Source organism: Streptomyces sp. NPDC096079, assembly GCF_040303145.1.
Taxonomy (GTDB): Bacteria; Actinomycetota; Actinomycetes; order Streptomycetales; family Streptomycetaceae; genus Streptomyces.
Genome location: NZ_JBEOST010000001.1, coordinates 56,054 through 112,801 on the forward strand (window position 1 = coordinate 56,054; position 56,748 = coordinate 112,801).

General features: G+C 73.7%; 50 protein-coding genes (2 of these 50 only partly in view). 19 read left to right on the forward strand and 31 right to left on the reverse strand.

Annotated features, from left to right (window positions below):
* Positions 1–157, reverse strand: partial view of a M48 metallopeptidase family protein gene (locus tag ABTY59_RS00275; RefSeq protein ID WP_352016660.1) — the 5' end (the start) only. 419 nt of this gene lie to the left of the window's left edge; the window shows 157 of its 576 coding nt (coding positions 1–157); the start codon lies at positions 155–157; the stop codon falls past the left edge of the window.
* Positions 158–387: 230 nt separating this feature from the next.
* On the opposite strand from ABTY59_RS00275, the gene ABTY59_RS00280 reads away from it, so the two are divergent.
* Together ABTY59_RS00280 and ABTY59_RS00285 are read left to right on the forward strand one after the other, a co-directional pair.
* The gene (locus ABTY59_RS00280; RefSeq protein WP_352016661.1) at positions 388–1,557 is read left to right on the forward strand and encodes a TOMM precursor leader peptide-binding protein; all 1,170 of its coding nucleotides are present in this window, start codon (positions 388–390) and stop codon (positions 1,555–1,557) included.
* Between the two features lie 41 nt (positions 1,558–1,598).
* Positions 1,599–2,930, forward strand: a complete 1,332-nt coding sequence (locus ABTY59_RS00285) for an ABC1 kinase family protein (protein ID WP_352016662.1) — start codon at positions 1,599–1,601, stop codon at positions 2,928–2,930.
* Between the two features lie 106 nt (positions 2,931–3,036).
* Here the strand turns inward: ABTY59_RS00285 and ABTY59_RS00290 are convergent, their stop codons facing one another.
* The 5 genes from ABTY59_RS00290 to ABTY59_RS00310 form a co-directional block, all read right to left on the reverse strand.
* On the reverse strand, positions 3,037–3,219 hold the full coding sequence (locus ABTY59_RS00290) for a hypothetical protein (RefSeq protein WP_352016663.1): 183 nt from the start codon (positions 3,217–3,219) through the stop codon (positions 3,037–3,039).
* 98 nt (positions 3,220–3,317) lie between these two features.
* The gene (locus tag ABTY59_RS00295; protein ID WP_352016664.1) at positions 3,318–3,641 is read right to left on the reverse strand and encodes a putative WhiB-interacting protein; all 324 of its coding nucleotides are present in this window, start codon (positions 3,639–3,641) and stop codon (positions 3,318–3,320) included.
* Positions 3,638–4,009: a WhiB family transcriptional regulator gene (locus ABTY59_RS00300; RefSeq protein ID WP_352016665.1), complete on the reverse strand. Its 372-nt coding sequence runs from the start codon at positions 4,007–4,009 to the stop codon at positions 3,638–3,640. Before ABTY59_RS00300 ends, ABTY59_RS00295 begins: the two co-directional genes overlap by 4 nt.
* 173 nt (positions 4,010–4,182) lie before the next feature.
* Positions 4,183–4,548, reverse strand: coding sequence for a hypothetical protein (locus ABTY59_RS00305; RefSeq protein ID WP_403538334.1), 366 nt, complete (start codon positions 4,546–4,548; stop codon positions 4,183–4,185).
* Positions 4,549–4,719: 171 nt separating this feature from the next.
* Positions 4,720–6,972 carry an ATP-dependent DNA helicase UvrD2 gene (locus ABTY59_RS00310; RefSeq protein WP_502995316.1) on the reverse strand — a complete coding sequence of 751 codons (2,253 nt, stop codon included), beginning with the start codon at positions 6,970–6,972 and terminating at the stop codon, positions 4,720–4,722.
* A 75-nt stretch (positions 6,973–7,047) separates the two neighbouring features.
* Between ABTY59_RS00310 and ABTY59_RS00315 the strand changes: the two genes are divergently transcribed.
* Positions 7,048–7,302, forward strand: coding sequence for a mycoredoxin (locus tag ABTY59_RS00315; protein ID WP_116158971.1), 255 nt, complete (start codon positions 7,048–7,050; stop codon positions 7,300–7,302).
* 66 nt (positions 7,303–7,368) lie between these two features.
* Here the strand turns inward: ABTY59_RS00315 and nudC are convergent, their stop codons facing one another.
* From nudC to ABTY59_RS00345, 6 genes are all read right to left on the reverse strand, one after another.
* Entirely contained in the window at positions 7,369–8,316 is a 948-nt protein-coding gene (nudC, locus tag ABTY59_RS00320; RefSeq protein WP_352016666.1) for an NAD(+) diphosphatase, read from the reverse strand.
* A gap of 35 nt (positions 8,317–8,351) precedes the next feature.
* Complete coding sequence (locus ABTY59_RS00325; protein WP_352016667.1) at positions 8,352–9,764, reverse strand: dipeptidase; 1,413 nt, start codon at positions 9,762–9,764, stop codon at positions 8,352–8,354.
* Between the two features lie 10 nt (positions 9,765–9,774).
* Positions 9,775–13,188 (reverse strand): ATP-dependent helicase, encoded by a 3,414-nt coding sequence (locus tag ABTY59_RS00330; protein ID WP_352016668.1) that lies wholly within the window; start codon positions 13,186–13,188, stop codon positions 9,775–9,777.
* A 60-nt stretch (positions 13,189–13,248) separates the two neighbouring features.
* Positions 13,249–14,064 carry a hypothetical protein gene (locus ABTY59_RS00335; RefSeq protein ID WP_352016669.1) on the reverse strand — a complete coding sequence of 272 codons (816 nt, stop codon included), beginning with the start codon at positions 14,062–14,064 and terminating at the stop codon, positions 13,249–13,251.
* 99 nt (positions 14,065–14,163) lie between these two features.
* Positions 14,164–17,799: a UvrD-helicase domain-containing protein gene (locus ABTY59_RS00340; RefSeq protein ID WP_502995317.1), complete on the reverse strand. Its 3,636-nt coding sequence runs from the start codon at positions 17,797–17,799 to the stop codon at positions 14,164–14,166.
* 176 nt (positions 17,800–17,975) lie between these two features.
* On the reverse strand, positions 17,976–18,428 hold the full coding sequence (locus tag ABTY59_RS00345) for an MGMT family protein (protein ID WP_352016670.1): 453 nt from the start codon (positions 18,426–18,428) through the stop codon (positions 17,976–17,978).
* A gap of 171 nt (positions 18,429–18,599) precedes the next feature.
* Between ABTY59_RS00345 and ABTY59_RS00350 the strand changes: the two genes are divergently transcribed.
* Together ABTY59_RS00350 and ABTY59_RS00355 are read left to right on the forward strand one after the other, a co-directional pair.
* On the forward strand, positions 18,600–21,245 hold the full coding sequence (locus ABTY59_RS00350; protein WP_403538347.1) for a flippase-like domain-containing protein: 2,646 nt from the start codon (positions 18,600–18,602) through the stop codon (positions 21,243–21,245).
* A gap of 99 nt (positions 21,246–21,344) precedes the next feature.
* Positions 21,345–22,916 carry an alpha/beta hydrolase gene (locus ABTY59_RS00355; protein WP_352016672.1) on the forward strand — a complete coding sequence of 524 codons (1,572 nt, stop codon included), beginning with the start codon at positions 21,345–21,347 and terminating at the stop codon, positions 22,914–22,916.
* A 71-nt stretch (positions 22,917–22,987) separates the two neighbouring features.
* Here ABTY59_RS00355 and moeZ read toward each other — a convergent pair whose 3' ends face one another.
* The 12 genes from moeZ to ABTY59_RS00415 all read right to left on the reverse strand — a co-directional run bounded on the left by moeZ (position 22,988) and on the right by ABTY59_RS00415 (position 37,680).
* Positions 22,988–24,166 carry an adenylyltransferase/sulfurtransferase MoeZ gene (moeZ, locus tag ABTY59_RS00360; RefSeq protein WP_352016673.1) on the reverse strand — a complete coding sequence of 393 codons (1,179 nt, stop codon included), beginning with the start codon at positions 24,164–24,166 and terminating at the stop codon, positions 22,988–22,990.
* 63 nt (positions 24,167–24,229) lie between these two features.
* On the reverse strand, positions 24,230–24,976 hold the full coding sequence (locus tag ABTY59_RS00365; RefSeq protein WP_352016674.1) for a spherulation-specific family 4 protein: 747 nt from the start codon (positions 24,974–24,976) through the stop codon (positions 24,230–24,232).
* Positions 24,964–25,935, reverse strand: coding sequence for an NAD-dependent epimerase/dehydratase family protein (locus tag ABTY59_RS00370; RefSeq protein ID WP_352016675.1), 972 nt, complete (start codon positions 25,933–25,935; stop codon positions 24,964–24,966). The genes ABTY59_RS00365 and ABTY59_RS00370 overlap by 13 nt, the downstream gene beginning before the upstream one ends.
* A 147-nt stretch (positions 25,936–26,082) precedes the next feature.
* Entirely contained in the window at positions 26,083–27,699 is a 1,617-nt protein-coding gene (locus ABTY59_RS00375) for a hypothetical protein (RefSeq protein WP_352016676.1), read from the reverse strand.
* Positions 27,700–27,712: 13 nt separating this feature from the next.
* Positions 27,713–29,332, reverse strand: a complete 1,620-nt coding sequence (locus tag ABTY59_RS00380; protein ID WP_352016677.1) for a glycosyltransferase — start codon at positions 29,330–29,332, stop codon at positions 27,713–27,715.
* Between the two features lie 190 nt (positions 29,333–29,522).
* Positions 29,523–31,196, reverse strand: a complete 1,674-nt coding sequence (locus tag ABTY59_RS00385) for a dipeptide ABC transporter ATP-binding protein (protein ID WP_403538353.1) — start codon at positions 31,194–31,196, stop codon at positions 29,523–29,525.
* Positions 31,193–32,182: an ABC transporter permease gene (locus ABTY59_RS00390; RefSeq protein WP_352016678.1), complete on the reverse strand. Its 990-nt coding sequence runs from the start codon at positions 32,180–32,182 to the stop codon at positions 31,193–31,195. Before ABTY59_RS00390 ends, ABTY59_RS00385 begins: the two co-directional genes overlap by 4 nt.
* Positions 32,179–33,156, reverse strand: a complete 978-nt coding sequence (locus ABTY59_RS00395; protein ID WP_352016679.1) for an ABC transporter permease — start codon at positions 33,154–33,156, stop codon at positions 32,179–32,181. The genes ABTY59_RS00390 and ABTY59_RS00395 overlap by 4 nt, the downstream gene beginning before the upstream one ends.
* Positions 33,153–34,898, reverse strand: coding sequence for an ABC transporter substrate-binding protein (locus ABTY59_RS00400; protein WP_352016680.1), 1,746 nt, complete (start codon positions 34,896–34,898; stop codon positions 33,153–33,155). The genes ABTY59_RS00395 and ABTY59_RS00400 overlap by 4 nt, the downstream gene beginning before the upstream one ends.
* Before the next feature lie 156 nt (positions 34,899–35,054).
* Entirely contained in the window at positions 35,055–35,150 is a 96-nt protein-coding gene (locus ABTY59_RS00405; protein WP_312883206.1) for an Ms4533A family Cys-rich leader peptide, read from the reverse strand.
* A 101-nt stretch (positions 35,151–35,251) separates the two neighbouring features.
* Positions 35,252–36,706 carry a DUF3152 domain-containing protein gene (locus ABTY59_RS00410; RefSeq protein ID WP_352016681.1) on the reverse strand — a complete coding sequence of 485 codons (1,455 nt, stop codon included), beginning with the start codon at positions 36,704–36,706 and terminating at the stop codon, positions 35,252–35,254.
* Positions 36,707–36,714: 8 nt separating this feature from the next.
* Entirely contained in the window at positions 36,715–37,680 is a 966-nt protein-coding gene (locus ABTY59_RS00415) for an alpha/beta fold hydrolase (protein ID WP_352016682.1), read from the reverse strand.
* A gap of 140 nt (positions 37,681–37,820) precedes the next feature.
* Between ABTY59_RS00415 and ABTY59_RS00420 the strand changes: the two genes are divergently transcribed.
* The 4 genes from ABTY59_RS00420 to ABTY59_RS00435 all read left to right on the forward strand — a co-directional run bounded on the left by ABTY59_RS00420 (position 37,821) and on the right by ABTY59_RS00435 (position 39,679).
* Complete coding sequence (locus ABTY59_RS00420; protein ID WP_225803467.1) at positions 37,821–38,036, forward strand: Rv3202a family protein; 216 nt, start codon at positions 37,821–37,823, stop codon at positions 38,034–38,036.
* Between the two features lie 164 nt (positions 38,037–38,200).
* Positions 38,201–38,860 (forward strand): TetR/AcrR family transcriptional regulator, encoded by a 660-nt coding sequence (locus ABTY59_RS00425; protein ID WP_352016683.1) that lies wholly within the window; start codon positions 38,201–38,203, stop codon positions 38,858–38,860.
* A 146-nt stretch (positions 38,861–39,006) separates the two neighbouring features.
* Entirely contained in the window at positions 39,007–39,234 is a 228-nt protein-coding gene (locus ABTY59_RS00430) for a DUF3107 domain-containing protein (protein WP_015036001.1), read from the forward strand.
* A 175-nt stretch (positions 39,235–39,409) separates the two neighbouring features.
* Positions 39,410–39,679, forward strand: a complete 270-nt coding sequence (locus ABTY59_RS00435; protein WP_352016684.1) for a hypothetical protein — start codon at positions 39,410–39,412, stop codon at positions 39,677–39,679.
* 23 nt (positions 39,680–39,702) lie between these two features.
* Here ABTY59_RS00435 and ABTY59_RS00440 read toward each other — a convergent pair whose 3' ends face one another.
* Positions 39,703–40,425, reverse strand: a complete 723-nt coding sequence (locus ABTY59_RS00440) for a ferritin-like fold-containing protein (RefSeq protein ID WP_352016685.1) — start codon at positions 40,423–40,425, stop codon at positions 39,703–39,705.
* Positions 40,426–40,910: 485 nt separating this feature from the next.
* Here ABTY59_RS00440 and ABTY59_RS00445 point away from each other — a divergent pair, with 485 nt between their 5' ends.
* Together ABTY59_RS00445 and ABTY59_RS00450 are read left to right on the forward strand one after the other, a co-directional pair.
* A complete protein-coding gene (locus ABTY59_RS00445) occupies positions 40,911–43,439 on the forward strand; it encodes a DEAD/DEAH box helicase (RefSeq protein ID WP_352016686.1) in 2,529 nt (842 codons plus the stop codon).
* Between the two features lie 118 nt (positions 43,440–43,557).
* A complete protein-coding gene (locus ABTY59_RS00450) occupies positions 43,558–44,445 on the forward strand; it encodes an alpha/beta fold hydrolase (protein ID WP_352016687.1) in 888 nt (295 codons plus the stop codon).
* On the opposite strand, the gene ABTY59_RS00455 is transcribed toward ABTY59_RS00450, so the two are convergent.
* Positions 44,429–45,367 (reverse strand): NYN domain-containing protein, encoded by a 939-nt coding sequence (locus ABTY59_RS00455; RefSeq protein ID WP_352016688.1) that lies wholly within the window; start codon positions 45,365–45,367, stop codon positions 44,429–44,431. The two genes, ABTY59_RS00450 and ABTY59_RS00455, sit on opposite strands and share 17 nt — an antisense overlap.
* 175 nt (positions 45,368–45,542) lie before the next feature.
* Here ABTY59_RS00455 and ABTY59_RS00460 point away from each other — a divergent pair, with 175 nt between their 5' ends.
* Complete coding sequence (locus tag ABTY59_RS00460) at positions 45,543–45,695, forward strand: DUF8834 family protein (protein ID WP_086823662.1); 153 nt, start codon at positions 45,543–45,545, stop codon at positions 45,693–45,695.
* Positions 45,696–45,785: 90 nt separating this feature from the next.
* Here the strand turns inward: ABTY59_RS00460 and ABTY59_RS00465 are convergent, their stop codons facing one another.
* The 3 genes from ABTY59_RS00465 to ABTY59_RS00475 form a co-directional block, all read right to left on the reverse strand.
* Complete coding sequence (locus tag ABTY59_RS00465) at positions 45,786–46,391, reverse strand: MarC family protein (protein ID WP_352016689.1); 606 nt, start codon at positions 46,389–46,391, stop codon at positions 45,786–45,788.
* A gap of 224 nt (positions 46,392–46,615) precedes the next feature.
* Complete coding sequence (locus ABTY59_RS00470) at positions 46,616–47,476, reverse strand: PHP domain-containing protein (RefSeq protein WP_352016690.1); 861 nt, start codon at positions 47,474–47,476, stop codon at positions 46,616–46,618.
* Between the two features lie 175 nt (positions 47,477–47,651).
* A complete protein-coding gene (locus ABTY59_RS00475; protein ID WP_041131110.1) occupies positions 47,652–48,290 on the reverse strand; it encodes a DUF6758 family protein in 639 nt (212 codons plus the stop codon).
* 198 nt (positions 48,291–48,488) lie between these two features.
* Here ABTY59_RS00475 and ABTY59_RS00480 point away from each other — a divergent pair, with 198 nt between their 5' ends.
* Complete coding sequence (locus tag ABTY59_RS00480; protein WP_352016691.1) at positions 48,489–49,757, forward strand: MFS transporter; 1,269 nt, start codon at positions 48,489–48,491, stop codon at positions 49,755–49,757.
* Positions 49,758–49,778: 21 nt separating this feature from the next.
* Complete coding sequence (locus tag ABTY59_RS00485; protein WP_352016692.1) at positions 49,779–50,300, forward strand: hypothetical protein; 522 nt, start codon at positions 49,779–49,781, stop codon at positions 50,298–50,300.
* Positions 50,301–50,447: 147 nt separating this feature from the next.
* Here the strand turns inward: ABTY59_RS00485 and ABTY59_RS00490 are convergent, their stop codons facing one another.
* On the reverse strand, positions 50,448–51,032 hold the full coding sequence (locus ABTY59_RS00490; RefSeq protein WP_352016693.1) for a suppressor of fused domain protein: 585 nt from the start codon (positions 51,030–51,032) through the stop codon (positions 50,448–50,450).
* Between the two features lie 417 nt (positions 51,033–51,449).
* Between ABTY59_RS00490 and ABTY59_RS00495 the strand changes: the two genes are divergently transcribed.
* A complete protein-coding gene (locus ABTY59_RS00495; RefSeq protein ID WP_352016694.1) occupies positions 51,450–52,577 on the forward strand; it encodes a magnesium and cobalt transport protein CorA in 1,128 nt (375 codons plus the stop codon).
* A gap of 13 nt (positions 52,578–52,590) precedes the next feature.
* The gene (locus ABTY59_RS00500; protein ID WP_352016695.1) at positions 52,591–53,097 is read left to right on the forward strand and encodes a hypothetical protein; all 507 of its coding nucleotides are present in this window, start codon (positions 52,591–52,593) and stop codon (positions 53,095–53,097) included.
* A 4-nt stretch (positions 53,098–53,101) separates the two neighbouring features.
* Here the strand turns inward: ABTY59_RS00500 and ABTY59_RS00505 are convergent, their stop codons facing one another.
* Positions 53,102–53,860 carry a hypothetical protein gene (locus ABTY59_RS00505; protein WP_352016696.1) on the reverse strand — a complete coding sequence of 253 codons (759 nt, stop codon included), beginning with the start codon at positions 53,858–53,860 and terminating at the stop codon, positions 53,102–53,104.
* A 306-nt stretch (positions 53,861–54,166) separates the two neighbouring features.
* On the opposite strand from ABTY59_RS00505, the gene ABTY59_RS00510 reads away from it, so the two are divergent.
* The 3 genes in view from ABTY59_RS00510 to ABTY59_RS00520 are tightly spaced (at most 44 nt apart) and all read left to right on the forward strand, a layout consistent with a single transcriptional unit that may run on beyond the window.
* Complete coding sequence (locus tag ABTY59_RS00510) at positions 54,167–55,438, forward strand: magnesium transporter MgtE N-terminal domain-containing protein (protein ID WP_352016697.1); 1,272 nt, start codon at positions 54,167–54,169, stop codon at positions 55,436–55,438.
* Positions 55,428–55,985, forward strand: a complete 558-nt coding sequence (locus ABTY59_RS00515; protein WP_352016698.1) for a DUF1003 domain-containing protein — start codon at positions 55,428–55,430, stop codon at positions 55,983–55,985. The genes ABTY59_RS00510 and ABTY59_RS00515 overlap by 11 nt, the downstream gene beginning before the upstream one ends.
* Before the next feature lie 44 nt (positions 55,986–56,029).
* On the forward strand, positions 56,030–56,748 hold the 5' portion of the coding sequence (locus ABTY59_RS00520) for an Mrp/NBP35 family ATP-binding protein (RefSeq protein ID WP_352016699.1). Its footprint extends 415 nt past the window's final position; 719 of the gene's 1,134 nt are visible here — the first part of the coding sequence; the start codon lies at positions 56,030–56,032; its stop codon lies off the right edge, out of view.

The following is a 56,748-nucleotide window of genomic DNA, read 5'->3' on the forward strand; positions in this document are numbered from 1 at the left end:
CCGACATCCGGGCCGGGATGAGCACGATGGTCCGGTCGCCCTCGCGGTACGCCGAGACGGTTCTCCTGCGCCGCGGGCTTCGGCGGACCTCGACCGCACTCGTCCCCGCCCCGCGGGGCGGCTGGCTGGTCACGCTGCGCTGTGGGTCGGCGGGCACGGCCCCGACGTTACCCGCTGGCGGCGCGGGAAGTCCCGCCTCCGGAGTGGTTTCGGGAACGATCCGACCCCACCGCGCACCATTCGAATGACTAATCCCCCCGCCCTGTGGACAACTTTCGGCGGCCGTCACGAAGGCGGGGCATTCTCATTCGGGACGACGGAAAGCCGTTGTCGATCTTGAAGTCGATCTTGAATGCGGTCGGGGCGGAGACGGACGGGGGCGGGGAAGTGCATCCGATGGTGAAACCGGCACTGCGGCGCGCGTGGCGCGGTCTGCGGTGCGTCCAGTTCGGCGTCGCCCCCGCGCACGCGGTGGTGCTCGACCCGGTCGACCCGGCGACGGGGGCGGTGCTCGGGCTGCTCGACGGCACCCGCGGGACCGCGCTGCTGCGGGCCGAGGCACGGGCGCTCGGCCTCCCGGACGGCCGGCTGGACGCGCTGCTCGGCCGGCTGGAGTCGGCCGGGCTCCTCACGGACGCCGCGACCGGGCGGCCGGGAAAGGCGGGGCCGGCCGCCGGCGCGGTGGACGTGGCGCTCGATCCGCTCCGCGCGGACCTGGCCTCCCTGTCCGTGGTCCACCCCGGGCCGGAGGCGGCGGCGCGGACCCTGGCCGCCCGGCGGGCACTGCGCGTCCGGGTCCTGGGCGCGGGCCGGGTCGGCGCGACGCTGGCGGCGCTCCTCGCGGCGGCGGGGGTGGGCACGGTCGAGGTCCTCGACCCGGGCCGGGTGGAGCCCTGGGAGACGGCCCCTGGCGGGCTGCCCCCCGAGGTCGTCGGCGAGCGCCGGGCGACGGCGGCCCGGCGCCTGGTGGGCCGCTGGGCCCGGGACCCCGGCCGCGCCGCGCGCCCGCGGGGATCCGGCGCGTCCGGCGGTCAGGGTGAAGGGCGGGGTCGGCCCGGACTGTCACTCGTCGTGGTGACGCCACGGGACGGCCTCGGGGCGTACGTCCCCGATCCGGTCCCCGCGGAGCCGTGGATCTCCACCGGCACCCCCCATCTCTACGCGGGTGTCCTGGAGGCCACCGGCACGGTCGGACCGCTCGTCCTGCCCGGGGCCACCGCCTGCGCGCGGTGTCTCCAGGAGGAGCGCACGGACCGGGACCCGATGACGCCCCGGCTGCTCGCCCAGTGGCGCTCCGGCGCCCCGCATCCGCTGCCCGCCTGCGACCTGGGTCTCGCCACGGCGGTGGCGGGTCTTGCCGCCGCGCACGCGCTGGCCTTCCTGGACGGGGACCTCCCGGCGAGCACGGGCACCCGCTGGGAGGCGTCCCTGCCGCTCCTGGAGTGGCGGTCGGTGCGGCTGAGACCGCATCCGGACTGCCCCTGCGGCGCGGCGCGCGGCCGAGAAGGGGAGCGCGCCGCGGCGGCCGGGGACGCGCACGACACAATGGCGGGGTAACGGCCCTGCGCGGCACGGCAGTCTGGGTTTTGGAGGGGCGTATGTCTGATCTTCCCCGGAAGGCGGTCACCCGGACCGCCAAGTTGGCCGCGTTGCCCCTGGGCTTCGCGGGCCGGGCCACCTGGGGTCTGGGCAAGCGGATCGGCGGCAGATCGGCGGAGCTCGTGGCCCGCGAGCTCCAGCAGCGCACGGCCGAGCAGCTGTTCAAGGTCCTCGGCGAGCTCAAGGGCGGGGCCATGAAGCTCGGACAGGCGCTGTCCGTCTTCGAGTCGGCCCTTCCCGAGGAGGTCGCCGGGCCCTACCGGGCGGCGCTGACGAAGCTTCAGGAAGCGGCCCCGCCGATGCCGACGCGCACGGTGCACGCGGTCCTCGCGGAGCGGCTCGGAGCCGGGTGGCGGGAGCTGTTCCTGGAGTTCGAGGACAAACCGGCGGCGGCCGCCTCGATCGGCCAGGTGCACCGGGCCGTGTGGCACGACGGGCGCGAGGTCGCGGTGAAGGTGCAGTACCCCGGCGCCGGGGACGCGCTGCTGTCGGACCTGACGCAGCTGAGCCGCTTCGCCCGGCTGCTCGGTCCGCTCGTGCCCGGCATGGACATCAAGCCGCTGATCGCGGAGATGCGGGACCGGGTCTCCGAGGAGCTGGACTACGCGCTGGAGGCGGAGGCGCAGCGGATCCACGCGGAGGAGTTCGCGGACGACCCCCACGTGGTGGTGCCCGCGGTGGTGCACCAGTCGGAGCAGATCCTCGTCACCGAGTGGATGGACGGGGTGCCGCTCGCGGAGGTGATCGCGGACGGCACGGAGGCGCAGCGGGACCGGGCGGGCCAGCTTCTGGCCCGCTTCCTGTTCTCCGGGCCCGCGCGCACGGGTCTGCTGCACGCCGACCCGCACCCCGGGAACTTCCGGCTGCTGCCCGGTGCGGGCGAGGAGGACGGCCCCGAGGAGTGGCGGCTCGGGGTCCTCGACTTCGGCACCGTGGACCGGCTGCCTGGTGGGCTGCCGGAGACGATCGGCACCTGTCTGCGGGGGGCCGTCGCCGGTGAGGCCGACACGGTCTACGAGCTGCTGTGCGCGGAGGGCTTCGTGAAGGAGTCCGTCGCGCTGGACCCGGACGCGGTCCTGGAGTACCTGCTGCCGATCATCGAGCCGGCCGAGGTGGAGGCCTTCGCGTTCAGCCGCGGCTGGATGCGCACCCAGGCGGCCCGGATCGCGGACCCCCGCTCCCCCGCGCACCAGCTGGGCAAGCAGCTGAACCTGCCGCCGTCGTACCTGCTGATACACCGTGTGACCTTGAGCACGATCGGGGTCCTGTGCCAGCTGAACGCGACGGTCCGCCTCCGGTCCGAGCTGCGGGAGTGGCTCCCGGGCTTCTAGGGGGTGTTTCGAAAGACCGCACAGGACTTTCGAAACACCCCCTAGGCGTGACCCCGGCCCGTGTGGGCGGGCGTCCGGCAGGGCGGCCCGCCCACGACGGGGCGGGTCACCACCAGGACGAGTCCAGGCGGCCCTCGATCGCGCGGATGTTGGCGCGGGCGCACTCCTCGCAGAAGTACTCCCTGCGGCCGTTCTCCACCGAGCAGGTCCAGGTCAGCGGCAGGGTCTCGGTGGTCTTGCCGCAGCGCGCGCAGACGAAGGGTGCCTCGGGGGTACGGGCGTCGTTCACCCTCGTGACGATAACCCGCCCGGGGGTCGCCGTGGGGGCAACGCACCGCGGGGGCCGGTCCGTTCGGACCGGCCCCCGCGAGGGCATCACGACGATGCTCAGTTCATGACGGCCATGGCGAGCGCGCGGCGGGCGCGCAGCGAGACGCGCTCGGCGCGGCGCTGCATGCGCCGGGCGGCGACCAGGCGCACGGCCTGGCGTTCCGCGTCGGCCTCACGCTGTCGCTCGTGCATATGGGCACGGGCCAGGGCTTCTGGGATGAGTTGCATTTCACGGGTCCTGTTCTGACGCGCGGTGTGCGCGGCGGCGGGGGAGAAGACTGGGGTCGCGGAGCCTGCGGGCTCGCCGGCGGAAGAGGTCATCGGGGCCTGCTTCTGGGGATCGTGCGTGAGGGGGCGGTCGATGGTTCCGGTGGCGCTCATGCCGCGACGACCGGGTTCTTGCGAGGACGGCCACGGGGCCGCTTGCGGGCGACGACCACGCCCTGGACGAACAGCTCGCCGCCCCAGACGCCCCAGGGCTCGCGGCGCTCCTGGGCGCCGGCGAGGCAGGCGGCCATGAGCGGGCAGGTCCGGCAGAGGGACTTCGCGTACTCGACGTCGGCCGGGGACTCCGCGAAGAAGACCTCGGGGTCGTAGGCGCGACAGGGGACGGGGACGCCGAGGTTCTCGATGGCGTCGTCGAGCGCGGTGAGCGCGGTGAGGGGGGTCAAAGCGGGGTCCTCCGTGAGGCCGGGCAGGGGGATCGATTCGGAATGCGGTACGGACGGGGCGTGCGCTTCGAGTTGCACGGTGGTCTTTCCTCGTCTGGTCGTTCCGGCCTGTTGGCCGGGGTTTCGGCTGGTACCGGGCGGTGTCTTTCCCGAGGCCCCTTCGCGCTGCCGTCCCCGTTCGGGGACAAACAGAAGGGCCGCGGATCCCGGGTGGGGTTCCGCGGCCCTGAAGGCGCCGGTCTGATCATGGATCAGACTGGATCACTCCAGGGTTCGAGCCCACGGAAGGCCCACATCATGTGGTCGTGCGTCGTCGTCTGCTGCTCGGTTCCGGCACCGGTCGCCGCAAAGTCATAGGCCTTGGCCTTGCCTGCAACTCCTGCTTCCAGTGCCTTGGTCGGTCGCTCATTGCGCGGAGCCACGGCGACCGCACCGAGACCGGAGAGACCGGTGACGGGCAGGCCGGCGACGGGCAGACCGGTGCCGATGAGAGCCGAGGCGGAGAGGCCGAGCGAGCAGGCGGAGACGACCGAGAGATCGGTCATTTTGGCCGTGCCGACGATGCTGACGGTGGTGCTGAAGCTGGCGGTGCGGGTCTGAATGGTGGTGCTGATCACTGGAATCGCCTCCTCTCGGCGTCTCGGAGGGCTCGGGTGCGAGCCGGACCCTCGTGTTTATTTGGACAAGTACAGCACGAAGACAGGGCTTCGGAGAAGCGCTGTTTCCGTGGTTAAGAACCTATGGGGCTTGACGGGGCGGGCGCAAACTATTTTTCCCACGAGTTTTCCTCAGCCCTCGTCGGCGCCGGTCCCACCCTCCTCACCTGCACAGATGGCCAGGACCTCGGCTCCGAAGCGGCCGAGCTTGCGGGCGCCGACCCCGGAGATCGAGGCGAGCTCCCCGTCGGTGGCGGGGACGCGCTCGGCGATCGCCATGAGCGTCTTGTCGGTGAACACGCAATACGCCGGCTGGCCGAGCTCCCTGGCCTGTTCCGACCGCCAGTCCCGGAGCCGCTCGTACAGCGCCTCGTCCATGTCCGAGGGGCAGTCCTCGCAGCGCATCAGCTTCATCGCGCCGGCCTCGGTGAGGGTGGCGCCGCAGACCCGGCACCGGACGGGGCCGCGCGCCGTGCGCCGGACGGGGCCGCCGCCGCCCCGCTCGACGGAGCCCGTGCCGCCCGGGCCGACGGCGCCGAGCGAGCCGGAGCCGGGCCGCAGCCCCTTGAGGAAGCGGCTGGGGCGCCTCCCCGGGCGGCCGCCCGGGGAGCGGGAGAGCGCCCAGGAGAGCGTGAGGTGGACCCGGGCCCGGGTGACGCCCACGTACAGCAGGCGGCGCTCCTCCTCGACCTGTTCGTCGGTCTTGGCGTAGGTGATCGGCATCATGCCCTCGGTGAGGCCGACCAGGAAGACGGCGTCCCATTCGAGGCCCTTGGCCGCGTGCAGCGAGGCGAGGGTGACGCCCTGGACGGTGGGGGCGTGCTGGGCGGCGGCCCGCTCGTCGAGCTCGGCGACCAGGTCGGAGAGGGTCGCGCCGGGCTTGGCGCGGGCGAAGTCCTCGGCGAGCCGGACGAGGGCGGCGAGGGACTCCCAGCGGTCGCGGACGGAGCCGGATCCGGCGGGCGGCCGCGGGGTCCAGCCGTTGGTCGAGAGGACGGCGCGGACCTGGGCGGGCAGGTCCTCGGCGTCGTCGAGGAGGGAGTCGTTGCCCCCGGCGCGGGCGGCGCCGCGCAGGGCGATGCCCGCCTTGCGCACCTCCTCCCGCTCGAAGAAGCGCTCGGCGCCGCGGAGCTGGTAGGGCACTCCGGCGTCGGCGAGGGCCTGCTCGTAGACCTCGGACTGGGCGTTGATCCGGTAGAGGACGGCGATCTCGCCGGCCGGGACGCCGGCGGCGATGAGGTCACGGACGCGGCGGGCGGTGCCCTCGGCCTCGGTGGGCTCGTCGGCGTACTCCGTGTAGACCGGCTCCGGGCCCGGGTCGCGCTGGGAGATCAGCTCCAGGCGGTGCTCGGCGGCCCGGCCGCGGGCCTGGCTGAGCAGCCCGTTCGCCAGGTGGACGACCTGGGGGGTGGACCGGTAGTCGCGGACCAGCTTGACGACCGTGGCGCCCGGGTGCCGGGTGCGGAAGTTCAGCAGGTGGTCGGGGGTGGCGCCGGTGAAGGAGTAGATCGTCTGGCTGGCGTCGCCGACGACGCAGAGGTTGTCCCGGTCGCCGAGCCACAGGTCGAGCAGCCGCTGCTGGAGCGGCGAGACGTCCTGGTACTCGTCCACCACGAAGTGCTGGTACTGGCGGCGGATCTGGTCGGCGATGTCGTGCCGGTCCTGGAGGATGCCGACGGTGAGCAGCAGCACGTCCTCGAAGTCGATCACCGAGCGGTCGCGCTTCAGCTGCTCGTACAGGGCATAGAGCTGGCTGATTTCCGCCGGGTCGCGGGGGGCGTCCCTGACGGACTTGGCGACGGCGGCCGGATAGTCGGCGGGGACGGTCTGGGTGACCTTGGCCCACTCGATCTCGCTGGTCACGTCCCTGAGCTCGTTCCGGTCGAGCCGGATCCGGCAGCGGGCCGCGGCCTCGGAGACCAGCTGGACCTTCCGCTCCAGGAGGCGGGGCAGCTCGCCACCGACTGCTTTCGGCCAGAAGAACTGAAGCTGGCGGAGGGCCGCGGAGTGGAACGTGCGGGCCTGGACGCCGCCCGCGCCGAGCTGCCGCAGCCGGCCGCGCATCTCCCCCGCGGCACGGTTGGTGAAGGTGACGGCCAGCACACTGGAGGGCTGGAGGACGCCCGCCCGCACCCCGTACGCGATGCGGTGGGTGAGGGCCCGGGTCTTGCCCGTGCCGGCTCCCGCGAGGACGCACACCGGTCCGCTCAGGGCTAGGGCGACCTCGCGCTGCTCGGGGTCGAGCCCGTCGAGCACCGCGTCGGCCGTCTCCGGGACCTGCGGGAAGAGAGTGGAGTGCGTTGCTGCTGTCACCCCCCAATGCTGCCAGGTCGGCCGGGCTCGCCGTCGGGGCTTGTCCACAGGGGGGTGCCGCCGGTCATACATATTCCGGGAATGGGGCGGGCAAGGCGTACGTTCTTCCCCTTGGCACCCGTCCGCGAACAAGAGGAGCGCCTGGCCATGCAGGGCACTGTGACGATGTACAGCACCACGTGGTGCGGCTACTGCCGTCGGCTGAAGAGCCAGATGGACCGCGAGGGCATCGCGTACACGGAGATCAACATCGAGCAGGACCCGGACTCGGCCGCGTTCGTCGAGAAGGCCAACGGCGGCAACCAGACCGTGCCGACCGTCCTGGTCGTCTCCCCGCAGGGCAGCGAGTCGGTCATGACCAACCCGTCGCTCGCCCAGGTCAAGCAGGCGCTGGCGGTCTGACGCCCCGCGCGTGACGAAGCCCCCGGCCACGGATGGCCGGGGGCTTCGTCACGCGCGGGCGCCGGGTCAGACCACGTCGCCCGGCTTCGGCAGCGGCTTGCCGTACCAGCGCTCGATCAGCCGGGAGGCGATCGAGATCCCGTACGGCGGCAGCACCTCGCCGGACTCGAAGCCTGCGGCCAGGTCCTCGCGGGAGAACCAGCGGGCCTCGTGGATCTCCTCGCCGTCCACGTGTATCTCCGAGGACGTGGCGCGGGCGAAGAAGCCCAGCATCAGGCTGGACGGGAACGGCCACGGCTGACTGGCGATGTACTCGACCTCGCCGACCGTGACACCGGCCTCCTCGAAGACCTCACGGGCCACCGACGCCTCGATGGACTCGCCCGGCTCCACGAAGCCCGCGAGGGTCGAGAAGCGGCCTTCCGGCCAGTGCACCTGGCGGCCGAGCAGCGCCCGGTCCTGCTCGTCGGTGACCAGCATGATCACCGCGGGGTCGGTGCGCGGGTAGTGCTCGGCGCCGCACGCCTGGCAGCGGCGGATGTGACCGGCGGCCGCGACGACCGTGCGCTCGCCACAGCGCGAGCAGAAGCGGTGGAGGCGCTGCCAGTTCTCCAGGGCCACCGCGTGCACCATGAGGCCCGCGTCGCGGTCGGAGAGCAGGAGGCCGGCCTCGCGCAGCCCGGCGGGGCGGGCGGACTGGTCCATGCGGCCGGGCAGCGAGTCCTTCTGGAGCGCGAAGTACGAGACGCCGTCGGCGTCCGTGCCCAGGAAGTAGCGGTGGGTCTCGGTGACCGGGGCCTCGAAGGCCGGGGTCATCACCAGCTCGGTGGTGCCGTCGGGGCGGTCGTCGATGAGCACCTGCCCTCCGGAGACCACGAAGACCCGGGTGGTGGGGTGGCTCCAGGCCGCCGCCAGCCACGCCTCGTCGAGGCGGTGGTGGGCGGCGCGGTCGATGCCGCTCGGGGCGGTGAGCGAGATCGGGCGGTCCGCTGACGCGTTCTTCAAGGTGCTCACAGGTGCTTCCAACTCCCCCGGATCGGTGTGTGGGTTCAGCGCGCGTTCAGGGCGGCGGGCAGGTCGCCCCACAGGTGCGCGGTCGTCTCGACGCCCTTCATGAGGAGATCGAGCTCGATCTTCTCGTCGGGGGCGTGCCAGCCGTCGGACGGCACGGAGATGCCGAGGAACAGGACGGGCGCGTCGAGCACGTCCTGGAGGTCGGCGGCCGGTCCGGAGCCGCCCTCCCGGGTGTAGCGGACCTTGGCTCCGTCGAAGGCCCTGCTCATGGCCCCGGCCACCGCCTTGAGGGCGGGGTGGTCGAGGGGGGTGAGGCAGGGGCGGGTCGGGGCGCCGAAGACGATCTCGTACCGGATGCCGGCGGGCACGAGCGCGGCCAGCCAGTCCCGTACCGCGAGCTCGATCTTGGCCGGGTCCTGGCCCGCGACCAGCCGGAACGACAGCTTGAGCATCGCGGAGGCGGGGACGATCGTCTTGCCGCCGGGGCCCTGGTAGCCGCCGCCGATGCCGTTGACCTCGGCGGTGGGCCGGGCCCAGACCCGCTCCAGGGTCGTGAAGCCGGCCTCGCCGAGGGTGCCGTGGGACTTGGCGGTGCGCAGCCAGGCCGCCTCGTCGAAGGGCAGCTCGGCGACGAGCGCCCGCTCGGCCTCGGTGAGTTCGGTCACGCCGTCGTAGAAGCCGGGGATCGCGACGTGCTCGTGCTCGTCGTGGAGGGCGGCGACGATGCGTCCCGCGACGGTCGCCGGGTTCGGCACGGCGCCGCCGAAGGAGCCGGAGTGGATGTCCTGGTCGGGGCCGTACAGCTCGATCTCGCAGTCGGCGACCCCGCGCATGCCGGTGCAGACGGTGGGGGTCGTCTCGGACCACATGCCGGTGTCGGAGACGATCACGGCGTCGGCGGCGAGCCGCCCGGCGCGCTCCTCGACCAGCGCGCGGAAGTGCGGGGAGCCGGACTCCTCCTCGCCCTCGACGATCAGCTTGAGGTGGACGGCGGGCGCCGTGCGGCCGGTGGCGGCGAGGTGGGCGCGGACGCCGAGGGTGTGGAAGAACACCTGGCCCTTGTCGTCGGCCGCCCCGCGCGCGTACATCCGGCCGTCGACCACCGTCGGCTCGAACGGGTCCGTGTGCCAGCCGTCCTCGCGGGCCGCGGGCTGCACGTCGTGGTGGCCGTAGACGAGGACGGTCGGGGCGTCAGGGTCGTCGGAGGGCCACTCCGCGAAGACGGCGGGGGCGCCGTCGGTCTCCCAGACCTCGACCGTGGTGAACCCGGTCTCCGTGAGCTTGGCGGCGAGCCACTCGGCGCTGCGCCGTACGTCCCCGGCACGCTCCGGCTGGGCCGACACGGAGGGGATGCGCAGCCACTCGGCCAGGTCGCCGAGGAAGGCGTCGCGGTGCTGCTCGACGTACGTGCGTACGGTGCGGACGGCGCTGTCCGGGGTCTCGCTCATGCCCCCGAGCCTATCCGGCGTCCGGGGGTGCCCCGCCCAGCAGGACGGCCTCCAGCTCGGCCCGGCCGGGCAGACGGGCCGGGCGGGCGACCTCACCCGTCCGGACGTACACGAAGGCGGCCGCCACCTCCTCCGGCGGGAGGCCGTGCTGCTCCGCCCAGGCGAGCCGGTAGATCGCGAGCTGGAGCGGATCCGCGGAGCGCTCCCGGCTGGTCTTCCAGTCGACGATCTCGTACGCGCCGGACTCCGGGTCCCGGTAGACGGCGTCGATCCTGCCCCGGACGACCCGGCCCGCGAGGGAGAGGTGCACGGGGACCTCGACGCGGTACGGGGTGCGCCGGGCGTACGGCGTGCGGGCGAAGGCCTCCTTGAGCTCGTCGAGGTCCCGCTCGTCGAGGATCTCCGGCTCCCCCGCGAAGTCCTCGCCGCCGGGCAGCTCCTCCGGGCCGAGGAACGGCAGCGGAAGCTCCTCGAAGCGGGACTCCACCCACGCGTGGAAGCGGGTGCCCCGGCGGGCCGCGGGCTGCGGCGCCTTGGGCATCGGCCGGGCCAGCTCCTGGGCGAAGCCGTCCGGGTCGGCGGCGAGGCGCAGGACCTGCGACGCGGAGAGGTACGCGGGCAGCAGGACGTCACGGGTGGTCGCGCGGGCACGCCGCAGCTCCGACGTGAGGGCGGTGAGGTCGCGGTCCCAGGACGCGACGGTTCTCGTGTCCTCGGGGGCGAGCGGCCGGGGCTCCTCGGGCCGCGCCTCCTCGCGGGGTGCGGGTACCGCGTCCCTGTGGAGGTCCTCGGGGAGGGCCTCCTCGTCCCACACGGGTTCCTCCTCCTCGGGCCAGAGGTCCTCGGGGTCGGGGCCCGGGTCGGGGCCCGGGACTGCGGCCGCCGCGCGGGTGGGCTCGTGCCCGGCCGTTCCGTCCTGCGGAACGTACGCCCACATCCGGCGGGCGACGGCCTCCGCCGCCTCCTTCCGGCGCTTGAACGACTCCTCGTCCAGCGGAAGCGGCCAGGCCTGGTCCTGTCCCCGCTCCGTCAGGGACGGGTTCTCCGCGTCCTTCTCCGGTTCGTCCGCCCAGGCCTCGATGTCGCCGTGGCCCCGCGCGGAGTGCTCGTACAGCGCGCGCAGGAAGTCCGAGGGGCCCCGGGGCTTCTTCTGCGCCGGACCCCACCAGTGGGCGGAGCCCAGGAGGAGGGAGCGGGGGCGGGTGAAGGTCACGTAGCCGAGGCGGAGCTCCTCGGTGTGCTGGTGGTCCCGCATCTCGTTCTTGAAGGACGTGAGGGACCTCGCGTCCCAGGTGTCGATCCCCGGCAGGGTCGCCGCGTCACCGCGCAGCGCGTGCGGGAGCACCTGGGGCTGCGACGTCCACGACTCACGGGCCCTGGTGCTGGGGAACTGGCCGGTGACCAGGCCGGGGACGGCGACGACGTCCCATTCGAGGCCCTTGGACTTGTGCGCGGTGAGGACCTTCACCGTGTTCTCGCCGCCCGGCAGCGCGCTGTCGAGGCCCTTCTCGAACTGGACGGCCGTCCGCAGGAAGCCGAGGAAGGCGAGGAGGCTGGCCTCGCCGTCGAGGGAGGCGAAGCCGGCGGCGATGTCGAGGAAGTGGCCGAGGGTCTCGCGGCGGCGGGCCGCGAGCGCGTGCGGGGAGGCGGAGAGCTCGACCTCGAGACCGGTGGCGGCGAGGACCCGGTGCAGCACGTCCATCAGGGGGTCGGCGAGCGAGGTGCGCAGCGCGCGCAGCTCGGTGGCGAGGCGCGCGAAGCGGACCCGGGCCTCGGCGGAGAACGCCAGGCCGTCGTCGGTGCCGCCGAGGTCGAGGAAGGTGTCGAGGGCGTCGGCGAGGGAGACGACCTCGGCCGGGTCGACGCCCTCGACGGCGGCGGCGAGCCGCTGCTCGGGGTCCGTGTCCTCGCCGCCCCGGTGGACCAGGAGGCGGGCGCGGCGGCCGAGAAGGGCCAGGTCGCGGGCGCCGACGCGCCAGCGGGGGCCGGTGAGCAGGCGGACCAGGGCGGCGTTGGCCCCCGGGTCCTGGAGGACCTCGCAGACGGCGACCAGGTCGGCGATCTCGGGCAGGTGGAGCAGGCCGGAGAGGCCGACGACCTCGACGGGCACGTCACGGGCGACGAGGGCCGCGTGGATGGCGGGGAAGTCGGTGGCGGTCCGGCACAGGACGGCGATCTCGCCGGGCTCCCGGCCGGTCCGTACGAGGTGGGCGAGGGAGTCCGCGAGCCAGTCGATCTCCTCGGCGTGGGTGGGCAGGAGCGCGATCCGCACGCTGCCGTCGGCCTCGGCGCCGGGCGCGGGGCGCAGCGCCTCCACGCCCGCGTGCATGGCGCGCAGGGGGGCGGCGAGGCCGTTGGCCAGCTCCAGGAGGCGGCCGCCGCTGCGACGGTTCTCGGAGAGCGCGTAGCGGTTCGCGGGCGTGCCGTCCGCGTGGGGGAAGTGCTCGGGGAAGTCGTCCAGGTTCGCGACGGAGGCGCCGCGCCAGCCGTAGATGGCCTGGCAGGGGTCGCCGACGGCGGTCACGGCGTGTCCGGTGCTCCGGCCGGAGGGGCCCTGCCCGAAGAGGCCGGAGAGGAGCAGGCGCTGGGCGACGGAGGTGTCCTGGTACTCGTCGAGGAGGACGACCCGGAACTCGTCCCTGAGGATCGCGCCGACCTCGGGCCGGGTGGTGGCGAGTTCCGCGGAGCGGGCGATCTGGTCGCCGAAGTCCAGCAGGTCCCGGGAGCGCTTGGCCGCGCGGTAGCGGACGACGAGGTCGAGGAGCTCGCGCCGCGCGGCACTGGTCTCGGGGAGTTTGCGCAGGTCGGCGTTGGTGAGCTGGGCGCCGGCCAGCTCTTCGAGCAGCCCGGTGTCATGCGCGAGGAGCCGCTCGGGCGGTACGAGGTGCTCGGCGAGCTCCGCGTCGAGGGCGAGCAGGTCGGTGATGAGGGTCGGGAAGGACCGGGTGAGCGCGGGGTACGGGCCGGGGGCCTCGCGCAGCACGCGCGCGGCGAGCTGGTAGCGGGTGGCGTCGGCGAGGAGCCGGGAGGTGGGCTCCAGGCCGATGCGCAGGCCGTGGTCGGTCAGGAGCTGCCCGGCGAAGGCGTGGTACGTGGAGATGCGGGGCTCGCCCGGGGGGTTCTCGGGGTCGATGACGTCGGGGTCGGTGACGCCGGCCCGGACGAGGGCGGTGCGGACGCGCTCGGCGAGCTCGCCGGCCGCCTTGTTGGTGAAGGTGAGACCGAGGACCTGCTCGGGGGCGACCTGGCCGGTGCCGACCAGCCAGACCACCCGGGCGGCCATCACCGTCGTCTTGCCGGAGCCCGCTCCGGCCACGACGACCTGCGGGGCGAGCGGCGCGGTGATGCAGGCCGTCTGCTCCGGGGTGAACGGGATGCCGAGGAGCTCCTTGAGCTGCTCGGGGTCGGTGAGGTGCGCGGTCACCCCAAAGAGGCTAACGGGGCCGACCGACAGTCCGGCCCCGTACGCCTGTGACCTTCGCCTTCACGCGGGTATGCCGCTGTCCAGCTTGGAGAGGTCGACGGTCTCGTCGGCCGGCGGGACCTTCACCTTGACCGGCTTGTCGTAGTCGGAGAGCACCATCGTGCCGGGCTCGTCGCCGCCCGCCTTCACCATCTTCAGGATGTACGGCTTGCCCCGCTGGGAGACGGACACGGTGGTCGTCTCGCCGCCCGCCCTGTGCTTCACCAGGGTCGCGACGGGCGTCTTGCCGACCGTGCCGTCCGGTCCCCGGACCAGTCCCGTGCTGTCGTCCTCGTCCTTGTCCAGGTCGGCCAGGAGCCCCTTCAGGTCGCACACGCCGCTGAGGTCCTCGCTGCCCTCCTGCCCCGGGGCGATCTTCAGCCAGCGGCCCTTGATCAGTTCGATGGTGACCGTGATCTGCGGCTCCGGAAGGCCCTGGGAGGACATGGAGGCCCGCCAGAACGCCTCGTCGCCCTTCATGTAGGTGATGTGGTCGACGCGGCGGAGTTCGGCGGTGCCGCCCTGGATCCTGATCAGGCCGGTGCACCGGTCGTGGTCGTCGACGGCGAAGTCGATGTCGAGCGGCTGTCCCTCGCTGACGACCCGGCCGGTCATGCGCAGGGAGGTCGCCGACCGGGTGGCGTCCACGGCCCGCTCGCCGATCTCGTCCGCGCTCAGCCCCGCGAACGGGTCCGGGGAGGGGGCGGGGGCCGCGGCGCCGGGCGGGACGGCGGCCGGGCCGCCGGCCGCCGCCCAGGCCGCCACCGGCGCGGGCCCGGTCACGACGACGACGGCGCAGACGACGGCGGCGGCGCGGAGCTTTCGGTGGGACGCCATGCGAGCCTCCTCGCGTTCCCCGACACCCCTGTCCACCAGGGTCGCCCCGCGCGCCCGCGCCCGCTACTCCGCACGGGTGGGCGACGGGCGCGGGCCGGGTCAGTCGACGACCTGGCGGCCCTCCGGCCGGGCGCTGCACGAGGCCCGGAACGAGCAGGTCGCGCAGTGCTGGCCGGTGCTCGGCGTGAACCGCTCGTCGAGGACGCGGCCCGCCGCCTGCGCGAGCAGCTCACCGACCCACTCCCCGGTCAGCGGCTCCTGCGCCTGGACCTTGGGCAGGGCGTCGCCGCCCTCCTTCTTCGGGGCGGCCTGCCGCAGCTGGACGAGCTCGGCGCCGCCGGGCTCCGGGCGTGCGCCGCCGAAGACCTCGTCGAGGGCGCCCTCCCGCACCGCGAGCTGGTAGACCGCGAGCTGCGGGTGGTGGGCGACCTCGTCCTTGGTGGGGGCGGACTTGCCGGTCTTGAAGTCGACGACGTACGCGCGCCCGTGCTCGTCGGTCTCGACCCGGTCCATGGAGCCGCGGATGCGGACCTCGTACTCCCCCGCCCCCAGGGTCACGTCGAAGCCGTGCTCGGAGGCGGCGGGGGTGCGGCCGCCGCGGTCCATGACGTGCCAGCTCAGGAAGCGTTCGAGGGCCACGCGCGCGTGCTGCTTCTCCTGCGCCGACTTCCAGGGCGCGTCGAAGGCGAGGGCGTCCCAGACGGAGTCCAGCCGGGCCATGAGGACGTCCAGGTCGGCCGGGGTGCGCCCGGAGGCGACCTCGTCGGCGAGCACGTGCACGACGTTCCCGAAGCCCTGGGCGGCGGTGGCGGGGGCCGCGGCCTTGACCTCGCGGCCCAGGAACCACTGGAGGGAACAGGTGCCGACCAGGTTCTCCAGGGAGCTGGGCGACAGGGCCACCGGCCGGTCGCGGTCGCGCAGCGGCTCCGGGCTCCGGGTCGGCTCGGCCAGGCCCCACCAGCGGTCGGGGTGCGCGGCCGGGACGAGCGGCTGACCGTCCTCGTCGGTGAGGGCGGCCAGCCGGGCGAGCCGGTCGGCGGCGGCCTCGCGGAGCCCGGGCGAGGCCTGCGGGTCGACGGTCGTGGCGCGCAGCTCGGCGACCAGGGCGGAGACCGCGAGCGGGCGGCGGGGGCGGCCCGGGACGTCCTTGGGCTCGGCGCCGAGCTCGGTGAGGAACCGGGACGGCTGGTCCCCGTCCTCGGCGGCGGCCTTCACGGCGGTGACGACGAGCCGGTCACGCGCGCGCGTGGCGGCGACGTAGAAGAGGCGTCGCTCCTCGGCGAGGAGGGCGCCGGGGGTGAGGGGTTCGGCGAGGCCGTCGCGGCCGATGCGGTCGGCTTCGAGGAGGGAGCCGCGGCGGCGGAGGTCGGGCCAGAGGCCCTCCTGCATCCCCGCGACGACGACGAAGCCCCACTCCAGGCCCTTGGAGCGGTGGGCGGTCATCAGACGGACGGCGTCCGGGCGGGTGTGCCGGCGGGTGAGGGTGTCGGCGGCGATGTCCTGGGCGTCGAGCTCTTCGAGGAAGTTGAGGACGCCTCGGCCGCCGACGCGCTCCTCGGCGCGGGCGGCGGTCTCGAAGAGCGCGCAGACGGCGTCGAGGTCACGGTCGGCGTTGCGTCCGGCGGGGCCGCCGCGCAGCGCGGCGCGCTCCAGGCGGCCGGGCCAGGGGGTGCCCTTCCAGAGCACCCAGAGGGCCTCCTCGGCGGTGCCGCCCGCGTCGAGCAGGGCGCGGGCCTCCTGGAGGAGCAGCCCCAGGCGCTGGGCGCCGCGCGCGTAGGCCGGGTCGTGCGCGACCAGGCGCTCCGGCTCCGCGAGGGCCCTCGCGAGGAGGACGTCCGAGGGCGGCGGGACCTTGTTGCCGGCGGCGCGCTCCTCGTCCCTGAGGGCCCGCCCCAGGCGTCGGAGGTCCGCGGGGTCCACCCCGGCGAGGGGCGAGGCGAGAAGTTCGAGCGCGGTCTCGACGGTCAGCCAGGAGCCCCGGCCGCTCCCGTCCCCACCGCCCGGCACGGACTCGACGCCCGGCACGGACTCGGCACCCGGCGCGGGCTCGGCACCCGGCGCGGGCTCGGTGTCCGGCACGGACTCGCCGCCCGGCACGGACTCGGTGTCCGGCACGGACTCGACGCCCGGCACGGACTCGACGCCCGGCACGGACTCGACGCCCGGCACGGACTCGACGCCCGGCACGGACTCGGCACCCGGCGCGGGCTCGGTGTCCGGCACGGACTCGCCGCCCGGCACGGACTCGGCACCCGGCACGGACTCGGCACCCGGCACGGACTCGACGCCCGGCACGGACTCGGCACCCGGCACGGACTCGACACCCGCCACGGGCTCGGCGCCCGGAGCAGGCTCGATCGCGGCGACCGCTCGCAGGGCGAGGAGCAGCGGTGTCACCGCCGGTTCGTGGCGCAGGGGGGTGTCCGCCGCGTCCGTCTCCACCGGGACGCCCGCCGAGGTGAGGGCGCGGCGGAGGGACGGCAGGGAGGCGGCGGCGCGGGTGAGGACGGCCATGTCCTGCCAGGGCACGCCGTCCTCCAGGTGCGCGCGGCGCAGCAGGTCGGCGATGTTCTCGGCCTCCGCCGAGGCCGTCGGGTACGTGTACGCCTCCGCCCGGCCGCCGTCCCGCGTCGGGGCGAGCTCGCGGTGGGCGCGGACCTTGTCGGCGGGGAGCCGGGGCATGGGCATCCGCTGGGCGAGCAGCCGGGTCGCCCCGAGCAGCGCGGCGCCGGAGCGGCGCGAGGTGCGCAGGACGCGGACCGCGGCGCCGCCGAAGGCGGACGGGAAGTCGAGGATGCCGTTCACGTCGGCGCCGCGGAAGGCGTAGATGGACTGGTCGGGGTCGCCGAAGGCGACGACCGTGCTCCGGCCGTCGCCGGCGAGCGCGTGCAGCAGCCGGACCTGCGCCGGGTCGGTGTCCTGGTACTCGTCGACGTAGATCGCGTCGTACGCGGGCAGGCGGCTGTCCCGGGCGAGCGGTACGGCCCGGTGGACGAGCTCCGCGTAGTCGAGGACGCCCTGGAGGTCGAGGACGTCGAGGTACTCGGCGAGGAAGCCGGCCGCGGCCTTCCAGTCCGGGCGGCCGACGCGGTCGGCGAAGCGGGCCAGCGCGTCCGGCCCGAGGCCCAGCTCGCGGGAGCGCGCGAGGACGGCCCGTACCTCGTCGGCGAAGCCCCGGGTGGTGAGGCAGGCGCGGAGTTCGTCGGGCCAGCGGACGTGTCCGAGGCCCGTCTTCGCCAGGTCGATCTGGCCCGCGAGGAGTTCACGGACGGCGAGGTCCTGCTCGGGTCCGGAGAGCAGCCGGAGCGGTTCGGCGAAGAGCTCGGCGTCCTGGTGGGCGCGGATCAGGGCGTAGCAGTACGAGTGGAAGGTCGTCGCCTGGGGCGGGCGGCGGCCGCCGAGCCGTGCGGCCATGCGGTCGCGGAGTTCGACGGCGGCCTTGCGGCTGAAGGTGAGGACGAGGAGGCGTTCGGGGTCGGTGCCGCTCTCCATGCGGGCGGCGACCGCTTCGACCAGCGTGGTCGTCTTGCCGGTGCCCGGTCCGGCGAGGACGAGGAGAGGTCCCGCGGTGTGGTCAACCACTTCCCGCTGGACTGCGTCCAGCTGAGGGGGATCCAGGGGGGCCGGCGTGGTGCGCACCAGTCGGTACGCGCCCGGGGTCCGCTGCCGTCCCGGACCCGGGTACGGCTGTCCCTGGTGCGGCGGCGTTCGCCGGGTGGTGGAGGAGGAGCTCACGTGGATCGCCGGTCCTGGTGGGTGTGGTGGTGCGGGTGAGGCGGCTGTGTGCCGTGGCCGCCGCCTCGGGAGACGCGAACGTCGACGTTACGCGAAGCGGGCCGTCGACGAGCCGTACTCCGTACCGCGTCCACCCCCGGGGAGCCGTCCCGGCCGGTCCGGCCGGGGGCGCGCCCTCAGGTGTGAGTTCCGGCACCCCGAGCCGTACCGCTTCCCCCGCCCCCGGCGTCCTCGCCGTCCTCGCCGCCCCCGGCGGTCCCGCCGTCCCAGCGGGCCCGCCGCATGTCGATCCTCGGGACGTGGCCCCCGGCCGTGCGGCCCGCCTCGCGCAGCGGAGTGCCCTCCTCGCGGTAGTGGCCGAGGGCCCGCAGCTCGTGGCCCGGCAGCAGCGTGCCGTCGGCGCGGACCACCCGCCACCACGGGGCCGCACCGCCGTACAGGGCCATGACGCGGCCGACCTGGCGGGGGCCTCCCTCGCCGAGCCATTCCGCCACGTCGCCGTAGGTCATCACGCGCCCGGGAGGGATCGCGTCGGCGACGTCGAGCACCCGCTCCGCGTACTCGGGCAGCTCTCCGGACTCCCCGGGGGTCCCCCCGTCAGACTCCCCCACAGGCTCCTCCATGCTCATCCGCACCATCCTGCCTCACCCCACCGACATGGCCCTGATGCCTCCGCCCGGCGGCTCTTCGTGCCACCATCGTCCGGGCGGTGACTGGTGATACGAGATCAAGAGCGACAAGTACAAGAACACGAACACGATCACGCACAAGATCGACAAGACGCACGGGCAGAGACGGACATGGTGATGGGGCAGGACACGCAGCCTCCCGGGGGGGCTCAGCCCGACGTGCCCGAGCGGGTCTCCGGCGACGAGCCGCTGCTCGCCGCCCGCGTGCACCGGCCCTCCGACCTGATGCGGCTGCTCGGCGGCCTGCTCGCCATCGGTCTCGTCATCGCCATCGCCGCGTTCGCCCACGCCACGACCTCCGGTCTGGAGGAGGACATCAACAAGGGCGCGGTCGGCGCCCCCGACGTCTTCGTCAAGATCGCCGGCCTCGTCTCGTCCATCGCCGTCCTGCTCGTCCCGGTCGCGTTCGCCATCGAGCGGCTGATCAAACGCGACGGTCTGCGCATCGCGGACGGCGTCCTCGCCGCCGTCCTGGCGCACGGCGTCACCCTCGCCACCGACCTCTGGGTCGCCCAGGCCGCGCCCGGCACCATCCAGGACGCGCTGACCCAGCCGCAGTCCGGCGGCGGTCTCACGGACCCCGTGCACAACTACCTCGCGCCGGTCATCGCGTACATGACCGCCGTCGGCATGGCCCGCAGGCCCCGCTGGCGGGTGTCGCTCTGGGTGGTGCTGCTCCTCGACGCGTTCACCATGCTGGTGGCCGGCTACACCACCGCCCTCTCGATCATCCTGACCGTCCTGATCGGCTGGACGGTGGCGTACGGCACGCTGTACGCCGTCGGCTCGCCGAACGTCCGGCCCACCGGGCAGACCCTCCTCGCCGGCCTGCGCCGGGTCGGCTTCCGGCCGGTGACGGCACTGCGCGCCGAGGGCGTGCCCGAGGCGGCGGACAGCGGGGACCGCGGCCGCCGCTACCTCGTGACCCTGGAGGACGGGCCGCCGCTCGACGTCACCGTCGTCGACCGCGAACAGCAGGCGCACGGCTTCTTCTACCGCGCGTGGCGGCGGATCACCCTGCGGACCATCACCACCCGCCGCTCGATCGTCTCGCTGCGCCAGGCCCTGGAGCAGGAGGCGCTCCTCGCGTACGCGGCGATCGCCGCCGGGGCGAACGCGCCGAAGCTGATCGCCACCTCCGAGCTCGGCCCGGACGCCGTGATGCTCGTGTACGAGCACATCGGCGGCCGGAGCCTCGACTCGCTCGACGACGTCGAGATCACCGACGAACTGGTCCGCAGCGCCTGGCGCCAGGTCAGGGCGCTGCAGTCGCGCCGGATCGCGCACCGCCGGCTCTCCGGGGACGCGATCCTGGTGGATCGTTCCGGCAGGGTGATCCTCACGGACCTCCGGGGCGGCGAGATCGCGGCCGGCGACCTGGTCCTGCGGATGGACATCGCCCAGCTGCTCACCACCCTCGGCCTGCGGGTCGGGGCGGAGCGGGCCGTCGCCGCGGCCGTCGAGGTGCTCGGCCCCGACACCGTCGCCGACTGTCTGCCGCTGCTCCAGCCGATCGCGCTGAGCCGCTCCACGCGCGCGACGCTGCGGAGACTGGCCCGGGAGCGCTCCGCACGGGAGCGGGAGGCCGTGCTCGCGGCCTCCGAGGCCGCCAAGCACGAGCGGGAACTCGCCAAGGCCGAGGCCGCGGCCGACCGGAAGGCCGTACGGGCGGAGACGAAGGCCGAGAAGAAGGCGGACAAGAAGGCCGAGAAGCGGGCCCTCGACACCGCCCTCGACGAGGCCCGCGAGGAGGACCTGCTCGCGCAGATCCGGCAGCAGGTGCTGCTGATCCGCCCACAGGCCCCGGTGGAGCCGGTCCGCCTGGAGCGGATCAAGCCGCGGACCCTGGTCAGCATGATCGCGGGCGCGGTCGCCGCGTACTTCCTGCTGTCGCAGATCGCCCGTACGCCGCTGTCGACGGTCAGCGAGGCGGACTGGCGGTGGGTGGCGGCGGCGGTGCTGTTCTCGGCGATCAGCTACGTGGCGGCGGCGATGAGCCTGCTGGGCTTCGTGCCCGAGCGGGTCGGGTTCTGGCGGACGGTGGTGGCGCAGGTCGCCGGCTCCTTCGTGAAGATCGTCGCCCCGGCGGCGGTCGGCGGTGTGGCCCTGAACACCCGCTTCCTCCAGCGCGCGGGCGTACGCCCCGGACTCGCGGTGGCGAGCGTCGGCGCCTCGCAGCTCTTCGGACTCGGGGCGCACATCCTGCTCCTGCTCTCCTTCGGCTATCTGACGGGCACGGAGAAGTCGCAGTCCTTCACCCCGTCGAGGACGGTCATCGCCGGACTCCTCACGGTCGCGGTGCTCGTCCTGGTGGTGACGGCGATCCCGTTCATGCGCAAGTTCGTGTCGACGCGGCTGCGCTCGCTCTTCGCCGGTGTGGTGCCGCGCATGCTGGACGTGCTCCAGCGGCCGATGAAGCTGGCCACGGGCATCAGCGGCATGCTGCTCCTGACCATCGTGTTCGTCCTCTGCCTGGACGCCTCGATCCGGGCCTTCAGCCACGGGAACCAGACGATCAGTTACGCGACCGTGGCCGTCGTCTTCCTCGCGGGCAACGCGCTCGGTTCGGCGGCGCCGACCCCGGGCGGTGTCGGCGCGGTCGAGGGCGCGCTCACCGTCGGCCTGGTCACCGTCGGCGGTCTGCCGATCGAGGTCGCGACCCCCGCGGTGCTCCTGTACCGCCTGCTCACGCTGTGGATCCCGGTGCTGCCCGGGTGGATCTGCTTCAACTGGCTGACGAAGCGGGAGGCGCTCTAGGGGGTCCCGGCCGGACGGGCCGGACACCCCCGAGAGCCCCACCCCCCGGTTGGACCCCCGTCCCGCGCGGGGGCGCGGTCGGCGGCCCACGATGGGCCTATGCCGATCTCCGCCGCCCAGCGCGCCGCTCTGCTCACCGCCACCACCGTGCTGCTCGCCGCCGGATGCTCGGACGGGGGAGACGACGCGGCGGACCCGGTGACGTCGAGCCCCACCGGACTCGCGGCGCTGACCTCGCAGAAGCTGTCCTGGGCGCCCTGCCCGGCGCCGTCCGCCGCCGAGGGCGGCGGGGCCGCGCCCTCCCCGCTGCCCGGCGGCACCGCCTGGGAGTGCTCCTTCCTCCAGACACCGCTCGACTGGTCGGTGCCGGAGGGCGAGACCATCGAGCTGGCCCTCATCCGGGCCAGGGCCCGGGACAGCGCCCGGCGGATCGGCTCCCTCGTCTTCAACTTCGGCGGGCCCGGCGGCTCCGGCATCACCGGCCTGCCCGGCTTCGCCGCCGACTACGAGACCCTGCGCGGCCGCTACGACCTGGTCTCCTTCGACCCGCGCGGCGTCGGCCGTAGCGACCCCGTTGAGTGCGCCACCGACAAGGAGCTCGACGCGTACTACGCCCTGGACTTCACGCCCGACGACACCGCTGAGGAGCGGACGCTGTCCGACGCGCAGAAGGCGTACGCGAAGGGCTGCGAGCGTGACGCGGGCGCGGCCCTGCCGCACGTCGGCACCGAGAACGCGGCGCGGGACATGGACCTGATGCGGCAGGTCCTCGGTGACGAGAAGCTGCACTACTTCGGCATCTCGTACGGCACGGAACTCGGCGGCGTCTACGCCCACATGTTCCCGAAGAACGTGGGCCGGGCCGTCTTCGACGCGGTCGTCGACCCGGAGGCGGGCGTCGAGGACGGCGCCCTCGGCCAGGCGAAGGGCTTCCAGCTCGCGCTGGACAACTTCGCGCAGGACTGCGTGGACCGCGGCGACGAGTGCGCGCTGCCCGGCAGCAGCGTCGCCGAGATCGAGAAGGGGATCACCGACCTCCTGGCGGCCCTCGACAAGAAGCCGATCCCCGGCATCGGCTCCCGCGAGCTGACCCAGACGCAGGCCACCAACGGCATCGCGCAGGCCCTGTACTCGAAGGAGTTCTGGCCCTACCTGGAGCAGGGGCTCGACGCGGCCGACGGCGGCGACGGGGCGCTGCTGCTCTCCCTGTCGGACTCGATGAACGGGCGCGGCGAGAACGGCTCGTACAGCAACATCCAGGCCGCGAACGCCGCCATCAACTGCGTGGACTTCAAGGAGCGCTACACCCTGGGGCAGGCGAAGGAGCGGCTCGGCCAGTTCCGGGACGCCTCCCCCGTCTTCGGCGACTTCATGGGCTGGGCGCTCGCGAGCTGCTCGCAGTGGCCGGTGCCGGGGGTCTGGGACCACCCGGACGTCTCGGCTCCCGGCGCGGCGCCGATCCTCGTCGTGGGGAACACCGGTGACCCGGCCACGCCGTACGAGGGCGCACGGTCGATGGTGGAGGCGCTCGGCAAGGGCGTCGGCATCGAGGTGACGTACGAGGGCGAGGGCCACGGCGCGTACAACGGCGGCAGCGCGTGCGTGAAGAAGACCGTCGACGCGTATCTGCTCGACGGCAAGGTCCCGGCCTCGGGCACGGTCTGCAAGTAGCGCCCCCGGGACGGCGGAAGGCCCCGGACCTGAGGTCCGGGGCCTTCCGCACAGCGTTGCCGGATCGGCTGCTAGTAGATCGGCTTCTCGGGCTCGATCTGGTTGACCCAGCCGATCACGCCGCCGCCGACGTGGACGGCGTCCGCGAAGCCGGCGGACTTGAGCACCGCGAGGACCTCCGCACTGCGGACACCCGTCTTGCAGTGCAGGACGATCCGCTTGTCCTGGGGGAGGTCCTGGAGGGCGTTGCCCATCAGGAACTCGTTCTTCGGGATCAGACGCGCGCCCGGGATCGAGACGATCTCGTACTCGTTCTGCTCGCGGACGTCGATGATGTCGATGTCCTCGCCCTCGTCGATCCACTCCTTGAGCTGCTTGGGAGTGATCGTCGAGCCGAGCGCCGCCTCCTGGGCCTCCTCGGACACGACGCCGCAGAAGGCCTCGTAGTCGATGAGCTCGGTGACGGTCGGGTTCTCGCCGCAGACCGCGCAGCCGGGGTCCTTGCGGACCTTCACCTGGCGGTACTGCATCTCCAGGGCGTCGTAGATCATCAGACGGCCGACCAGCGGGTCGCCCACGCCGGCCAGGACCTTGATGGCCTCGGTGACCTGGATGGAGCCGATGGACGCGCACAGCACGCCCAGGACGCCGCCCTCGGCGCAGGACGGGACCATGCCCGGCGGCGGGGGCTCCGGGTAGAGGCAGCGGTAGCAGGGGCCGTACTCGGACCAGAACACCGAGGCCTGGCCGTCGAAGCGGTAGATCGAGCCCCAGACGTACGGCTTGTTGAGCAGCACGCAGGCGTCGTTCACCAGGTAGCGCGTGGCGAAGTTGTCCGTGCCGTCGACGATCAGGTCGTACTGGCCGAAGATCTCCATCACGTTGTCGGCCTCAAGCCGCTCCTCGTGAAGGATCACGTTGACGTACGGGTTGATGCCGAGGACCGAGTCCTTCGCGGACGCGGCCTTGGAGCGGCCGATGTCGGCCTGGCTGTGGATGATCTGGCGCTGGAGGTTCGACTCGTCGACCTCGTCGAACTCCACGATGCCGAGCGTGCCGACACCGGCGGCGGCCAGGTACATCAGGGCCGGGGAACCGAGGCCGCCGGCGCCCACACACAGCACCTTGGCGTTCTTCAGCCGCTTCTGTCCGTCCATCCCGACGTCCGGGATGATCAGGTGGCGGGAGTACCTGCGGACCTCGTCTACGGTGAGCTCGGAAGCCGGCTCGACCAGGGGTGGCAGCGACACGGAGTCTCCGATGGTCGGTATGTCAGTACGGTTGTTCTCCCCGTAACACTGCCACGCCCCTCCTCATTCCGAGACACCCGTTCCGATCCGCGAGACGATTTCGTCCCAGTAGCCGGGCAGCGATTGGAATGGGGCACTTTGTCCCGGCCGGCCCGCCCGGTCCGTGAAGAAGATCGTCCCCGCGCCCTGCCAGCGGGCGATCCGCAGGGCCTCGTCGAGGTGGGTGCGCGGGACGCCGTGGACGAGGTGGACGAACTTCGTCTCCGTGTACTCGGCGGTCCACTCCGCCACCTGCGACCAGCGGTAGTCCACCCAGGACCCGGCGAAGGTCACCAGCTGGTCGGCGGTCTCGGCGTACCCCGGGTGGGGGTGGGTGCCGTGGCCGAGGACGAGGTGCGCCTCGCCGCCGAGCACGGCCTCCAGGGTCGCGGTCAGCCGCCGCGTCCCGGCCAGGTCCGCCCGGTCGGCGGGGGCCCGGTCCAGGTAGAAGCCGCCGACCTTGTACCAGTCGAGGAAGCGGTGGGCGTCCGAGACCAGCTCCCCGAAGGGCCGGGAGCCATGGGCGAGGTCCAGGTGCCCGAGGACCTTGACCCCGGCGTTCCGCAGCTTCCCCGCCGCCTCCAGGCAGTGCGGGTCGGGGCGGCTGCCGGGGCCGTCCGCCACGTTGAGCACCGCCCAGTGCAGCGGGGTCCCGGGGCGGGTCAGCTCCGCCCATTCGACGGGGGCGAGCAGCGGATGGGCGTAGCCGGGGACGCCGAAGCCGAGTGCCTGGACGGCTCCGGTGGCCGTGGTCGTCGTCAGATGCGACACGCCGCCTCCATCCAGATGTCGGCGAGGGACTCCTCCAGATTGATCCGGGGCCGCCAGCCGAGCCGGTCGCGGGCGGTGCGGACGTCGGCCTGCTGCCAGGGCCCGCAGCCGTCGGGGTACGGGTAGGGGGCGGAGGCCAGCTGTTCGGCGATGGTCCCCTCGCCGCGGGGGGCGCCGATCATCGGCCGCTGCGGGATGCCGTGCGGGGCGTCCAGCTCGTGCAGGTTGCCGGCGTAGCCCGCGACCCTGGCGAGGACGGCGGCGGCGTCGCGGAGCTTCACGGCGCGGCCGGTGCCGATGTTGACGACGCCCTGCGCGGCGGAGAGCGAGGCCGCGTGGACGGCTCGTGCCACGTCCCGTACGTCGACGAAGTCCCGCTGCACGCCGAGTCCGCTGAGCTTGAGCTCGCCGTCGCCGGCCTGCATGGCGCGGCGCATGGCCTCGGCGAGCCGGCCGAGCGGCGAGCCGGCGGGCGTGCCGGGGCCGACCGGGGAGAACACGCGCAGGACGACGGCGTCGAGCCCGGAGCCGAGGACGAGTTCGGTCGCGGCGAGCTTGGAGACGCCGTACGGGCCTCCCGGGCGCGGGACGGCGTCCTCGGCCGTGGAGGAACCGGGCTGGCTCGGTCCGTACTCCGAGGCGCAGCCGACCTGGACGAGCCGGGCCCCGCACCCGCTGCGGCGCAGGGCCTCGCAGACGGTGGCGACGGCGACGGTGTTGTGCCGGGTCAGCTCGCGGGCGCCGCCGCGGGTGGCTCCGGCGCAGTTGACGACGACCCCGGGGTGGACGGCGTCCAGGAAGCGGGTGAGCGCGCCGGGGCTGCCGGAGGCGAGGTCGAAGCGCACGTCGGCGTCGTCGCCCCGGCCGAGCGCGGTGAGGTGGACGGCCGGGTCGGCGAGCAGCCGGTCGGCGACGAATCGGCCGATGAAGCCGTTGGCTCCGAGCAGTAGCACCCTCATCGTGCGGCCCCTGTGTGCCGACCGGCCGGTGCCTGGGGTTGGGGGGTCATGGTCTTCGTTCTCCTTGCGGGGGTGATGAGAGAGGTGACGGGACGCGCCCGCGGCGTCGGCTCCGCGGGTGCGAAGGGGGGTGGGGTTCCGGGGTTTTCATCGGGTGGCGTGGGCGGAGGCCCGCGTCAGGGTGCCGGTCGCGTGGGCCAGCAGGCCGAGCGCGGCGGCGCCGCAGACGAGGGTGGGTACGGCCCCGGGACCACCGGCCTCGACGAGGGCGCGCACGGGGACGGCGAGCGCGTCGAAGCCGGGGAGGGGCACGCGGGCGGCGAGGACGCTCGCGAGGGCGAGGGCCTCCGCGGCGGAGGCCGCGGCGAGCGCTGCGGCGGCCGTCTCGGGGAAGCCGTGGACGGTGAGGAGCCGGGCGAGCAGCAGGAGGGCGCCGAGGGCGAGGGCGCCGGGGCTGAAGCCGGTGAGGGCGAGCAGGGCGGTGAGGGCGAGGAGTTGGAGCGTCACGGTGCCGAGGAGCAGCGGCCGGGTGACGGCGGCGAAGTCGGCGAGTCCCCGGCTGTCGGCGATGCGGCGGCGGGCCCGGCTCGTGAAGAGGTGGGTGCACCAGGCGGCGGGTGCCACGGCGAGCGCGAGGCCCAGGAGGGGCGCGGGGGTCAGGTCCCAGGGCCCGTCGGGGCCGCCGCTGACGACCTGGTCCAGGAGTCCGTCGCCGCCGACCGCGTAGGCCAGGAGCCAGAGGGTCCAGAGCCGTGCGGCGGGAACGGTTCCGCCGTCGGGGGCGCGGAGGGGGCCCCGGCGGACGGCGAGCAGCAGTGCCCCGCCGAGGGCGAGGGCCCCGGCGGCCCCGACGGCGATCCGCACGGGCCCGTGGGCGAAGGCGAGCCCGAGCCCGGTGAGCGCGGCGGCCCCGCCGGGGGCGAGGGCGGCGAGGGCCCAGGGCGCGCGGGCCGGCTCCGGTGCGCCGGCGGGCGCGGGCCTCTCCTGTCCGCGCGGCACGCGCGCGTACAGCTCCTCGGCGAGCGAGAACACGTCCCGGTGCCGGAACCGCGCGGCGGTCCGGTCGGTGAAGCCCTGCGCTTCGAGGCCCGCGGCGATCTCCAGCGGGTCGACGGCCCGCTCGCAGAGCTCCCGGTGCCGGTGCATGAGGACCTTGACGGGATCGGCGTTCCCCCGCCGGTTCCTGGACGCCCCACCGGGAGCGGGCACGGGGACGGGAGCTCGGGGGACAGGGGCGGGTGCCGGAGCCACGGGCGCGGGCACGGGCACGGGCACGGGCACGGACGGCGGAGCCTCGGGAACGGGCACGGGCGCCGGAGCCTCGGGCGCAGGGGCGGGCGCGAGGCCGGGTGTCGGTGCCTCGGGTACGGAGCCCGGTGCCGGGGCTGCCCCGGGTGCCGTCCTCCACGCGGCGCCGCGCGCCGGGGCGTCGCCGCCGTCGGCGGGACGTCGGTCGGCGCCGGGCCCCGGGCACGTCGCCGCGGCCTCCTCCGACGCCTCGCCCGCGCCGGTCCGGGCGCGGGCGGGGTCCGACGGGCGCGGGTCGGTCTCGTCCTCCGCCCGGTGCGGGTCGACCGTCTCCTCCGGTACGACGCCGGCCCCGGCCGGGCCGGCTATCCCGGAGGGCGCCGCGTCGGCGGGGTCCTCGGGGGCGGGGGCGCGCAGGTCGAGGGCGCCGGCGGCCGTGAGGGCGGGGGTGCCGAGGAGGGCTTCGGAGCGGGCGTCCCAGGCTCCGGGGCTCGTCGGGGCGGCGGAGCCGCGCATGGGTGTGCCTCCTTCAGGCATCGGGGGCTCCTGTCCCCGCGGTCACGGCCTTGGGCGCCCAGCTGCCCGGCACATGGGCCTCGGCCGGGTGGGCGAAGGGGACGCCGTCCCCGGGGCGGTGGCGCACCGGCGCGTGGGAGAGGAGTTCGAGGTAGATGCCGCGGAACGCGGCGAGGTTCTGTTCGACCGTGAAGAGTTCGAGCGCGCGGGCCCTGGCGGCGGCGCCGAGCCGGTGGCGGCGCTCGGGGTCGCGGAGCAGCGCGAGGCAGGCGTCGGCGAGCGCCCGGGGGTTGCGCGGGGGGACGACGAGGCCGGTGCCGCCGATGATCTCGACGACGGCGCCGACGTCGGTGGAGACGGTGGCCCGGGCGCAGAACATGGCTTCGACGAGGCTGGCGGGGAAGCCCTCGACCAGGCTGGACATGACGACGAGCGCACCGGAGGCGTAGGTGTCCTCCAGGGTGGGCGCCTCGGGGCCGCCGAGCTCCTCGAAGGTGACGGGGTTCTCGCCGACGGCGTGCGCCCCGGTGGCCTCGTCGGGGAAGAGCTGGGCGGCGAGCCCCTTGCAGGAGGTGAGATAGGCGCCGGCGCCTGGTTCGCGGACGGGCACGGCGACGATCCGCAGGCGGGCGTCGGACTGCCGGGCCCGGATCTCGGCGAAGGCGTGGAGGAGACCGACGAGGTCCTTGGCTGGTTCGACGCGGCCGACCCAGACGAGGGTGGCGGGGTCGCCGCTCTCCTCGTCCTCGCCGACCTCGGCGAAGCGTTCGGCGGCCATGCCGGGGTGGACGGTGCGGATGCGGGCCCGGTCGGCGCCGCACTTCTCCTGCCAGCGGCGGGTGTGGGCGTTGCCGGGGGTGAGGAGGGAGGCCTGCCGGTAGATCTCGTCGGCGAGCCTGCCGTGGAGCCCGGCGAGCAGGGCGCGGAGGGGGGCGGAGCGGTCGGCGCCGGAGGTGGAGAGGTAGTGGGCGCGCAGCGGCGCGCCGTACTCGGTGACGAGCAGCGGGGTGCCGAAGAAGCGTTTGGCCAGCAGGCCGGGGAGGGCGGTGGTGCCACCGGCGGCGGCGTGGCAGAGGTCGGCCGCGCCGAGCGCGTCCTCCTCGTACCAGTCGAGGGAGAGGGGGCGCAGGGCCCGCTCCAGGTGCTCGGCGAAGGCGAGGTGGTCGGGGAGCCCGGCGGCGGCCGCGCCCCGGCGTGCGCCGGGCGCGCGGCAGGCGGCCTCCAGGGCACGGACGGCGTCGTCGGAGCGGAGGGCGCCGGCCAGCCCGCCGCGCTCGCGGGCGAGTTCGGCGAGGGTGTAGAGCCCCTCGGCGAAGGAGTCCGTGCCGTCCTCGGCGCAGAGTCCGGTGGCGAGCCGGTGGTAGGCCTCGGTGAAGCGGCGCCGCTCATGGCGTCCGTAGGCCCGGCGGGCGGTGCGGGGCCGGCCGGGGCCGCAGGACGCCGGGGCGGTGCCGGGGTCGGCGGCGCGGGCGACGCGGGCGTTCGGCGGCAGCGGCGGCGGGGTGCCGGTCGCGCCGAGGGCGTAGAGGTCGAACTGGTGCTGTCCGAGCCCGCGCACGAGCCGTTCGCACCAGCGTCCGGTCTCACCGGTGGCGTACGGGTAGCCACCCTCCGTCAGCAGTCCGATCCGCACGCGTGCACCCCCGATCTCCCTTGACGGCGGTCACCGTCGGCCCGGTGACTCGCAGCGGGAAGAACGTAAGCGGATACACCGGTGGTGCGACGGACGGTTGTCCGTCGCACCACCGGAAGGGGTGAATGCACGTAACTTTCCCACCCCGGTCGCGTTCTGTCGCGGTACGCGGCGGAACGGTCACGGAGGGTCAGGCGGCGGCCAGCTCCTGGCGGCGTTCCCTGCGCTCGGCCGCGAGCAGCGGGTCGAGCGAGGGGACGGCGGCGAGCAGCTGCCGGGTGTACGGATCCCGGGGTGCGCCGTACACCTCCTCGACGGTGCCCTGTTCGACGATCCGTCCGCCGCGCATGACGGCGACCCGGTCGCTGACCTGGCGGACGACCGCGAGGTCGTGGGCGATGAAGACGAGCCCGAGGCCGAGTTCGGCCTGGAGTTCGGCGAGCAGGGCCGTCACCTGGGCCTGGGTGGTGACGTCGAGCGCGGAGACCGGCTCGTCGCAGACGATCAGGCGGGGTGCGGCGGCGAGCGCGCGGGCGATGCCGACGCGCTGGCGCTGGCCGCCGCTGAACTCGTGCGGATAGGCCCCGTACCGGTCGGGGTCGAGCCCGACCCGGTCGAGCAGTTCCCGCACCCGGCCCCGGATCCGGGTCTCGTCCCGCTCCCCCGCGACGCGCAGCGGGTCGGCGATCGACTCGCCGACGGAGCGGCGGGGGTTGAGGGAGGCGACCGGGTCCTGGAAGACCATCTGCAGCTCGCGGCGGTACGGGCGCAGTTCCCGCTCCGGCAGGGCGCCGATCTCCGCGCCCCGGTAGCGGAGTTCGCCGCCGGTCGGGTCGAGGAGCCGGACGAGCATCCGGCCGAGGGTCGTCTTGCCGCTGCCGGACTCCCCGACGACGCCGAGGGTCTCGCCGGCGCGGACGGTGAGGGAGGCCTCGTCGACGGCGGTCACGGCGCTCCCGCCGCGGCCGAAGTCCCGCCGCAGGCCGACCGCTTCGAGGAGGACCTCGCCCTTCTCGGCGGCGGTCCTGGCCGGCCCGTCGAGCCGGGGCACGGCGGAGAGCAGGGCGCGGGTGTACGGCTCCGAGGGCGCCCCGAGCACCCCGGCGACGGGGCCGCGCTCGACCTGACGCCCCTCGCGCATGACGAGCACCTCGTCGACGCTCTCGGCGGCCACGCCCACGTCGTGGGTGACGAGGAGGAGCGCGGTGCCGGTCTCCCGCCGCAGCTCGTGCAGCAGGTCGAGGATCTGGGCCTGGACGGTGACGTCGAGGGCGGTGGTCGGTTCGTCGGCGACGATGAGCTTCGGCTCGCAGGCGAGGGCCATCGCGAGGAGGGCGCGCTGCCGCATGCCGCCGCTGAACTCGTGCGGACGCGAGCGGGAGCGGCGGGCCGCGTCGGGGATGCCGACCCGGTCGAGGACCTCGACGGCGCGCGCCCGGGCGGCCTTCCGGGACACCGGATGGTGGATGCGGTGGACCTCCGCGATCTGGTCGCCGACGGCGTGGTACGGGTCCAGGGCGGACAGCGGGTCCTGGAACACCATGGCGGCGACCCCGCCGCGCAGCCGCCGGAGTTCGGCGGGGCCCGCGGCGGCGACGTCGATGCCGTCGACGCGCACGGTCCCGCCCACGCGTGCGCCCGTGCCCCGGTGGAGGCCGAGGAGGGCGCCGGCGACGGTGGACTTGCCGCTGCCGGACTCGCCGACGAGGGCCAGCGCGCGGCCCTCGCCGAGGGTGAAGGAGAGCCCGTCGACAGCGCGTACGGCTCCGGCCTCCCGCTCGAACTCGACGGTCAGGCCGCTGACCTCCACCAGCGGGGGCGGTCCCGGTGCGGGCGCGTGAGCGGCTTCGGCGGACGCGGTCACGTCAGGACCACCCTTCGGTCGGCGGCCGCGTACAGCAGGTCCGCGAGGACGTTGGCGAGGACGACGGCGGTGCCCATCACCAGGACGACGCCGACCACGACGGGCAGGTCGATCGCGCGGACCCCGTCGAGGAGGGTCCTGCCGAGCCCGGGGATGCCGAAGAGGGACTCGGTGAGCACGGCCCCGCCGAACATCGAGCCGAGGTCGACGGCGCTGACCGCGATGACCGGCGGGACGGCGCCGCGCAGCGCGTGGCGGGTGACGACGGACCGCTCCCCCACCCCGTACGCCCGGAAGGTGCGGATGTGGTCCTCGGCGAGCGTCTCCAGGGTGGAACTCCGCGTCAGCCGGGCGTACTTCGCGGACTCGAAGAAGCCGAGGGTGAGCCAGGGCAGCAGCATGTTCCAGGCCCACTGCTCGGGGTCCTCGCCGAGCGGCACGTACGAGGGGAAGGGCAGCCACTGGAGGTAGGCGCAGACGGCCATGAGCAGGAGCAGCCCCAGGATGAAGACGGGCATGCCGGTCCCGGCGAGGGTGAGGACGGTCAGGACCCGCTCCGTGACGCCGCCCCGGCGGAGGGCCGAGAGGAGTCCGGTGCCGACGCCGACGACGAGCCAGACGGCCATCGCCCCGAGGGCGAGGGACGCGGTGGCCGGGAGGCGCTCCAGGATCAGTCCGGTGACCTGCTGGTCGTTCTGGTACGAGAGCCCGAGGCAGGGTGCGTCGCAGTGGGTGACGGCGGTTCCGGTGGAGTAGTCGCGGCCGGCGAGGACGCCCTGGAGGAAGTGCAGGTACTGGCTGAACACGCTCTCGTCCAGGCCCAGTCGTTCGCGCACCTGGGCGATCTGCTCGGGGTTGCAGCGCTCCCCGCAGGCGAGCCGGGCGGGGTCGCCGGGCGCCAGGTAGAAGAGGGCGTACACGAGGACCGAGAGCGCCAGCAGGACGAGCACGGCACCCGCGAGCCGCTTGAGGACGAAGCGGGTCATCGGGAGGACTCCTTACGGGTGCCCACGCGCAGCCGGCTCGCCTCGCGGGGGTCGAGGGCCGTGCGCACGGCGTCGCCGAGGACGGTGAAGGCCAGCACGGTGGCGAAGAGCAGTCCCGCGGGCAGCAGGACGTACGCGGGATCGGCCCGGAACCAGGTCTGGGCCGTCGACAGCATCTGCCCCCAGGAGGGGGTGGGCGGGGTGACGCCCACGCCGAGGAAGGACAGGGAGGCCTCGACGACGATGTTGGTCGGGAAGGAGATCGCCGCGTAGGTGATGACGGGCGCGGCGAGCGAGGGCAGGAGTTCCCGGCGGGCGGTGCGCCACCGGCCGGAGCCGGCGAGCCGGGAGGCGGCGACGAAGTCGAGGCCCCTGAGGGTGAGCGTCTGGGCGCGCACGATCCGGGAGGTGGAGGCCCAGCCGAGCAGCCCGATGACGAGGACCAGCAGCAGCGGTCGGGGGAAGTCGCGCGGGACGACGGCGGTCAGCGCGAGCGCGAGGACCAGCATCGGGAGGGCGACGAGCACGTCGGTGACGCGGCTGAGGAGCCCGTCGAGCCACCGGCTGCCGAGCCCGGCGGTGAGGCCGACGAGGACGCCGATGAGGATCTGGACGGCGGTGGCACCGACGGCGACGAGCAGCGAGACCCGGGCGCCGTACAGGAGCCGGACGAACAGGTCACGGCCGGTGCCGGGTTCGACGCCCAGCCAGTGGTCGGCGCCCGCCCCGCCGAAGGCGCCGTACGGGACGCCGCCGCGGGCCGAGTCGACGAGGTCGTCGTGGTACGTGTGCGGGTCCTGGCCCTCCAGGGCGGCGAGCAGCGGCGCGGCGAGGGCGAGGAGGACGAGCAGGAGGAGGACGGCGGCGGAGACGAGGGCGGCCGGGCGGGTGCGGAGCCGTCGCCACACCTGCCGGGCGGCGCCCGTGGCGGGGAGGCCCGCCACGGGCGCCGGGACGTCGGTCAGGCTGGTCACTTGACCGCGACCAGCGAGATGTCGAGGACTCCGGTCCAGTCGCTGATGACGACGTTCTTGACGTCCTTGCCGACGAGCTGCTTGTAGACGGGGTGGAAGAGGGGCACGTCGAGGGCCTGCTCGCCGATCTTCTTGTCGAGGGCGCCCCAGCGGGCGGCCGCGGCCTTCTGGTCGGTCAGCTTGTTGATCTCGTCGATCTCCTGGTTGACCGCCGGGTCGTTCAGCTGCGCGTGGTTGTAGTTGGAGCCGTCGGTGACGATCTGGCGGCCGTCGAAGATCGGCGCGAGGAACGGGCCGCCGGCCGGCCAGTCGGCGCCCCAGCGGGACAGGAAGAAGCCGGGGGCGTCCTTGACGCTCCAGCGCTTCTCGTTGAAGGAGTTGGGCTCCTGTCCGTCGAGCTTGACGGTGATGCCGGCCTTGCCGAGGGCCTCCTGGACGGCGGTGGCGATCTCGGGGCTGGTGGTGCGGTTCTGGGCGGTGGAGTGCAGCAGGGTGACGGTCAGCCCGTTCGGGTAGCCGGCCTCCTTGAGCAGCGCCTTGGCCTTCTCCGGGTCACCGGTCTTCCCGGCCGGGAAGTGGTCGTACGCGGTGAAGCCGAAGGCCTTCTGCTCGGGCAGGAAGGTGGTGGCGGGCTCGGCGAGCGCGGAGCCGCCGGCGGCGTTGACGACGCTGGTGCGGTTGACCGCGTACGAGATGGCCTGGCGGACCTTCGGGTTGTCGAAGGGCTTCACCTTCGGGTTGAACGCGATGTAGTTGGTGAAGCCGAAGCGGCCGGTGCCGACGCGGGCGGCGAGCGCCTTGTCGGAGCCGATCTGGGCGAGTTCGGCGGGTCCGAGGTTGGTGTCGGCGGTGAGTGCGGCGGCGTCGGCGCCGGAGGAGGTGGCGAGGCGCTGGTTGATGACGGCCTGGTCGAGCCCGGACTTGACGTCGATCCGGTCCGGGTAGGCCTTGCGCTCCTCGTCGGTCTTCGGGTCCCAGTGCGGGTTGCGCTCCAGGACGAGGTGCTCGCCGTCGTTCTCGTTCTCGACGACCTTGTACGGGCCGGAGGAGACCGGGTGCTCCTCGTACTTCGCGCCGGTGTCCTTGGCCTTGGGGACGGGGGCGAACTGGGTCTGGGTGGCGACGAAGGGGAACTCGCCCTCCGGCTTCCTCAGCTTGAAGACGATGGTCCGGGCGTCGGGGGTGACGATCGACGCGAGGTCCTTCCCCTTCTTCCCGTCGGATCCGGCCTTGTAGGGGCCCTGGTAGGTGTCGCCTCCGACGAGCCAGTCCCGCAGGTAGGGGGCGCCGCCGGAGAGCTCGGCCGCGAAGGAGCGCTCGATGCCGTACTTGATGTCGGCGCTGGTGATGGGCGTCCCGTCCTCGAACTTCAGGCCCTCCTTCAGCGTGTACGTCCACTCGGTGGCGTCCTTGTTGGGGCGGCCGGTGTCGGTGGCGAGGTCGGGGACGACCTGGGTGCCGGCGGCGCCCGCCTCGCGGTTGCGGGTGGTGAGCGTGCGGAAGACCAGGGAGGGGACGTTGCCGCCGCCGGAGGTGTAGAGGCGGGCCGGGTCGAAGTCGCTCTGGGCCTCGTTGTTGAGGACGGTGAGCGTGCCGCCCTTCTGCGGGGCTCCCGCGGCCTTGCCGGAGGTGCCGCCCGCGGCGCCGGCGTCCTCGGGACCGCACGCGGCGGCGCCCGAGGCCAGGACGACACTGACGGCGGCCGCTGCCACGCGGCGGGAGACGACGGACGATGAACGCATCGGAAGGAGACCTCTCGGGGTGAACTGCGGGAAAGGGAAAGGGAATTCCGCAGGCACGGGGAAACAGCCCGAAAAGGGAGGACGGTGCGCGCCTGCGGGAAGGAGGAACCCGGGCGCGGCGAGAAACAGGAAAGGCCGACGAGCGCTCGGGCTGCGTCAGCTACAGAGAATGTCGGCGACCGTGTGTCCGGTCACGCCGAAGAGCGCCAGCTCAAGGGCGGCGCTATCGGAAACGGCGTGACGGTGCGACATGCCGAGAAATATGGACGAACGCGTGAGCGATGTCAACGCGCATCCGCGTCATCCCGAGACGCGCGTCTCGGGATGTGGACGGCCGCCGCCCGGACCGTCCGTCAACTCGTGGGATACACCCAGGGGTTGGGGCGGCACTTGATCCCGTCGATGTCCAGGGACTTGGTCTGCTGCTGCATCACGGGAGCCAGTGCACCCGGCGTGCGACAGCTCACGTGACCGTGGCCGAGCCGGTGTCCGACCTCGTGATTGATGAGCATCTGCCGATAGGCGTACATCGCCTTCGGGCCGAAGGTCTGCGAGCCCTGCGCCCAGCGGAAGGCGTTGATCATCACGCGCTGGGTGGAGGCCGAATCGCAGGAGACGTTGTCGACGGTGGTGTCGAGACCCGACTTCGCACACCACGCGCCGGTGGTTCCCGGACTCGCCAGGGTGATCACGAACTGGGGATCTCCACTGGAAATGCGCTCGAAGGTCTTCTCTCCCCGACCGGCCCAGCTGCGCCGGTCGTTGAGGGTCTTCTGCACGGCGTCCGCGAAGAGTTTCGGGTCCAGGCCGAGGCCCTTCTCGACGTCGACCCGGTAGCGGATCAGCTCCCCCTTGCCGGGCGCCTTCGCCAGGCCCGGCACGGCCTCGAACTCCCCGGAGCCCCTCAGCTTCGGGTCGATCGGGAACTGGCGGGTCATCAGCTGTTCGTAGGTCGGCGGGGTGACGGCCGGCGCCGGCTTCGACGGGACGGCCCGGTCGTCCGAGCGGGAGGCGGAGGTGTGGTCCGCGGGCCGCTCCGCCGGTTCCCCGGCCGCGCGGGTGGCCGGCGGGGTCTCGTCCCGTGCGGTGACCTGCCCGGCGACGATGACGGCGAGGACCGTGGCGACGGCGGCGGCCGCGACTCCGGTGAGGGTGCGGCCGAGACCGCCCCGGCCGGCCGGGGTCTCCGCCTCCGGGTCCTCCCCCGCGCCCTCGCGGCGGGGGCCGGGGATGAACGGCGCCTGGGAAGCGGCCTGTTCGGTCGCGGCGGTTCGCGACGTGCCGTGCCGGGGCCCGGGACGCGGGGTGGAGGTCTCCTCGTGCTGCGGGTGCCCGCCCCGTACGGACGCCCCGATGACGGGGACACCGTGCGCGGGGGTGCCGGGGGTGCCGTGCGCGGGGGTGTCGAAGGCGGGGGCCCCGACCCGCGCGGCGGCCGACGCCGGGGCGCCGTACCGCGGGGTGCCGTGGGCGGGGGTGCCGCACTGCGGGGTCCCGTGCGCGGGGGTGCCGTACACCGGAGTCCCGTGGGCGGGGGTCCCGACCTGCGGAACCCCGTGCGCGGGGGTCCCGTACTGCGGGGTCCCGTACTGCGGAGTCCCGTGCGCGGGCGTGCCGTACACCGGAGTCCCGTGCGCCGGGGTCCCGTACCCCTGCGCGTACGTGGTCTCCTGGCCGCCGTCCGCCGTCCTGCGGCGGCGCCCCGTCCCCGGCGGCGGTCCCGCCGGGCCCGCCCCCGCCCCCGCCCCCGCCTGTTGCCCGGTGTCGGCCACCGAGGGCGCGGAGCCCTTACGACTATGTCGTCCCACGCCCCTGCTCAGCTCCCGCCGTCATCGGCGATCAGTTCCCGGACGGCCTGGGCGACCGTCTCCGGGTACTCCATCATCGCCACGTGCCCCGCCTCGGGGAGGGTCAGCAGGCGCGAGCCGCGGAAGGCGGCGGCCGCCCTCCGGGCCATCCGGTACGAGACGAGCCGGTCGCGCCGGCCGTAGACCAGCAGCGTCGGGGCGAGGACCCGCTCCGCCTGCCGCCACAGCCCGTGCTGCCCGCCGAGGGTGTACGCGTCGACGATGCCGCGCGAGGAGCGCGCCATGACGTCCCAGAAGTAGGGGAGCTCCAGGCGCCGCTCCATCTCCTCCACCGCGTGGAGGAGGCCCTCGTCGGTGACCATGCCGGGATTCCCGTAACAGAGGGCGAGGACGCCCTTGACGCGCTGTTCGGCCGTCCAGTCCTTGGTGAGCTTCGCGAAGAAGGAGGCGACTCCGGGCACCGCGAGCAGCGCGGTGGGCCATGCGGTGCGCTGGGCGCGCAGCTCGGGCAGGGCCGGGGAGACGAGGGTGAGGGTGCGGACCAGGTCGGGCCGGACGGCGGCGACGCGGGTGGCGACGGCGCCGCCCATCGAGTTGCCGAGGAGGTGGACCGGTCCGCGTCCGCCGGCGTCCAGGAGCCGGATGACGGCCCGGGCGTGTCCGGTGACCGAGTAGTTGCCGTCGTCGGGCGGCGGGGAGTCGCCGAAGCCCGGCAGGTCGACCGCCTCGCCGTCGACGAGGTCCGCGAGCAGCGGCATCAGGGCGGACCAGTTCTGCGAGGAGCCGCCGAGGCCGTGCACGTACAGGGCGGGCGCGAGACCGGGCCGGGTCCCCGGCCGGGCGCGCACGGTGAGGGTGAGTCCGGGCAGCGCGACGGAGCGGAGCTCCTCGCCGTCGGCGACCCGTACGGCGCGGGTCCGCGACGCGGTCGGTGCGGCGGCGGTCCGGGTTTCCGGCAGCTCGGTCGAGGACATGGCCGCAATATTACGAGACGATCACGCGCGGACGTGTGTGGGTGCGGTCACAGGTGCGTGTGCGGCGGGGCGCGTTCGCTCCTAGGCTCGAAGAGAGGGCCATCGGGAGCACCGCGACCCGCACCCCCGGAAGGAACCGCATGACTGTCGATCCGAGCGAGCCGGACACATTCACCGAGGAAGAGGACGTCGTGCTGGACCAGGAAATCCCGGAGGCCGACGCTGCCGAGCAGCACACCGAACTCCAGCAGCGCGAGGACGAGCAGCCCACCCATCTGGAGCGCGACTCGGCGAACGAGGCCGACGCGTCCGAGCAGGCGCGTGTCGTCGCCCTCGACGAGGACGACTACCGCTGAGCACACGACTCCCGCTGATTTGTTCGGTTTAATCTTGAAGCGACTGTCGACCCGGGCGTCCGGTCCGTGAAATTCTGCGTTCGCACCGCACACAGCCGGGTTACCCAAAAGTACGATGGCGGCGCGGCGCGACAGCGCGCATGGATCGATTTTTGGGAGGCCGCGTGAGCGCCATCGAGCAGACAGAGGCAGCACGCCCTCGGGGCACGCGCCTGCCGCGACGTGCCCGACGGAACCAGCTGCTCGGCGCGGCCCAGGAGGTCTTCGTCGCCCAGGGGTACCACTCCGCCGCCATGGACGACATCGCCGAGCGGGCCGGGGTCAGCAAGCCGGTGCTGTACCAGCACTTCCCGGGGAAGCTGGAGCTCTACCTCGCGCTGCTCGACCAGCACTGCGAGTCGCTCCTCCTCGCCGTGCGCACGGCACTGGCCTCCACCACGGACAACAAGCTCCGGGTCGCCGCGACCATGGACGCGTACTTCGCGTACGTCGAGGACGAGGGCGGCGCGTTCCGTCTCGTCTTCGAGTCGGACCTCACGAACGAGCCGGCCGTGCGCGAGCGCGTGGACCGGGTCAGCCTGCAGTGCGCCGAGGCCATCTCCGAGGTGATCGCCGAGGACACCGGCCTGTCGAAGGACGAGTCGATGCTGCTCGCCGTCGGCCTCGGCGGCGTCTCGCAGGTCGTCGCCCGCTACTGGCTGTCGAGCGGCTCCGGCATCCCCCGCGACAAGGCGGTCGGACTGCTCACCTCGCTCGCCTGGCGCGGCATCGCCGGCTTCCCGCTGCACCCGGTGGACGGTCAGCTGAGCGCCGAGGGCCACTGAACCGCTCCCGCCGCGGCCGTGTTCCCGGACGGTGTTCGCTCCTGGCGTGCGGCGGCTGCCCCGTGCGGGTCCCCTCACCGGGCTAATGTGTGCAGCGTACGGCGCGGGTCGTCCGCGCAACGCTGACCGTTCGGAGGGACATAGCCGTGGAGGTCAAGATCGGCGTGCAGCACGCACCCCGGGAGATCGTTCTGGAGAGCGGGCAGTCCGCCGAGGAGGTCGAGCGCGCGGTGGCCGACGCGCTGGCCGGCAAGGCGCAGCTGCTCAGCCTCTCGGACGAGAAGGGCCGCAAGGTCCTCATTCCGGCCGAGAAGATCGCGTACGTGGAGCTCGGCGAGCCCGCCGTGCGCCGCGTGGGTTTCGGCGCGCTCTGAGCCAGGGATCCGACGGGAAGGGCCCGGTGGACCGCATCGGTCCGCCGGGCCCTTCGTCTGTCCGTCCGGCCGTTCGGCCACGTCAGGGGGTACGGAAGGATTGCGTCGAGGACGCCGGGGGTAGGACGCCCTTGACCGCACCACCCGCCCCGCACCCCTCGCGAGGTGATCCGCCGTGTTCCTGGAAGCCCTCGGCTCCGCCCTGCTCGGTTTCGCCCTGGCCTGGGCCGCCGCGCACCGGCTGCCCGACCGCCTCCCCGTCCGGGCGATCGTCCTTGTCACCGGCACGCTGGGCGGCGTCTTCGGTGCGCTGGTGACGCACGGGGCGCTCGGCCCCGGGCATCCCTTCGCCACCCTGATCGGCGCCGTGGCGGTGGCGGCGGTGCTGCTGTCGCTGCTGATCCGCCCCGCCTCGCGCAGGCTGCGCCGATCAGCCGCGGTCTGACCGGCGCGTCCGGCTGAGGCGGCTCAGGCCGCGAGGCCCAGCGCCGCCATGCGCTTGGTGTGCGCCTCGGTGATCCGGGAGAACATCCGGCCGACCTCCGCGAGGTCGAAGCCGTCCGCGACCCCGCCGACCAGCATCGTCGACAGTGCGTCGCGCTCGGCGACCACGCGCTGGGCCTGCGAGAGCGCCTCGCCCATCAGGCGGCGCGCCCAGAGCGCGAGCCGGCCGCCGACGCGCGGGTCGGCGTCGATCGCCGCGCGGACCTTCTCCACGGCGAAGTTGCCGTGCCCGGTGTCGTCGAGCACCGCGAGGACGAGCCCGCGGGTGTCGGAGTCGAGCCGGGCCGCGACCTCCCGGTAGAAGTCACTGGCGATCGAGTCGCCCACGTACGCCTTGACCAGGCCCTCCAGCCAGTCCGACGGCGCGGTCTGGCGGTGGAAGTCGTCGAGCGCCTTCGCGAAGGGCTCCATGGCCGAGGTCGGCTCGGCGTCGACGGCCGCGAGCCGGTCGCGCAGCCGCTCGAAGTGGTGGAACTCGGCCGAGGCCATCTTCGCCAGCTCCGCCTTGTCCGCGAGGGTGGGCGCCAGCTTGGCGTCCTCGGCGAGCCGCTCGAAGGCCGCGAGCTCTCCGTAGGCGAGGGCGCCGAGGAGGTCGATCACGGCGGCGCGGTACTGCGGCTCGGCGGAAGCCTCCGCCCAGTCCTTGGCGGCGATCCCGGTGGGTGTGGCGTTGTCAGGCGTCTCCATGAAGCGCACAATAGCCCGCCCGCGCGGCCCGGTAAGGCGCTGGTCAGTCAGTGTGACCGTGCCCTCATCACCATTTCTCCCAACACACATGCGCGAATCCGGGGTACAGTGATAAGGCGCCTGCTGAGTATGCGGACATGCTTTCGCACGTTCGGACGTATTCGGTGGGCCGACTCATGAATGAGGATGCCCGGTCGGTGGCCCGATCGGCTCCGGCCCGACAGCCCTTCCGGCGGACCCGCGGAAGGGTCACCCTCAGCGGTACGACGCTCGAGCGACGGCAGTGGTCCCGTGCCACCCGGCGGTGATCTCCCCGATCCCCCCGGAGGATCCCGGCACGGTACGACCCCCTTCGTTCGCCTCGCGCCGCGTCTCACAGAAGAGGCAGCACCCTGACTACGACTTTCCGAGAACTCGGAATCCTCCCCGAGACGGCCGAGGCCCTGGAGGCCGTCGGCATCGTCACCCCCTTCCCCATCCAGGAGATGACCCTCCCGGTCGCCCTCTCGGGCACCGACGTCATCGGCCAGGCCAAGACCGGCACGGGCAAGACCCTCGGTTTCGGCCTCCCCATCCTGGAGCGCGTCACCGTCCCCACGGACGTCGAGGCCGGCCGGGCGAAGCCCGAGCAGCTGACCGACGCCCCGCAGGCGCTCGTCGTCGTCCCCACCCGCGAGCTGTGCCAGCAGGTCACGAACGACCTGCTGACCGCCGGCAAGGTGCGCAACGTCCGCGTGCTCGCCATCTACGGCGGCCGGGCGTACGAGCCGCAGGTCGAGGCGCTCCAGAAGGGCGTCGACGTCGTCGTCGGCACCCCCGGCCGTCTCCTCGACCTGGCCGGGCAGCGCAAGCTCGACCTCTCGAAGGTGAAGGTCCTCGTCCTCGACGAGGCCGACGAGATGCTCGACCTGGGCTTCCTGCCCGACGTCGAGAAGATCATGAACATGCTTCCGGCGAAGCGCCAGACCATGCTGTTCTCGGCCACCATGCCGGGCGCGGTCATCGGCCTGGCCCGCCGCTACATGTCGCAGCCCACCCACATCCGGGCCACCTCGCCCGACGGTGAGGGCGTGACCGTCGCCAACATCAAGCAGCACGTCTACCGCGCGCACAACATGGACAAGCCGGAGATGGTCTCCCGCATCCTGCAGGCCAACGGCCGCGGGCTCGCGATGATCTTCTGCCGCACCAAGCGCACCGCCGCCGACATCGCCGAGCAGCTGGAGCGCCGCGGCTTCGCCTCCGGCGCGGTCCACGGCGACCTCGGCCAGGGCGCCCGCGAGCAGGCGCTGCGCGCCTTCCGCAACGGCAAGGTCGACGTGCTCGTCTGCACCGACGTCGCCGCGCGCGGCATCGACGTCGAGGGCGTCACCCACGTCATCAACTACCAGTCGCCCGAGGACGAGAAGACCTTCCTCCACCGCGTCGGCCGCACCGGCCGCGCGGGCGCGAAGGGCACGGCGGTGACGCTCGTCGACTGGGACGACATCCCGCGCTGGCAGCTCATCAACAAGGCGCTCGGCCTCGACTTCCACGAGCCGGTCGAGACCTACTCCAGCTCCCCGCACCTGTACGAGGAGCTGGACATCCCGGCGGGCACCAAGGGCATCCTGCCCCGCGCCGAGCGGACCCGTGCGGGTCTCGACGCGGAGGAGCTGGAGGACCTGGGCGAGCCCGGCGGCCGCCGCGCTCGCGGCCCGAAGGCCGCCGAGCGGACCGAGGAGCGCCCGGCCCGTACGCGGACCCCGCGCCAGCGTCGCCGCACCCGCGGCGGCGAGCTCGGCGACGCCCCGGCGTCGACGGCCCCCGCCGTCGAGGCCACCTCCGCAGAGGCCACCTCCGTCGAGGCCCCGGCCGACGAGTCCCGCACCGAGCCCGCCGCGCGCACCCCGCGCCGTCGCCGTCGCACCCGCGTCGGCGCGCCGGGCGCGGCGCCGGGCGCGGCTGCCGCGGCTCCGGCCGCCGAGGCTCCGGCCGCCGTGAAGGCGCCGGTCGTCGAGGCCGCCCCCGTCGAGGCCCCCGCCGCTCCGGCCCCGGTCGTCGAGACCCCGGCCGCCGAGGAGCCGAAGGCCCCGCGGCGCCGTGCTCGCACCCCCCGCCAGGAGGCCGTGACGGCCGCCCCGGCCGCTCCGGCGCCGGCTCAGACCCCGGCCCCGCGCCGCCGTCGTGCCCGGGTGCTGCGTCCGGTCGAGGACACCGTGTCGTTCCAGACGCCCGAGACCGCCGCGGTCGCCCTGATGGCCCGGCGCAGCGTCGAGGAGCCGGCCGCCCCGGCCGCCCCGGTCGTCGAGGCCCCGGTCGTCGAGGAGCCGAAGAAGGCGGCCCCGCGCCGTCGCACGGTCAAGAAGGCGGTCGCCGAGCCGGTCGTCGAGACCGCCCCGGTCGTCGAGGCCCCGGCCGCCACGGTCGTCGTCGAGACGCCGGTCGTCGAGGCCCCGGTCGTCGAGACGCCGGTCGCGGAGGTCCCCGCGCCGCGCCGTCGTCGCACCGCCCGCCGTCCCGCCGGATCCCCGGTGACCGCCGAGGCGCCGGTGGCCGAGGCCCCGGTCGTCGAGCCGGTCGCCGCTCCGGTCGAGGAGCAGCCCGCGCCGCGCCGCCGCCGTGCGGCCAGCCGCCCCGCCGGGTCCCCGGTGAGCGCCGGTGCGCCCGAGGTCATCGTCGTGGCGTCCACCGCCGCGCCGGTGGTCGAGGAGGCGCCGACGGAGGAGGCCCCGAAGAAGGCCGCACCGCGCCGCCGGACGGCGAAGAAGGCCGTGGCCGAGCCGGTCGTCGAGGCCGCCGCGGAGGCCGAGGAGGCCCCCAAGGCTCCCCGTCGCCGCACGGCGAAGAAGGCGGTCGCCGCCGAGGCTCCCGAGGCCTCCGCGCCGAAGACCGAGCCGAAGGCCCCGGCCCGCCGCCGTACGACCAAGAAGGCCGCGGCCGCCGAGGTCGAGGCGCCGGTGGAGGAGGCCCCCAAGAAGGCCGCGCCGCGCCGCCGCACCACGAAGAAGGCCGTGGCCCAGCCGGAAGGCTGACGCGCGACACCACCGAGCGGCCGGGTCCTGACCAGGACCCGGCCGCTCGGCCGTTCCCCGGCCGGTGCGGGCACCGCCCACGACGGCGCGGCCCCGCGCTGCCCGTTACAGTCCGGATATGAGCAAGCCCCGTTCCCTCGTTCTCCCGCCCCGCACCCGTCGCCGGCGCATCGAGACCGTGCGCGGTCCCTTCGCCGTGTTCGACGCGGAGCCCGTGGGCGAGCGGCGGGGCACGGTGCTGCTGCTGCCGGGCTACACCGGCAGCAAGGAGGACTTCATCGAACTGCTCGGCCCGCTGAGCGAGGCCGGGTACCGGGCGGTGGCCGTGGACGGGCGCGGCCAGAACGACACGCCGGGCCCCCGCGGCCGGGCGGCCTACCGCCGCAGGGCGCTCGCGCTCGACGCGGTGGCGCAGGCCGCGGCCCTCGGCGACGGCCCCGTGCACCTGGTCGGCCACTCCTTCGGGGGCCTGGTGGCCCGCGCGGCGGCCGCTCTCGCGCCGGGCGCGTTCCGTTCGCTCACCCTGCTCTCCTCGGGCCCCGGCCGGGTCGCCCGGCCGCAGCGGATCCGGGTGAGGGTGCTGCGCGCCGCGCTCGCGGTGCTGCCGAAGGAGCGGGTGTGGCAGGCGATGTGCTGGCTGGACAGCCGGGGCGAGGAGCCGGACACGGGGGACACCCCGGAGCTCAGGGCGTTCCTGCGGCGCCGCTGGATGCGTACCCGCATCGCCCAACTCGCGGGCGCCGGGCGGCTGCTGCTGGACCGTCACGACGGTACGGAGCAGCTGGCCGCGCTGCGCCTGCCGCTGCACTTCGCGTACGGGGCGGACGAGATGGTCTGGGCGCCGGCCGACCTGGCGGCGGCGGCCGCCCGCACCGGCGCGCACCGCACGGTGGTGGCGGGCGCCGGCCACTCCCCCAATGTGTCGCACCCCCGGGAGCTGACGGACCGCCTGGCCGAGTTCTGGGAGCGGGTGTGCAAGCGGCCCGAGGTCAGTACTGCGCCTTGAGGTGCTGCCAGAAGCCGTCGCGCAGGGCCCGCCGGAGCGAGGCGTGGCCGCGCAGCGAGCGGCTGAGCAGGCGTTCGGCCTCGACGAGCAGGTCCTGGTCGACCGGCCCGGGGAGGTAGGGCGCGCCCGGCAGCAGCTCGGCGAGCCGGTCCCGGCCGCGCTCGGCGAGCCAGGTCGCGGCGATCTGGGCGCCGACGAAGCGGACCTCCTCGCGGGAGGGCGGCGGCTCGCCCTCGTTCTCGTACGTGGTGACGGGGCGGCGCGTGACGTACGGGCGGCAGAAGTCGAGGTCGAAGGTGCGCTGGCTGTCGACCTCCCAGAGCAGCGCCTCGGCCTGGTTGCGTCCCTCGGCGGCCTCGATGCCCCAGAGGTGGACGCGGGCGCCGTAGCCCTGGGCGGCCTCGACGGCCGAGACGAGGTCCTCGTCGCCGCCGACGAGGGCTGCGTCGCTGATGGCGCGGTGCCGGGCGAGGGACTCCAGGTCCGTGCGGATGAGGGAGTCGACGCCCTTCTGCTGGTTGTTGGCGTTGAGGTTGCCGAGGCGGACCTTGACGTCGGGGAGTTCGGCGATGGCCTGCTGTTCGGGGGTGTGGATGCGGCGTCGGGCCCCGTCGTACCAGTAGACGCGGAGGAGTCTGCTGTCGGCGAAGATCGTGCGGGCCTTGTCGATGAAGGCCTCGATCATGCCCTCGGCGTCGAGGTCGAAGGAGCGCCGGTCCTCGGTGCCCGCCACCAGCAACCCGGCCGCAGCATGGACGTAACCCGCGTCGACGAAGATGGCGTGCGTGGAGGGGGTCTTGGCCACTTCGGCCAGCATCCGCTGGAGGAGCTCATTGGTGCGCTCCAGGCGGGCGTCCAGGGCCTCCAGGGCGGGCGTTCGGGCGTCGGTCTCGGTCACCGTGGGGGTGTCTGCGTCGTTCATACGGGGCTCATTCTCCGCCGCCGGGGACCGGGCCGCCACACCCTCCCTCCCGAAGATATTTAGCCATCCGAAAATTTTCCTTAGCGTAGGGAATGTTTGCAGGGTGCACGTCGTTGGACCCGTACGTAACGCAGTTCTCCATCAGGAGGATCAACTCAGACGAAGGGAGAAGCCCGTGCGCTTCGAAATCCTGCGACTCGACGACATCGACGGCACGCCCGTCGACCGGACCGTCGTGGACGCCGCCTCCGTCAACCGGATCGTGCAGCAGGCCGCCGCGATCGGCCAGCGCATCTGGATCCGCCCCGCCGAGACCTCGGCCTCGTAACAGGCCGGGTTCCACACCACGCACCGCGCCCCCGCACGGACTTCGCCAGAGCGGAATCCGTACGGGGGCGCAGTGGTGTCCGGGCGGGCCTCAGGCGTTCTGGACGACCTGGGTGACGCCGTTGATGATCTGCTGCACGGCGATGGCGGAGAGCATCATGCCGGCGAGCCGGGTCACCAGGACGACACCGCCGTCCTTGATGACGCGGATGATCAGCAGCGAGTAGCGCATGGTCAGCCAGAGCACGACGTGCATGGCGGCGATGGCGGTCCAGACGGAGACCTGCGAGGCCACGCTGTCGGCGTTCTGCACGGCGAGGATGACGGAGACGATCGCGCCGGGCCCGGCGAGCAGCGGCATGCCGAGCGGGACGAGGGCGACGTTCACGTCCTTCGTCTGCTTGGGCTCGTCCGTCTTGCCGGTGAGCAGGTCGAGCGCGATGAGGAGCAGCAGCAGACCGCCCGCGATCATCAGCGCGGGGACGGAGACGTGCAGGTAGTCCAGGATCTGCTGGCCGAGCAGGCCGAAGACGGTGATGACGCCGAAGGCGACGGCGACGGCCTGCCAGGCCATCCGGCGCTGCACCTTGGCCGGACGGCCGGAGGTGAGCGCGAGGAAGATCGGGGTGATCCCGGGGGGATCCATGATCACGAAGAGGGTGAGGAACAGCGAGCCGAAGACGGCGACGTCGAACACGGTGGGGTGCCTTGCGGGAGAGGTGGAACGGTGGGGTGTACCCCTACGGGGCGGAATACGGGATTCCGGCGTCAGGGCAGGAGGAACGCCACCCCGCGCACGGCACGGAGCCGTACGGGTGGCGTGAGACCGGGGTGTGGGTGGGCACGCGCCGCCCGGGACGCGGCCGGGCCTGGCGGCCGGCCGCCGTCACGGGAAGCGGCGGCGAGGGGGCCCCGAGGGGCTCAGCGGGCTCCGCCGGCGCCCGGGACCGGGAAGGCGCCCGCAGCGCGGCGGGTGATCTCGCCGTAGATCTCGGGGTCGGTGGTGAACTCGCCGGGGCGGCAGGTCTTGCGGCTGCCGTGGTAGTCGCTGGAGCCGGTGGTCAGCAGACCCAGCTCCTTCGCGAGACCGCGCAGCCGGGCGCGCGTCGCCTCGTCGTGGTCCATGTGGTCGACCTCGATGCCGTCGAGCCCGGCCTCCGCCAGGCGGGCTATCGAGGCCTCGGGCAGCACCTGGCCGCGCTTGACGGCGAGCGGGTGCGCGAAGACGGTGACGCCGCCCGCCGCCTTGACGAGACGGATCGCGTCGAGCGGGTCCAGCTCGTGCTTCTCGACGTACGCCCGGCCTCCGTCGGCGAGCCACTCGGGCGTGAAGGCGCCGGACACGTCCGGTACGACCCCGAGCTCGACGAGCGCCTCGGCGACGTGCGGGCGGCCGACGGAGCCGTCGCCGGCGATCCGGGCGACCTGCTCCCAGGTGACGGGGACGCCCAGCTCCTGCAGCTTGCCGACCATGCCGCGGGCGCGCGGCACCCGGTCGTCGCGGACCAGTTCGCGCTCGGCGAGGAGCGCGGGCTCCTCCGGGTCGAAGAGGTACGCGAGCATGTGCAGCCCGATGCCGTCCATCCGGCAGGACAGTTCGGCGCCGGTGACGAGGGTCAGCCCCTCGGGCAGGGCGGCGATCGCCTCGGCGTGGCCGCGGGTGGTGTCGTGGTCCGTGAGCGCGACGACGTCCAGGCCGGCCGCGGCCGCGTTCCGGACGAGTTCGGCCGGGGAGTCCGTGCCGTCGGAGGCCGTGGAGTGGGTGTGCAGATCGATGCGCACGACGCGGTACTCCAGGGCTCGGGGCGGACGAGGGGACGCTCCAGCATAACGGGCGAATCGAACACGCCCGCACGGAACGTCACCGCGGGACGACCCCCGGGGAGGGTCCCGGGGCCCGCGAGCCCGACCTCGCCGGGGGACGGGCCTCGGGCCCCACGCGCCCGACCTCGCCCCCCTAGCCCAGGAGCCTCGGGGTGAGCGCGCCGCAGGGCAGGAGGTCGACCTCGGCGCCCGCGTCGCGCAGGTCGGTGAGGACCAGCTCGTCGTACATCAGGAGGCCGGACTGCTCGGGCCAGACGATGGCCCAGAGCCAGAGCCCGCGCGCCTCGCCCGCGAAGACCGCGCGGTCCTGCGGGGCGCCGGTGACGTGCCAGAGCGGGGTGGGGCGCCCGGCGGCGAGCACCTTCGCCTGGGGCGGTTTGTCGATGGCCATGCCGGAGCCGGGATCGAGGCCGTCGATCCCGGCGTACCGCGCGCCGAGTCCGACGCCGAGTTCCTCGGCGACCAGGAGCAGCTCGCCGATCCCGCCGAGCGGGCCGGGGCCGGAGCAGGCGACGGCCGTGGCGCGTCCACCGCTGCGGTCGTCCCCCGCGTACGCGACTCCGGTGAAGAGCCAGCCGACGGGCAGGGGCCACGGCATCCACACGGGCACGTGGGACCTGTGCACCACGACCCCGAGGCCCTCGACGCTGGGCGGGATCACGGGCTGGAGCGGGTGCACCGAGCCGTGCACGTCACACTGCCAGGAGTCGGCGAAGAGACCGGGCGCCCTGACCCGGCCACCGCACTTCGGACAACTGGGTTCGCCCCTCATAGGGCTCAACGGTCCTAGCTCTTCCGCCCCGCGTCAAGGACGGCAGCACACGATCACCCGTCCGGCCCGGGGCGTTCACCCGGGGCGTCCGGGCCGTGGCCGCATGGACCGGCCGAGATAGATGTATCTTGCATTCATTAGCTCGTCTAACTTATTCTGTGCATAGACCAACCATCTCGACGCGGAGGAGCGCCACCCATGGAGAGAGAAGAAGGCACACCCGGCGGGCTACTGCGCCAGCCCCCGGCCGTCTGGGCCACCGCGGGCGCCTCGGTCGTGGCCTTCATGGGCATCGGCCTCGTCGACCCGATCCTGCCCTCGATCGCCGAGGGCCTGCACGCGACCCCCAGCCAGGTGTCGCTGCTCTTCACCTCGTACTTCCTGATCACCGCCGTCGCGATGCTCGTGACCGGCTTCGTCTCCAGCCGCATCGGCGGCCGCAAGACCCTGCTCGCCGGACTCGCGCTCGTCGTCGTCTTCGCCGCCCTCGCCGGCACCTCCGACACCGTCGGGCAGCTCGTCGGCTTCCGGGCCGGCTGGGGCCTGGGCAACGCCCTCTTCGTCTCGACCTCGCTGGCCGTCATCGTCGGCGCCGCGGCCGGCGGAAGCGCGGCCGCGATCCTCCTGTACGAGTCGGCCCTCGGCCTCGGCATGGCCTGCGGCCCGCTGCTCGGCGCCGTCCTCGGCGACGCCAGCTGGCGCTACCCCTTCTTCGGCACCGCCGCCCTGATGGCGATCGGCTTCCTCTGCATCACGGTCTTCCTCAAGGAACAGCCGAGGCCCGCCCGCAAGGTCTCCCTGCTCGACCCGATCCGGGCCCTGGGCCACGGCGGTCTGGCCTCGGCCGCGGCGGCCGCGTTCTTCTACAACTACGCGTTCTTCACCGTGCTCGCCTTCACGCCCTTCGTGCTGAACATGACGCCGTACAAGTCCGGGGCGGTGTTCTTCGCCTGGGGCGTGCTGCTCGCCGTCTTCTCGGTGCTCGTCGCGCCCCGGCTCCAGCGGCGCTTCGGCTCGCTCACCGTGCTCGGCGGCTCGCTGGTGCTGCTCGCGGCGGACGTGGTGGTGCTCGGCTACGGCGGGCACACCACCGCCATCGTCTGCACGGTCCTGTCGGGCGCGTTCATCGGCGTCAACAACACCGTCTTCACCGAGCTGGCCCTCGGCGTCTCGAACGCCCCGCGCCCGGTCGCGAGCGCGGGCTACAACTTCGTCCGCTGGTTCGCGGCGGCGGCCGCCCCGTACTTCGCCCCGAAGATCGAGGCGTGGAGCGACGTCCACATGCCGTTCGTGGTGGCCGGCGTGGCCGCCGTCATCGGCGCCGCGATCGTCCGGGTCCGCCGCACCGCCCTCACGCACGACGCCGAGGCACTCGCCCCGAAGCACGCCACGGAGGACGGGATCGGCGTCTTCGCCCACCAGGACCGCCCTTCCGGCCATGTGGAAACTTCGGTTTACACACGATGATTCGGAAACTATGGTTGTCGCATGACGGCTTCGGAGATCACCCCGGAAGAGCGGGCAGGGCTCGACACGGCCCTGTACGACGCCCTGAATCCGCTGGCCTCGGCCATCCGCACCCGGCAGACCGGGCTACCCGCCGACCGCATGTGGGAGGCGGATCCGGTCGACGTGGCGCTGTCCGTCCTGGCCGCGTGGAAGGTGATGGACAGGGAGATCAAGCGGCTCACGGCGCAGGCCGCGGCGACCGCCGGCTCCTACGGCGCGAGCTATGAGCAATTGGGAGCCGTCTGGGGCATCACCCGCCAGGGCGCCCGCAAGAAGTGGCCCGAGGCCGTCAGCCGCCCGGCACCCGCGACGGCGGGCAGGAGCACGCTGACGCTGTTCGGAGGGACCGCCGAGCTGGTGCGGTCGCCTTCCGGCGACTGGGGCTGGACCGGGCGAGGTGCTGACGGAGCGTCCGGCACGGCCGCCGACGGGGCGCCGTACGCGACCGCCGAAGAGGCGGCGGCCCACGCGGGCGCGTTCCTCAAGGAACACGCCCGCTAGGGGGTGTTCCGAAAGTCCTGCGGGCGCCGCGGGTGCTGTGCGGGACTTCCGAAACACCCCCTAGCGGGCGATCGTGCGGGGCACCCGCGGACCCGGGTCCTCGGGCGCTCGCGTGGGCACCCGCGGGCCCGGGTCCGCGGAACGGCCTCAGTCCAGGTTCACGGACCTGCGCAGCGGATCGCGCAGGTCCGTCCCCGCTGCCAGCCAGCGCTCCTCCAGGGCCTGCGCCCCGTGCACCCGCTTCCACGCCGCCTCGTTCGGCGTCATCGGGAGCAGGGGCAGGAAGCGGACCGGGTCCATCGGCGCGTCGAGCTCCAGGTCCTCCACCAGACCGCCCGACCCGGCGACGAGCACCGAGCTGAAGGGGGCGCCCGGCCAGAGCGGATCGCCGACGTCGAGCGAGGCGCCCGCGGCCACGACGACGCCCTCGACCTGCGGGGTGGCGGCGAGGACGGCCAGCGGGCGCAGCACCTTGTCGGTGTCGGCGAGCCCGCCCCGTACGGTGAGGACCAGCTCCGCGCGCGGGCCCTTCACCGGGTCGGCGAGCGCGGAGGTCGGATCGGCCATCGGCTGCGCGGACATCCCGAGGGTCGCGTACCGCACGAGGTCGCCGTCGACGAAACGCAGCACCTCGATCCGGTCCGTGCCGAGGAACGTCACCGCGGCGCGCGCGTCCGGTTCGCCGAGCGCCGTCCGCAGCCGGGCCTCGACCAGTGCAAGAACTTCTCCCATGTGGGGAGCATAGATCGCGTATGGAACGGGCAAAGTAAGGGATTGACCCGCTGTCGGCTGATAGTGTTGGCCACTGGTCGGGATTCCCGACTGCTCGTCACATGTCATCCCCGACAGGGGACCGGCCGGAGGAGGTGGGACTGCGATGGACCGAAGTCGATCGGGCAGTACCAGCCGCTCTTCCGCCGCTCCGCACCCCAGCCCGGTGCGCTCCTCCCGGTGACGTCCGGGTCCGGCACGGACCCGCCCCTCCGGCATCTCGCACGACGGAAGAGCAATTCTCGCCTTTCCCTGTCTGTAGCGACCGCCGTCACCGCGACCCCTCGGTGCCGCCCGCTTTGTGGACGACGTACCTCCCCGTCCTCATTCCGGGCTGTGCCACGCTCGCCGACGGCCGATCCGTGAAGGAGCACGCCCATGTCGATGATCCGTGACCTCACCGCCGCCGTCCGCCCGAGCCTGCGGCACTCCCTGCGCAAGACCCCCACCACGTACACCGCGTACGACCCCACGCGCGACCACTCGGCGTCCAGCGCCGTGGTCGACTGCGCCGTCTACCGCGACGGGCGCCGGGTCGACGACCGCGACTGCCTCACGCCGCGCGGAGCGATGCGCCAGGTGCGGGAGAGCGGCGGCTTCGCGTGGATCGGACTGCACGAGCCGACCGAGGCCGAATTCGCCGGCATCGCCGCCGAGTTCGGGCTGCACCCGCTCGCCGTCGAGGACGCCGTCCACGCCCACCAGCGGCCCAAGCTGGAGCGGTACGACGACACCCTCTTCACGGTCTTCAAGACCATCCACTACGTCGAGCACGCCGAGCTCACCGCGACCAGCGAGGTCGTCGAGACCGGCGAGGTCATGTGCTTCACCGGCCCCGACTTCGTCATCACCGTCCGGCACGGCGGCCAGGGCTCCCTGCGCAACCTCCGCCACCGCCTCCAGGGCGAGCCCGAGCTCCTCGCCAAGGGCCCCTCGGCCGTCCTGCACGCCATCGCCGACCACGTCGTCGACGGCTACATCGCGGTCGCCGACGCCGTCGAACTCGACATCGACCAGCTGGAGATCGACGTCTTCTCGCCGGCCGCCAAGGGCTCCACGCGCGGCACGGACACGGGCCGGATCTACCAGCTCAAGCGCGAGGTGCTGGAGTTCAAGCGGGCCGTCACGCCGCTGCTCCGCCCGATGCAGCTGCTCTCCGAGCGCCCGATGCGGCTCGTCGACCCCGACATCCAGAAGTACTTCCGGGACGTTGCCGACCACCTCGCCCGCGTCCAGGAGCAGGTCGTCGGCTTCGACGAGCTGCTCAACTCGATCCTCCAGGCCAACCTGGCGCAGGCGACCGTCGCGCAGAACGAGGACATGCGCAAGATCACCTCGTGGGCCGCGATCGTCGCCGTCCCCACGGCGGTCTGCGGCGTGTACGGCATGAACTTCGACCACATGCCGGAGCTGCACTGGAAGTACGGCTACCCGATGGTGCTGACCGGCATCATCGCGATCTGCTTCACCATCCACCGCACCCTCAAGCGCAACGGCTGGCTCTAGATAGGCTTCGGCCATGACCGATCAGTCGCTCGGGCCCGCCCTCGTCGAGGAGGCCACCAAGAAGTCCGGCCTCGTGTGGGTGCGCGGCACCGAGCCCGCCCGCGCGCTCTGGCACGTCTGGCACGACGGCGCCGCGCACGTGGTCGGCGACGGGCCCGGCGAGCAGCCGCTGCCGGGTCTGGTCGACGGCGGTACGGCCGAGGTGACCGTCCGCAGCAAGGACAAGGGCGGCCGGCTCGTCGAGTGGACCGCCACCGTCCGCGACCTCTCCCCCGGGACGGAGGAGTGGGACGCGGCGGTCGCCGAACTGAAGGGCAAGCGGCTGAACGCCCCCGACGGCGAGGCCATGCCGGGCCGCTGGGCGCGCGAGTGCCGGGTGGTGCGGCTCGACCCCCGGTCCTCGACCACGGAGCTGCCGGACGGCTCCCTGGCCGCCGTACCGCTGCCCACGTGGGCGAACACCCGCCGTCCGATCCCGGCGGGCCTGCCGAGACTGCTGTTCCGCAAGAAGCGGCACTGAGGCCTCAGGTCCGCGGCAGCTGCTTGCCGTAGTCGAGGGTCTCCTCCTTCGAGGGCTCCGTGAGCGGGAAGTCCCTGTCCCACTCGGAGAGCACCACGACGCCCGCTCCGCCGGCGCGGGAGAACTGCAGCGGGTACGGCTCGCCGTCCAGGGACACGTCGAGGGTGCCGCCCTCACCCTCGGCCCCGCCCTTGACCTTGACCGTGCGGACCCCGCCGATCTGGTCCCGGTCGCCCTTGACCATCTCACCGTGCAGGCCGATCAGCCCGTCGAGGAGCGTGCCCATGTCGGTGAAGCCGCGCAGCTGCTTGTACGAGGGGTCGCCCTGCGGGACCTTCACGTACTTGTCGTCGAGGGTGTCGGCGGCCTCGGCGTCCGCCTCCGACGGCGCCTCGCCCTCCTTGCCGTCGTGGGCCCAGAACCCCGCGTCGGCCTTCAGGTAGAGCGCGTCGCCGACCCGGAGCAGCTCGAAGGTGCTGTTCTTCGTCGTCACCGAGCCGGTGGCGCCGTTCTGCTTGAGCCGCATGTTCAGCTTGAAGGTGCCGCCCTTGCTCACCAGGGTGCCGGAGAGCCGTACGGCGGTCGCCGCGTCCGCCGCGGTCTGCGCCTTGCGTTCGATCTCGGGGGCGGAGAGTCTCCCCACCCCGTTGGTCCCCTCGTCCGGGTCGGCGGCGCAGGCCGTGAGTCCCACCGTCAGTCCGGCGCAGAGCGCCAGGGGCGCGACCGCCCTGCGGATACGCGACGACGGGGTACGAACGGTCATCTGCGCTGCCTCTCGTGTCGTGGGGGGGCGACGGGCAGGGCCCGTACGGGATGCCGGGGGGGGCGGCCGCGGGCCGGCCGGGCGGAAGGGCCGGGTCCGGTGCCGGGGCCGATGGGGGGAACGGCAGACCGCAGCGTACCCGGGCCACGTGACGGGCCCCGCAGGCAGCCGTACGGAGGCTCTGCCGGAGCGGTGCGGAACGTCACGGGCTAGCCTGAACCCGGCAAAGCTCTGCGATCACCGGCAAAGCTCTGTGACGACTCGCATCGACCACTCGAATCGTGCGGCACCGAGGAGGCGCGTGGCATGGCGGCAGGCGCCCCCCGGATCTTCGTCTCCCATCTCGCCGGAGTGCCCGTCTTCGACCCCGTCGGCGACCAGGTCGGCCGCGTCAGCGACCTCGTGGCCATGCTCCGCGTCGGCCGCAGGCCGCCCCGCCTGCTCGGCATGGTCGTGGAGGTGCTGAGCCGCCGCCGGGTCTTCGTGCCCATGACCCGGATCACCGGCGTCGCCTCCGGCCAGGTCATCACCACCGGCGTCGTCAACATGCGGCGCTTCGAGCGGCGCCCCACCGAGCGGCTCGTCCTCGGGGAGCTGCTCGACCGGCGGGTGACCCTGGTCGAGTCGGGCGAGGAGGTCACCGTCCTCGACGTCGCCATCCAGCAGCTGCCGGCCCGCCGCGACTGGGAGGTCGACAAGGTCTTCGTCCGCAAGGGCAAGGGCGGGGTCCTGAGCCGCAAGGGCGAGACGCTGACCGTCGAGTGGTCGGCCGTCACCGGCTTCTCCCTGGAGGAGCACGGGCAGGGCGCCGAGAACCTGCTCGCCACCTTCGAGAAGCTCCGCCCCGCCGACCTCGCCAACGCCCTGCACCACCTCTCCCCCAAGCGGCGCGCCGAGGTCGCCGCCGCCCTCGACGACGACCGGCTCGCCGACGTCCTCGAAGAGCTGCCGGAGGACGACCAGGTCGAGATCCTCGGCAAGCTGAAGGAGGAGCGGGCCGCCGACGTCCTGGAGGCGATGGACCCGGACGACGCGGCCGACCTGCTGTCCGAGCTGCCCGAGGAGGACCAGGAGCGGCTGCTGACCCTGATGCAGCCGGACGACGCGGCCGACGTGCGCCGCCTCCTGGCGTACGAGGAGCGCACGGCGGGCGGTCTGATGACGACCGAGCCGATCGTGCTGCGCCCGGACGCGACGGTCGCGGACGCGCTCGCGCGGGTCCGGCAGCAGGACCTGTCCCCGGCGCTCGCCGCGCAGGTGTACGTGTGCCGGCCGCCGGACGAGACGCCGACCGGCAAGTACCTGGGCACGGTGCACTTCCAGCGGCTCCTTCGCGACCCGCCGTTCACGCTGGTCAGCTCGCTCGTGGACAGCGATCTGCCGCCGCTCGGCCCGGACACCCCGCTGCCGGCGGTGACCAGCTACCTCGCCGCGTACAACATGGTCGCCGCGCCCGTGGTGGACGAGAGCGGTTCGCTGCTCGGCGCGGTCACCGTCGACGACGTGCTCGACCACCTGCTGCCGGACGACTGGCGGGAGACCGAGTTCCACGAGGAGGGGGTCCGGCATGGCCGCTGAGCGCACGCAGGACCGGGAGCGGGAGCGCTCCGTGCCGCGCATCCGGCTCGACCTGCCGCGCGAGCGGCGGACCCGGCTCCTTCCGGAGTACGACCCCGAGGCCTTCGGGCGGCTCTCGGAGCGGATCGCCCGCTTCCTGGGGACGGGCCGCTTCCTGGTCTGGATGACGCTGACCGTCGTCGTCTGGATCGGCTGGAACGTCTTCGCGCCCGCGTCGCTGAGGTTCGACGAGTACCCCTTCATCTTCCTGACGCTCGCGCTGTCCCTCCAGGCCTCGTACGCGGCGCCGCTGATCCTGCTCGCCCAGAACCGCCAGGACGACCGGGACCGCGTCAATCTGGAGCAGGACCGGAAGCAGAACGAGCGCTCGATCGCGGACACCGAGTACCTGACGCGGGAGATCGCCGCGCTGCGGATGGGCCTCGGCGAGGTGGCCACCCGCGACTGGATCCGCTCCGAGCTCCAGGACCTGATCAAGGAGCTGGAGGAGCGCCGGGATCTATTCCCGTCCGGCGAGGACCGGGGAAGTGACGTACCCGACCGTTGACAGCCCTTTCATGCGCCCGTGGTCCGCGCCGTACCATCGTCGGTATGGCTACGGAAGACGCGGTGCTCGAAGCACTGGCGACGGTGAACGACCCTGAGATCAACAAGCCGATCACTGAGCTCGGCATGGTCAAGTCGGTGGAGATCGAACCGGACGGGAAGGTCGCCGTCACGGTCTACCTGACGGTCTCCGGCTGCCCGATGCGCGACACCATCACGCAGCGCGTGACCGAGGCCGTCTCCCGGGTCGAGGGCGTCACCGGCGTCGACGTCACGCTCGACGTGATGAGCGACGAGCAGCGCAAGGAGCTGGCGGCGGCGCTGCGCGGCACGAGCGCCGAGCGCGAGGTGCCCTTCGCGAAGCCGGGATCGCTGACCCGGGTGTACGCGGTGGCCTCCGGCAAGGGCGGCGTCGGCAAGTCCTCCGTGACCGTGAACCTGGCCGCGGCGATGGCCGCCGACGGTCTCAAGGTCGGTGTCGTCGACGCCGACATCTACGGGCACAGCGTGCCGCGGATGCTGGGCGCGGACGGCCGTCCGACCCAGGTCGAGAACATGATCATGCCGCCGTCGGCGAACGGCGTGAAGGTCATCTCCATCGGCATGTTCACCCCGGGCAACGCGCCGGTGGTGTGGCGCGGCCCGATGCTGCACCGCGCGCTCCAGCAGTTCCTCGCCGACGTGTACTGGGGCGACCTGGACGTCCTCCTACTCGACCTGCCCCCGGGCACCGGCGACATCGCGATCTCGGTCGCGCAGCTCGT

Coding starts and splice junctions, on each gene's coding strand:
- ABTY59_RS00285 (WP_352016662.1), top strand. CDS start 1,599: ATGTCTGATCTTCCCCGGAAGGCGGTCACCCGGACCGCCAAGTTGGCC.
- ABTY59_RS00295 (WP_352016664.1), bottom strand. CDS start 3,641: ATGAGCGCCACCGGAACCATCGACCGCCCCCTCACGCACGATCCCCAG.
- ABTY59_RS00310 (WP_502995316.1), bottom strand. CDS start 6,972: ATGTATGACCGGCGGCACCCCCCTGTGGACAAGCCCCGACGGCGAGCC.
- ABTY59_RS00315 (WP_116158971.1), top strand. CDS start 7,048: ATGCAGGGCACTGTGACGATGTACAGCACCACGTGGTGCGGCTACTGC.
- ABTY59_RS00325 (WP_352016667.1), bottom strand. CDS start 9,764: ATGAGCGAGACCCCGGACAGCGCCGTCCGCACCGTACGCACGTACGTC.
- ABTY59_RS00335 (WP_352016669.1), bottom strand. CDS start 14,064: ATGGCGTCCCACCGAAAGCTCCGCGCCGCCGCCGTCGTCTGCGCCGTC.
- ABTY59_RS00345 (WP_352016670.1), bottom strand. CDS start 18,428: ATGAGCATGGAGGAGCCTGTGGGGGAGTCTGACGGGGGGACCCCCGGG.
- ABTY59_RS00350 (WP_403538347.1), top strand. CDS start 18,600: ATGGTGATGGGGCAGGACACGCAGCCTCCCGGGGGGGCTCAGCCCGAC.
- ABTY59_RS00355 (WP_352016672.1), top strand. CDS start 21,345: ATGCCGATCTCCGCCGCCCAGCGCGCCGCTCTGCTCACCGCCACCACC.
- ABTY59_RS00370 (WP_352016675.1), bottom strand. CDS start 25,935: ATGAGGGTGCTACTGCTCGGAGCCAACGGCTTCATCGGCCGATTCGTC.
- ABTY59_RS00375 (WP_352016676.1), bottom strand. CDS start 27,699: ATGCGCGGCTCCGCCGCCCCGACGAGCCCCGGAGCCTGGGACGCCCGC.
- ABTY59_RS00390 (WP_352016678.1), bottom strand. CDS start 32,182: ATGACCCGCTTCGTCCTCAAGCGGCTCGCGGGTGCCGTGCTCGTCCTG.
- ABTY59_RS00400 (WP_352016680.1), bottom strand. CDS start 34,898: ATGCGTTCATCGTCCGTCGTCTCCCGCCGCGTGGCAGCGGCCGCCGTC.
- ABTY59_RS00405 (WP_312883206.1), bottom strand. CDS start 35,150: ATGTCGCACCGTCACGCCGTTTCCGATAGCGCCGCCCTTGAGCTGGCG.
- ABTY59_RS00415 (WP_352016682.1), bottom strand. CDS start 37,680: ATGTCCTCGACCGAGCTGCCGGAAACCCGGACCGCCGCCGCACCGACC.
- ABTY59_RS00420 (WP_225803467.1), top strand. CDS start 37,821: ATGACTGTCGATCCGAGCGAGCCGGACACATTCACCGAGGAAGAGGAC.
- ABTY59_RS00440 (WP_352016685.1), bottom strand. CDS start 40,425: ATGGAGACGCCTGACAACGCCACACCCACCGGGATCGCCGCCAAGGAC.
- ABTY59_RS00445 (WP_352016686.1), top strand. CDS start 40,911: ATGACCCTCCCGGTCGCCCTCTCGGGCACCGACGTCATCGGCCAGGCC.
- ABTY59_RS00450 (WP_352016687.1), top strand. CDS start 43,558: ATGAGCAAGCCCCGTTCCCTCGTTCTCCCGCCCCGCACCCGTCGCCGG.
- ABTY59_RS00455 (WP_352016688.1), bottom strand. CDS start 45,367: ATGAACGACGCAGACACCCCCACGGTGACCGAGACCGACGCCCGAACG.
- ABTY59_RS00475 (WP_041131110.1), bottom strand. CDS start 48,290: ATGAGGGGCGAACCCAGTTGTCCGAAGTGCGGTGGCCGGGTCAGGGCG.
- ABTY59_RS00480 (WP_352016691.1), top strand. CDS start 48,489: ATGGAGAGAGAAGAAGGCACACCCGGCGGGCTACTGCGCCAGCCCCCG.
- ABTY59_RS00485 (WP_352016692.1), top strand. CDS start 49,779: ATGACGGCTTCGGAGATCACCCCGGAAGAGCGGGCAGGGCTCGACACG.
- ABTY59_RS00490 (WP_352016693.1), bottom strand. CDS start 51,032: ATGGGAGAAGTTCTTGCACTGGTCGAGGCCCGGCTGCGGACGGCGCTC.
- ABTY59_RS00495 (WP_352016694.1), top strand. CDS start 51,450: ATGTCGATGATCCGTGACCTCACCGCCGCCGTCCGCCCGAGCCTGCGG.
- ABTY59_RS00500 (WP_352016695.1), top strand. CDS start 52,591: ATGACCGATCAGTCGCTCGGGCCCGCCCTCGTCGAGGAGGCCACCAAG.
- ABTY59_RS00505 (WP_352016696.1), bottom strand. CDS start 53,860: ATGACCGTTCGTACCCCGTCGTCGCGTATCCGCAGGGCGGTCGCGCCC.
- ABTY59_RS00510 (WP_352016697.1), top strand. CDS start 54,167: ATGGCGGCAGGCGCCCCCCGGATCTTCGTCTCCCATCTCGCCGGAGTG.
- ABTY59_RS00515 (WP_352016698.1), top strand. CDS start 55,428: ATGGCCGCTGAGCGCACGCAGGACCGGGAGCGGGAGCGCTCCGTGCCG.